This is a genomic window from Veillonella magna DSM 19857 (assembly GCF_000428745.1).
GTDB classification, from domain to species: domain Bacteria; phylum Bacillota; class Negativicutes; order Veillonellales; family Veillonellaceae; genus Veillonella_A; species Veillonella_A magna.
This window is the reverse complement of record NZ_AUAN01000008.1, coordinates 57,672-108,525: the sequence shown is the minus strand read 5'-3', so window position 1 is coordinate 108,525 and position 50,854 is coordinate 57,672. Positions and strand designations below refer to the sequence as shown.

General features: G+C 45.8%; 53 protein-coding genes and 1 pseudogene (1 of these 54 running past the window's edge). 2 read left to right on the top strand and 52 right to left on the bottom strand.

What is annotated here, in order from left to right; genetic code table 11:
• The 39 genes from G344_RS0103975 to G344_RS0103785 form a co-directional block, all read right to left on the bottom strand.
• A partial coding sequence (locus G344_RS0103975; RefSeq protein WP_028255070.1) for an S-layer homology domain-containing protein occupies window positions 1-325 on the bottom strand: 325 nt, incomplete at its 3' end.
• Between the two features lie 167 nt (window positions 326-492).
• Window positions 493-828 carry a hypothetical protein gene (locus G344_RS0103970; RefSeq protein ID WP_028255069.1) on the bottom strand — a complete coding sequence of 112 codons (336 nt, stop codon included), beginning with the start codon at window positions 826-828 and terminating at the stop codon, window positions 493-495.
• A gap of 28 nt (window positions 829-856) precedes the next feature.
• Window positions 857-1,870 (bottom strand): hypothetical protein, encoded by a 1,014-nt coding sequence (locus G344_RS0103965; RefSeq protein ID WP_156886147.1) that lies wholly within the window; start codon window positions 1,868-1,870, stop codon window positions 857-859.
• 51 nt (window positions 1,871-1,921) lie between these two features.
• Window positions 1,922-2,857 (bottom strand): hypothetical protein, encoded by a 936-nt coding sequence (locus tag G344_RS0103960; RefSeq protein WP_028255067.1) that lies wholly within the window; start codon window positions 2,855-2,857, stop codon window positions 1,922-1,924.
• Window positions 2,858-2,902: 45 nt separating this feature from the next.
• Window positions 2,903-3,505: a signal peptidase I gene (lepB, locus tag G344_RS0103955; RefSeq protein WP_028255066.1), complete on the bottom strand. Its 603-nt coding sequence runs from the start codon at window positions 3,503-3,505 to the stop codon at window positions 2,903-2,905.
• Between the two features lie 30 nt (window positions 3,506-3,535).
• Window positions 3,536-4,411 (bottom strand): YitT family protein, encoded by an 876-nt coding sequence (locus G344_RS0103950; RefSeq protein WP_028255065.1) that lies wholly within the window; start codon window positions 4,409-4,411, stop codon window positions 3,536-3,538.
• On the bottom strand, window positions 4,395-4,832 hold the full coding sequence (locus tag G344_RS10630) for a RuvC family protein (RefSeq protein WP_038154892.1): 438 nt from the start codon (window positions 4,830-4,832) through the stop codon (window positions 4,395-4,397). Before G344_RS10630 ends, G344_RS0103950 begins: the two co-directional genes overlap by 17 nt.
• A 152-nt stretch (window positions 4,833-4,984) precedes the next feature.
• The gene (locus tag G344_RS0103940; protein WP_028255064.1) at window positions 4,985-6,157 is read right to left on the bottom strand and encodes a DUF3084 domain-containing protein; all 1,173 of its coding nucleotides are present in this window, start codon (window positions 6,155-6,157) and stop codon (window positions 4,985-4,987) included.
• A 15-nt stretch (window positions 6,158-6,172) separates the two neighbouring features.
• The gene (locus G344_RS0103935; RefSeq protein WP_028255063.1) at window positions 6,173-7,264 is read right to left on the bottom strand and encodes an LptF/LptG family permease; all 1,092 of its coding nucleotides are present in this window, start codon (window positions 7,262-7,264) and stop codon (window positions 6,173-6,175) included.
• Between the two features lie 20 nt (window positions 7,265-7,284).
• Entirely contained in the window at window positions 7,285-8,004 is a 720-nt protein-coding gene (gene lptB, locus G344_RS0103930; RefSeq protein ID WP_028255062.1) for an LPS export ABC transporter ATP-binding protein, read from the bottom strand.
• 11 nt (window positions 8,005-8,015) lie between these two features.
• Window positions 8,016-8,729, bottom strand: a complete 714-nt coding sequence (locus tag G344_RS0103925) for an LptA/OstA family protein (protein WP_038154890.1) — start codon at window positions 8,727-8,729, stop codon at window positions 8,016-8,018.
• A 14-nt stretch (window positions 8,730-8,743) separates the two neighbouring features.
• On the bottom strand, window positions 8,744-9,283 hold the full coding sequence (gene lptC, locus G344_RS0103920) for an LPS export ABC transporter periplasmic protein LptC (protein ID WP_028255060.1): 540 nt from the start codon (window positions 9,281-9,283) through the stop codon (window positions 8,744-8,746).
• The gene (locus tag G344_RS0103915) at window positions 9,270-10,199 is read right to left on the bottom strand and encodes a lysophospholipid acyltransferase family protein (protein ID WP_028255059.1); all 930 of its coding nucleotides are present in this window, start codon (window positions 10,197-10,199) and stop codon (window positions 9,270-9,272) included. The genes lptC and G344_RS0103915 overlap by 14 nt, the downstream gene beginning before the upstream one ends.
• 20 nt (window positions 10,200-10,219) lie before the next feature.
• Window positions 10,220-10,741, bottom strand: a complete 522-nt coding sequence (locus G344_RS0103910; RefSeq protein WP_028255058.1) for a KdsC family phosphatase — start codon at window positions 10,739-10,741, stop codon at window positions 10,220-10,222.
• Entirely contained in the window at window positions 10,741-11,712 is a 972-nt protein-coding gene (locus tag G344_RS0103905; RefSeq protein WP_028255057.1) for a KpsF/GutQ family sugar-phosphate isomerase, read from the bottom strand. Before G344_RS0103905 ends, G344_RS0103910 begins: the two co-directional genes overlap by 1 nt.
• A gap of 15 nt (window positions 11,713-11,727) precedes the next feature.
• Window positions 11,728-12,546, bottom strand: a complete 819-nt coding sequence (gene kdsA, locus G344_RS0103900; protein ID WP_028255056.1) for a 3-deoxy-8-phosphooctulonate synthase — start codon at window positions 12,544-12,546, stop codon at window positions 11,728-11,730.
• 28 nt (window positions 12,547-12,574) lie between these two features.
• Window positions 12,575-13,306, bottom strand: coding sequence for a 3-deoxy-manno-octulosonate cytidylyltransferase (gene kdsB, locus G344_RS0103895; RefSeq protein ID WP_028255055.1), 732 nt, complete (start codon window positions 13,304-13,306; stop codon window positions 12,575-12,577).
• A complete protein-coding gene (gene lpxK, locus G344_RS0103890; protein ID WP_028255054.1) occupies window positions 13,306-14,436 on the bottom strand; it encodes a tetraacyldisaccharide 4'-kinase in 1,131 nt (376 codons plus the stop codon). The genes kdsB and lpxK overlap by 1 nt, the downstream gene beginning before the upstream one ends.
• Before the next feature lie 28 nt (window positions 14,437-14,464).
• The gene (locus G344_RS0103885; protein WP_028255053.1) at window positions 14,465-15,769 is read right to left on the bottom strand and encodes a 3-deoxy-D-manno-octulosonic acid transferase; all 1,305 of its coding nucleotides are present in this window, start codon (window positions 15,767-15,769) and stop codon (window positions 14,465-14,467) included.
• Between the two features lie 5 nt (window positions 15,770-15,774).
• Complete coding sequence (gene msbA, locus G344_RS0103880; protein ID WP_028255052.1) at window positions 15,775-17,502, bottom strand: lipid A export permease/ATP-binding protein MsbA; 1,728 nt, start codon at window positions 17,500-17,502, stop codon at window positions 15,775-15,777.
• Window positions 17,503-18,639 (bottom strand): lipid-A-disaccharide synthase, encoded by a 1,137-nt coding sequence (lpxB, locus tag G344_RS0103875; RefSeq protein WP_028255051.1) that lies wholly within the window; start codon window positions 18,637-18,639, stop codon window positions 17,503-17,505. It lies immediately after the preceding gene.
• A 3-nt stretch (window positions 18,640-18,642) separates the two neighbouring features.
• Complete coding sequence (locus G344_RS0103870) at window positions 18,643-19,464, bottom strand: LpxI family protein (RefSeq protein ID WP_028255050.1); 822 nt, start codon at window positions 19,462-19,464, stop codon at window positions 18,643-18,645.
• Between the two features lie 190 nt (window positions 19,465-19,654).
• Window positions 19,655-20,467 (bottom strand): acyl-ACP--UDP-N-acetylglucosamine O-acyltransferase, encoded by an 813-nt coding sequence (gene lpxA, locus G344_RS0103865; RefSeq protein WP_028255049.1) that lies wholly within the window; start codon window positions 20,465-20,467, stop codon window positions 19,655-19,657.
• 171 nt (window positions 20,468-20,638) lie between these two features.
• Window positions 20,639-21,079: a 3-hydroxyacyl-ACP dehydratase FabZ gene (gene fabZ, locus G344_RS0103860; RefSeq protein ID WP_028255048.1), complete on the bottom strand. Its 441-nt coding sequence runs from the start codon at window positions 21,077-21,079 to the stop codon at window positions 20,639-20,641.
• 4 nt (window positions 21,080-21,083) lie between these two features.
• Complete coding sequence (gene lpxC / locus G344_RS0103855) at window positions 21,084-21,917, bottom strand: UDP-3-O-acyl-N-acetylglucosamine deacetylase (RefSeq protein ID WP_028255047.1); 834 nt, start codon at window positions 21,915-21,917, stop codon at window positions 21,084-21,086.
• Between the two features lie 176 nt (window positions 21,918-22,093).
• Complete coding sequence (locus tag G344_RS0103850; RefSeq protein ID WP_028255046.1) at window positions 22,094-22,996, bottom strand: lysophospholipid acyltransferase family protein; 903 nt, start codon at window positions 22,994-22,996, stop codon at window positions 22,094-22,096.
• Between the two features lie 7 nt (window positions 22,997-23,003).
• Entirely contained in the window at window positions 23,004-24,035 is a 1,032-nt protein-coding gene (gene lpxD, locus G344_RS0103845) for a UDP-3-O-(3-hydroxymyristoyl)glucosamine N-acyltransferase (protein WP_028255045.1), read from the bottom strand.
• 31 nt (window positions 24,036-24,066) lie between these two features.
• The gene (locus G344_RS0103840) at window positions 24,067-24,582 is read right to left on the bottom strand and encodes an OmpH/Skp family outer membrane protein (protein ID WP_028255044.1); all 516 of its coding nucleotides are present in this window, start codon (window positions 24,580-24,582) and stop codon (window positions 24,067-24,069) included.
• Between the two features lie 15 nt (window positions 24,583-24,597).
• Window positions 24,598-25,569: a hypothetical protein gene (locus G344_RS0103835; protein ID WP_028255043.1), complete on the bottom strand. Its 972-nt coding sequence runs from the start codon at window positions 25,567-25,569 to the stop codon at window positions 24,598-24,600.
• Between the two features lie 58 nt (window positions 25,570-25,627).
• Entirely contained in the window at window positions 25,628-26,146 is a 519-nt protein-coding gene (locus G344_RS0103830) for an OmpH/Skp family outer membrane protein (RefSeq protein ID WP_028255042.1), read from the bottom strand.
• A 23-nt stretch (window positions 26,147-26,169) separates the two neighbouring features.
• Window positions 26,170-27,405, bottom strand: a complete 1,236-nt coding sequence (locus G344_RS0103825) for a TonB-dependent receptor (protein ID WP_028255041.1) — start codon at window positions 27,403-27,405, stop codon at window positions 26,170-26,172.
• 38 nt (window positions 27,406-27,443) lie between these two features.
• Window positions 27,444-29,606: a BamA/OMP85 family outer membrane protein gene (locus tag G344_RS0103820; RefSeq protein ID WP_028255040.1), complete on the bottom strand. Its 2,163-nt coding sequence runs from the start codon at window positions 29,604-29,606 to the stop codon at window positions 27,444-27,446.
• A gap of 35 nt (window positions 29,607-29,641) precedes the next feature.
• On the bottom strand, window positions 29,642-30,205 hold the full coding sequence (locus G344_RS0103815; protein WP_028255039.1) for a hypothetical protein: 564 nt from the start codon (window positions 30,203-30,205) through the stop codon (window positions 29,642-29,644).
• Window positions 30,206-30,344: 139 nt separating this feature from the next.
• Window positions 30,345-30,977: a sigma-70 family RNA polymerase sigma factor gene (locus tag G344_RS0103810; RefSeq protein ID WP_028255038.1), complete on the bottom strand. Its 633-nt coding sequence runs from the start codon at window positions 30,975-30,977 to the stop codon at window positions 30,345-30,347.
• 14 nt (window positions 30,978-30,991) lie between these two features.
• Window positions 30,992-35,275 (bottom strand): translocation/assembly module TamB domain-containing protein, encoded by a 4,284-nt coding sequence (locus tag G344_RS0103805; protein WP_028255037.1) that lies wholly within the window; start codon window positions 35,273-35,275, stop codon window positions 30,992-30,994.
• A 96-nt stretch (window positions 35,276-35,371) separates the two neighbouring features.
• Window positions 35,372-36,838: a TolC family protein gene (locus G344_RS0103800; protein WP_028255036.1), complete on the bottom strand. Its 1,467-nt coding sequence runs from the start codon at window positions 36,836-36,838 to the stop codon at window positions 35,372-35,374.
• A gap of 19 nt (window positions 36,839-36,857) precedes the next feature.
• A complete protein-coding gene (locus G344_RS0103795; RefSeq protein ID WP_028255035.1) occupies window positions 36,858-38,192 on the bottom strand; it encodes an MlaD family protein in 1,335 nt (444 codons plus the stop codon).
• Window positions 38,189-38,950, bottom strand: coding sequence for an ABC transporter ATP-binding protein (locus tag G344_RS0103790; RefSeq protein ID WP_028255034.1), 762 nt, complete (start codon window positions 38,948-38,950; stop codon window positions 38,189-38,191). The genes G344_RS0103795 and G344_RS0103790 overlap by 4 nt, the downstream gene beginning before the upstream one ends.
• Before the next feature lie 297 nt (window positions 38,951-39,247).
• Window positions 39,248-40,009, bottom strand: a complete 762-nt coding sequence (locus G344_RS0103785; RefSeq protein WP_028255033.1) for an MlaE family ABC transporter permease — start codon at window positions 40,007-40,009, stop codon at window positions 39,248-39,250.
• A gap of 370 nt (window positions 40,010-40,379) precedes the next feature.
• Between G344_RS0103785 and G344_RS10625 the strand changes: the two genes are divergently transcribed.
• Window positions 40,380-41,096, top strand: a complete 717-nt coding sequence (locus G344_RS10625; protein ID WP_051245734.1) for a TetR/AcrR family transcriptional regulator — start codon at window positions 40,380-40,382, stop codon at window positions 41,094-41,096.
• 46 nt (window positions 41,097-41,142) lie between these two features.
• On the opposite strand, the gene G344_RS0103775 is transcribed toward G344_RS10625, so the two are convergent.
• The 12 genes and pseudogenes from G344_RS0103775 to G344_RS0103720 all read right to left on the bottom strand — a co-directional run bounded on the left by G344_RS0103775 (window position 41,143) and on the right by G344_RS0103720 (window position 49,504).
• The gene (locus G344_RS0103775; RefSeq protein ID WP_028255032.1) at window positions 41,143-41,877 is read right to left on the bottom strand and encodes a YebC/PmpR family DNA-binding transcriptional regulator; all 735 of its coding nucleotides are present in this window, start codon (window positions 41,875-41,877) and stop codon (window positions 41,143-41,145) included.
• A gap of 10 nt (window positions 41,878-41,887) precedes the next feature.
• Window positions 41,888-42,463 carry an RNA methyltransferase gene (locus G344_RS0103770; protein WP_028255031.1) on the bottom strand — a complete coding sequence of 192 codons (576 nt, stop codon included), beginning with the start codon at window positions 42,461-42,463 and terminating at the stop codon, window positions 41,888-41,890.
• A 254-nt stretch (window positions 42,464-42,717) separates the two neighbouring features.
• Window positions 42,718-43,416: pseudogene (gene trmD / locus G344_RS10620) on the bottom strand (tRNA (guanosine(37)-N1)-methyltransferase TrmD); the annotation flags it as partial.
• Window positions 43,417-43,419: 3 nt separating this feature from the next.
• Window positions 43,420-43,917, bottom strand: coding sequence for a ribosome maturation factor RimM (gene rimM, locus G344_RS0103760; RefSeq protein ID WP_028255030.1), 498 nt, complete (start codon window positions 43,915-43,917; stop codon window positions 43,420-43,422).
• A 3-nt stretch (window positions 43,918-43,920) separates the two neighbouring features.
• The gene (locus G344_RS0103755) at window positions 43,921-44,328 is read right to left on the bottom strand and encodes a YlqD family protein (protein WP_028255029.1); all 408 of its coding nucleotides are present in this window, start codon (window positions 44,326-44,328) and stop codon (window positions 43,921-43,923) included.
• A 14-nt stretch (window positions 44,329-44,342) separates the two neighbouring features.
• On the bottom strand, window positions 44,343-44,570 hold the full coding sequence (locus G344_RS0103750; protein WP_028255028.1) for a KH domain-containing protein: 228 nt from the start codon (window positions 44,568-44,570) through the stop codon (window positions 44,343-44,345).
• Between the two features lie 21 nt (window positions 44,571-44,591).
• Window positions 44,592-44,855, bottom strand: coding sequence for a 30S ribosomal protein S16 (rpsP, locus tag G344_RS0103745; protein WP_028255027.1), 264 nt, complete (start codon window positions 44,853-44,855; stop codon window positions 44,592-44,594).
• A 38-nt stretch (window positions 44,856-44,893) separates the two neighbouring features.
• Complete coding sequence (gene ffh, locus G344_RS0103740) at window positions 44,894-46,243, bottom strand: signal recognition particle protein (RefSeq protein WP_028255026.1); 1,350 nt, start codon at window positions 46,241-46,243, stop codon at window positions 44,894-44,896.
• A 1-nt stretch (window position 46,244) separates the two neighbouring features.
• A complete protein-coding gene (ylxM, locus tag G344_RS0103735; RefSeq protein WP_028255025.1) occupies window positions 46,245-46,568 on the bottom strand; it encodes a YlxM family DNA-binding protein in 324 nt (107 codons plus the stop codon).
• A gap of 448 nt (window positions 46,569-47,016) precedes the next feature.
• On the bottom strand, window positions 47,017-47,931 hold the full coding sequence (locus tag G344_RS10615) for a serine hydrolase (protein ID WP_051245732.1): 915 nt from the start codon (window positions 47,929-47,931) through the stop codon (window positions 47,017-47,019).
• Between the two features lie 92 nt (window positions 47,932-48,023).
• On the bottom strand, window positions 48,024-48,782 hold the full coding sequence (locus G344_RS0103725) for a zinc-ribbon domain-containing protein (RefSeq protein WP_028255024.1): 759 nt from the start codon (window positions 48,780-48,782) through the stop codon (window positions 48,024-48,026).
• 14 nt (window positions 48,783-48,796) lie between these two features.
• On the bottom strand, window positions 48,797-49,504 hold the full coding sequence (locus G344_RS0103720; protein WP_028255023.1) for a zinc ribbon domain-containing protein: 708 nt from the start codon (window positions 49,502-49,504) through the stop codon (window positions 48,797-48,799).
• Window positions 49,505-49,855: 351 nt separating this feature from the next.
• Here G344_RS0103720 and G344_RS0103715 point away from each other — a divergent pair, with 351 nt between their 5' ends.
• Window positions 49,856-50,536: a hypothetical protein gene (locus G344_RS0103715; protein ID WP_028255022.1), complete on the top strand. Its 681-nt coding sequence runs from the start codon at window positions 49,856-49,858 to the stop codon at window positions 50,534-50,536.
• Window positions 50,537-50,641: 105 nt separating this feature from the next.
• Here the strand turns inward: G344_RS0103715 and G344_RS10610 are convergent, their stop codons facing one another.
• A protein-coding gene (locus tag G344_RS10610) for an acyltransferase family protein (RefSeq protein ID WP_051245730.1) crosses the window boundary here: on the bottom strand, window positions 50,642-50,854 show its 3' portion. Its footprint extends 1,638 nt past the window's final position; 213 of the gene's 1,851 nt are visible here — the last part of the coding sequence; the start codon falls outside the window, past its right edge; its stop codon occupies window positions 50,642-50,644.

Here is a 50,854-nt window from a genome sequence, read left to right as displayed (position 1 = left end):
TAGCTACGCGAACACCGAGGTTGTTCAATTCGCTGGAGAATTCGTCAGCCAAACGGTTGATCATAGCCTGCTGTTCAGCATTAGCACGAGATTCGTTAGCCATTGCTTTAGCTACCATCTGAGCCATTTCGTAACGAGTGATGTTTTTCTGGCCCTGGAAAGTGCCATCCGGATAACCGTTGATTACACCAGCTGCTGCGAGCTGGGATACACTCTGGTATGCCCAATCGGACGGAGTTACATCGGAGAACGGGTTAGCTGCGAATGCAGTTGTTACGCCCAATACAGCAGTTGCTGCAAATACGGCTGCAAAACGTTTTTTCATTGTAAATACCCCTTTCGGAATGAAATAGAAAAAAACTAAATGTCGATTCCATTTCGCTCCCTACTCGCCGTCCATCGACTCGAGGTATTTCCTTAGATGGAGTGTCCACGTTTCCTCACAAATGTTGTACCTGTTATCAATATCTTGCTTTCGTTCGCTCATTGAATCTATACGTATATTACCATGAAACCAAAAGTTTGTAAAGAGTTTTCGTTTTTTACGTATGCAACGTGCGTTATTTTTGTCCATGGCGTTGGCAAAACGACGAATCCCTCTTCTACATTTTTTAATTTATTTTGTGGTTGTTCAAGGATAGCTTCGCTACCTTTCTTTGTACTTTCTTTAGAGATGTTTAGTTTAGTTTCGTTTAGTTTAAGTATAGGTGCAAAAGTTTCGTAACTTTTTACCCTAACCTTTGCCGGTAGTATTGCCGGTACATCTTTCGTATTGCCTATTTTTACATCATCATTACCGGTAAATTTTGCCGATTCTATTATCAACACATCTTACATTCACACACCGTACTGATGATTACGAAAGCACTATCTTATTGTTTCCCTCTGTATGAAGCGGCGAATCTATGTCCACCTCCATGTACTCTCCCATCAAGCGCGGTATATACACCGTCCAGCAAGAAAGCAAATACAAAGAATAGCTCATGTCACTCAACTCTTCCGTATCCACTTCATCGGCATTAGAAATCATCCCATCTAATTCTTTCATCCACCGCAAAGTATGAACCCCAAGCTTTTTCCCCGCTACTACTGCATAAGATATTTCTTTTGCCAAGTCTATTAACTTCACCGGCTCCGCTCGTTTGGTTGAGGCAAAGGCATTAAAACGTTTTGCTGCTTTTTCATATGCCACTAGTGGCTCCTCATCGATTTCTATGGGTGCTTGTTTATTCTGAATTTTATGCAAAATAGCCAAAACACGGTCTTGCATTTTCATAATTAATCCCATTATCCCTCTTACAACCAGCGCTCCCGGCATTCCTTCATACGTCAATACTTGTATCGACCACTCATCACTAATTGGTTCTTCATAATTGATGGGCAGCAAATGGTGTTTTCTCTCGTCCGGTTCATGTGTAAGTACATCAATTAATACTATTACCTCCATCAATAACAGATTGATATCTGTCCGTAAATCCCCATTATAAATGTGTGCCGTATCTTCAATATCTTCGACTAATCGTTTTACTAGTCTTTTTGTTACTCCTAACAACAGATGGAATTTTTCTTCCTTTTGTTGTCGTTTTCTTTTAGTTAATTTCACGCTTGAAGTATTTAGTTCTGTTCCCAAACAACTGGCGTCTTCAATCAGTCTGAGCCACACGTTCAGATGCAGAATAAAATCAATCCCCGGTCCCAACTTTTCTTCACTACATAACCGGTTATCTGTTCTGTATCTGTCTATGACTTCTTGCATCCTATCTATACAAGAAATAAGGTGATCTCCATATACATCCACTATAAAGTACCACCCTACAGCCCTAATTTTCTTTTCCATGACCCGTTTGTTTTTCTCGGAACCAGTCATCATACGACTTCCTTTCACAGCAACTCTATACCTATACTACAGGATTATTAAACATCAGCTTTCTTGATTCACCGTACTGAAGAGCATAGAAATTCCGGCTAATCCATAGCCGAGAATATTCGTATGGCTGTTAAGCATAGCCGATGCTTGTTCCAAATTATTTTCCTTATCCGCCGCTTCATCGAGTACACGAATAACTTTTAGCACCTGTTCGGCCAATTTATTTTGTAAGCCTACCATAGCATACCACTGCTCAAAAAGTTCGGCTGCCACTACGGCTGTCGGCGCATTAGATAATTTTTCTTCGATTTCTTCACAGGCTGTCTGCATTTTACCGAGAGCCGCTTTAATCGGGATACGCTTACCGGTAATTGCTTTTTTTACTACACTGTGTCGGATAATCATATCCATTTCATCCACAACAAAGCGAACACCGGCTTCGATACAATTCATCACACCGATTTGTTCTTCCTCTGTCATCGACAGGCGATAGCTTACGTTCCCTTGCTTTTTCAAAATTTCCCACATGTCGAGTGGCATATCGGTTTTGACGCGCATCTCTTCCAAGTAAATCACCAGGCGGAATAAGAATCGTATCGTCATGTCTAAGCTTCGCGCCGCTTCATCCAAGAACATGCGCGTGCTTTCATTGCGGATGGTTGCAATGAGCTGCACCAATTCGTCCACATGTCCCACTACCGCATCAATCGCAGCGCGACGACGTTTTTCTCCTTCTTCGATGGCTTTTTTCTTAGACTCTCCAACGAGCATTGCTTCTGCATTAATCACCGTGCGCATAGCTTCGTCAATAACATCTACCTGATGCTCGATGACAGCAAAGTTTTCCTGCATCTGCACCAGTTTTTTCATCGCATCTACCCCATCAAGCACGCGATCGACGGCAGCGGCTACTACGACACCGCTAAATCCTAATAAAAAATGCATTTGGCTATCTATGCCACGTTGTAAAGAATACGCTACCTGCTTCACACAAATCTCCTATCTTAATCTCTTACTACCCAAACCAATTAACTGTTATCTGAACAAATTAAAATCATAGACTACATTACCCAATACATGATCGATGGGAACCGGTCCGATAAAGCGGCTGTCGCTCGAATGATTGCGATTATCCCCCATGACGAACACGCAGTTATCCGGCACTTTTATCGGAGTTGCCCGTGAAAAGTCCATCGTCACATCCTTTGTGTAAGGTTCTTCTAATTCCTCACCGTTACGCCATACATGACCGTTTTTAAATTCCAACACATCGCCGGGATGACCGATAACGCGTTTTACCCACGCATTATGTTGTTCTGCTTTTGATGAAAAAATGGCCACGTAATTACCGGCTACATCGGTAACATCATCCTTCCAAGTGCGTGGTCGGTTAACACGGCTGTCGATAATAACAATCTGTCCGTAATCCGGCACTTTATTTTGCAGGTGACTCCATTTGGAAACAACCAAGAAATCACCGTTGTGCAAGGTGTTTTCCATGGATTCACCGGATACGCGCGTGATTTGTCCGACAAAAATATGGACAACCATGGCTACTGCCAGCGCGATGACAATGGCATAGACCCACTCCCAAATTTCATGCAAAATCTGACTGCCTACGGATTTATCCTTTTCCATATACGTTTGTGCTCCTTTCCGCACATGCTGTTAGTGAATCGTCTTTTTACCAAACTGACCGCCGAATACATCATGTACGTCCGTAATAGTGATAAATGCATTTTCATCCTTTTCATATACGATATCTTTCAGCTTGGTAATTTCCAGACGCGTTACTACTGAGTATAACACTTTTTTTGGTTGTTTTGAATATCCACCTTCACCGTACAATACCGTGACACCGCGCCCCAAGCGATGCATGAGCACTTCACCGATAGCTTCCGGTTCATCGGTAATAATCATAACGCCCTTGGATTCTTCCAAACCGGTAATGGTAATGTCGATCATCTTATAAGCAATGAAGTAGGCAATTAATGAGTACATAGCACTGTTCCAGCTGTAAACAAAACCGGCGGCCCCTAAAATAAAGAGGTTGAAGGCCATTACAATTTCACCGACGGAAAAAGTACTTTTCTTATCCAAGATAATAGCTACTACTTCTGTACCATCCAAAGAGCCACCGTTGCGTATGATGAGACCAACCCCGATACCGAGTATGATACCACCGAAGATACTTCCGAGGAAAGGATCGATCGTTACCGGATTCACCTGATGCATCAACAGCGAGAACAGGGAGATACATAAAATCCCGAACAAGGTGGCAATGGTAAATCGTTTGCCGATAAGCTTATACCCTATATACAAGAACGGTATATTAATCAGGACTACAAAAAAACTGAAGGAGTATCCCGATAAGGTAGCTGCCATCAAGGATATACCGACTACGCCACCGTCGATAATATGATTCGGTACCAAAAATACATCCAGTCCGAATGTGTAAACGGCGGCACCGATGATAATCATAATGTATCGCAGTACATAGTCCTTCCATGTTAAATTTTTCGATCGTTTATACGTAGCTGCCATAGAGCCCCTCCTTTTGTAAAAATCGTTCTCCAATTATCCAAGCAGTGAAATCATCTACCGGTTCCGGCGGATAGAGCATGCCGCGAGGAACAAATCGTTTTAATCCCTTCGGCGGATTATAATCCCAATACCGCTTGCGTGCTTCTTCCGTCGTATGTGCTTCATCAGTAAGTGCCGCCGGTAACTGCGCCTTAGCAGCTACTCGCTGCACTACGGTAAACAGCTTCTTATGATTGGTACCGTTGCCGCACACCAAATGTGTTACCCCGTGATTGTCCGCCTGCACTCGTTGCAACATAGCTGTCAATGCATCTTCCAAGGTATGGCTGGGCACAATCTTTTTTTCGTACAATGTGCCATCATAAAAAAGACAGGCTATACCTGTTTTTTCATTGCCCGGGTCAACCGCTATAATCAGCATATTACCCGCTCCTTTCAAAAATCTGTGCTTTTCTATTGTAACATAAAATCTCGATACAAAAAAACCGTCATAGCTGTAGGCGTAATCGTTATTGATCATCTGCTTATAGCTATGACGGTTCCCATCGTATTTTGTTATCAACTTACCATATCTTACCGATGAATTTTCAATTCGATTTGTACCGGCCCGTCAGTGTATGTGTCCTCACGAGCAATCGCTTCTAATTTGACCGGACCGTTTATGTCTTCCAACTGACGAATGGTTTCAAACAGTTCATCCCCCGGTAATGATCCTACATCGCCGCTCAACGGATCCGGTAATACACCTTTCGATTTTGCTTCCGCATTAACTGCCTTCAAGAAAGACAGTACCGCATACTGCGCATCATTTCCGCCTTGCACGACACTGCTGTATATAACATCGCCGCGGTGGAAAATCTGTGCATACGGATACGCACGAATCTCTGCTAAGGCTGCTTCGCCATATATAATATTGGCTGCCGCACTGATGCGAATTGTCATCGGTTCCTTCGATGCCGCAATCTGTTTCGCCACTTCTTGCACATTGGCACGACTTACATAGATAACCGTCTTATCATCGTCAATGCCCAATCGTTTTAGGATTAAGCCATTCGTATCGTTAAGAATATGCGCAATCGCCGCTTCGCTTTCTGCTTCCGTCAAATTCGGACGCACCAACGCACCGGACAGTACTTCACCGACGCGGAATAACACCGTGCCTTCACGCATTTGCGTAATCCCTTGTTCCAAGCTCTTCATCGTCACCTGCAGGTCGGATATATGGGATTCCAAATTTTTACGTTCTTCTTCAAGCCCTTTAATTTCCGATTGAGAATTGGCCAGCTTTGCTTCGGCTTGGGCGTACGCATCCTGTACGGACACTAATTGCCCGCTCATGGCATCACGGGCTGCCCGCGCTTCGTCAAGTTCTGCTTGCGTGGCTTGAATATCTGCCTTCATGGTAGTCAGCTCTTTCGTTTTTGCTTCGATATCCTTTTTACTTTGTTCCAATTCCTTATTCTTGGATTCAACGCTGGCATTAAGGGCACGCATTTCTTCCTTCAGCTGTTCCATCCCGAATAAAGCGGTGCGCACATTCTGGGACGCAATACTTAAAATTCCCAAGGTAGCCGCTGCGATAAGAATACCTGTAACAATCGTAACGATAATGGAGGTATGCTTAGGCCGCAGCCCGAATAGTGACATCCGTCGCTTGCCGATTTTAGTTCCTAATTTATCGCCAATAAAGGCAATAATACCACCCATAATCGCGACTATAATAATGATGCGTAAGCCTACAAGCATAGTAACCTCCTTTCGTTATTTAGAAACGCGCCAGTTAAGCCATAAACCGGCGATAACGCCCAAGGTGTCAGGAATGGCCGCCGCTACTAACGGCGGTAATACATTGCCTTTACCGAGAGCTGCCGTAAAGGTCATAACGCCGTAATACACAAATATAATCAACACACTGAGTCCAAATCCGATAGACGAACTGGATCGCTGTTTTTGTAATCCCAACGGCGCCCCGACCAAAGCAAATACAAAACTGGCAATAGGAATGCTAAACCGCTGATACATTTCCATTTCCAATTTAGTCGTGGATACATAATTGGATTTATACGCATCAATTTGATGACGTAATTCTTTAATCGTCATTTCTTCCGGATCCCGCTGCTCTTCGGAAATCTGTTTCGGATCTTTGGCAATAGGCAACACCTGTTCCTTAAAGCTCATAGTTCGTTCGATGCCGGATCCGTTTTGCGCCAAATCATATATAACGCCGTCATGCATAATCCAATAACGACCGTTCCAATTTGCCGTATTGGCGCGTTCCATCTGTGCTACTTCGCCATTATTAAAAATTTGTGCCGCTATGCCCGTCAACTGCTTTGTCTTTGGATCGTACTTCTGCGCATACACCAGCGTATTGATTTTATCGCCGTCCATTGTTTTCAGTACAATATGCGTCTGCGCTTGCGGCGTCACCTGCTTTTTGATTTCTTCACGGATAATCGTCTGATACGCGTGCGTACATGCCGGCACTACATATTCATTGAACGCAACCGCACCGATGGAAATAAGAAACGCCGTAATATAGATAGGCATGGCCAATCGCAAAAAGCTAAGACCGCCGGCACGCATTACCACAATCTCACTGGTGCTGCTCAATCGCCCGAAAGTAAGCAGCGATGCCAACAACACTGCCATAGGGAAGGTAAGTACCACGATTGACGGCAACGACAGTACAAAGGCTCTTGTAACTGCCCAAATAGAGGCCCCGTATTCCGTAATATATTGTGCAATACGGAACAAGGTTCCGGTACCTACAAATATGCTGGTGAAGGCAAAGATACCGAATAAAAACGGTCCGATGAATGCCTTTAGCATATATTTATCAAGTATACGCAAAACTGTAATGCCTCCATTCCTTACATTCTAAAGTCCTTACCCAAATAGAATTCGCGAGCAATCGGGCTATCCGCTACTTCATCCGATGTGCCTTCCAATAAAATTTTACCTTCATTCAAAATGTACGCCTTGTCAACAATCCCCAAGGTTTCTCGCACATTGTGATCCGTAATCAGCACGCCGATACCGCGCTGCTTAAGATGACGGATAATCGACTGAATATCGGCTACCGCAATAGGATCGACACCGGCAAAGGGTTCATCCAACAGAATAAACCGCGGTGCCAACGCTATACAACGGGCAATTTCTACACGGCGGCGTTCACCGCCGGATAGCTGCATACCCATGCGCGACCTTACATGAGCTATATGAAACTCCTGCAAGAGAGAATTCACTTGTTCTTCAATTTCTTTCTTCGATAGCTCCGTAGTCTGTAGCATAGCTCTTAAATTATCTTCTACCGACAATGATCGAAAGATAGATGCTTCCTGCGGCAAATAGCCGATACCTTGCCCGGCTCTTTTGTACATGGGCATCATAGTAATTTCTTTGCTACCGATGAAAATATCTCCGGCACTGGGCTTTTCAATACCCACAATCATATAAAAGGTAGTTGTCTTGCCGGCACCGTTCGGCCCCAACAAGCCGACCACTTCACCTTCCTGTACGCGAATACTAACGCCGTCAACTACATTACGACCCTTGTACGTTTTTACTAAATTCTTCGTTTCTATATACATGGCCATTCCTCTTATTGTGGTGTAATGACAAGCGTACTGCGACCACCCATGGTCTGTACGGAATTATCTTTCATTTCCAGCTTCAACTGCGGTGCATCAAGGACATTCCCGTTCTGTACGGCGTGTGCGTTACCCGTTAAATAAGCTACGCCGTCTTCCTGTCCCGGCGTCTGCGTATATACAGCGCTGTCCGCCGTAGCATTCAAGTTATGCTTAGCACTAAACAAGGTAACATTTCCTTTAGCGTTGGCTTTAATTTGATTCATCCAACCTTCAATATAATCACCGGTCAGTACCGAATCCTCCATTACCAATTTGCCATTGCCGTTAATCACACCGTAATCGGTAGAAGTATTATAGGTAACTTCATCACCGTAGACTTGCTTATTATCCTTCTGCAAATGTACGTTACCGGTTGCTTTGAATTCGTCATTATGATAGCTATGTACTTCTGATGCTGCCATAGACATATTCTGACCAATCATACTAACACCGCCGGTAAGAATACCTTCTTCGGTTTTGGTATTATACCACCCGGAAGCACCTGTCATAGTCTTATCTTCACGGGTAATAACAACGCTTCCTACCGCATCGGCACGGCCTGTCTTACCATCGTACGATAATGTATCGGCGGTAATTGTCAAATTCGTAGTCGCTGCCCATACCGGTAGCACCAAGCAGGAAGCCACTGCTACCACAGCAGCTATTTTATTTCGTTTCTTCACTGTTTTTCCTCCTGTTACTGCTTAACCAATTTTGCATGACCCAGCGCCGTTATTTTTTCCAACACCGTATCAGCTTTTACTTTATCACCGGTAATCGTAACATCTTTATTAACCAGTGTAAATGCACCAGCAGATGTCAACTCATGCTTTTTATTGTCAAAGACAAGGGAATCTGTCGTAAAATTCGCGCCCTCTGTATTGACAGCCTTTACCCCGCCGGCCAACTCAAAGGTACTGCGATCGCCGGCGATATGACCGCGCGGTGCCGTTACTGTCATCACAGTATCTCCCTTATAATATTTGGCTTCCAAATCCGTTGCGTATAATTCGCGCGTTTGCGGGTTTAATTTCATACTTTTAGCTCGCAATGTCCAAACTAATTGATTGTTCTCTACCTCTTTTAACTCCGAACCGTCAAAGGTAACCAAGTTCCCCTTCGGTTGCGTCGGATCCTCATCCTGCGGTGTCGTGCCGCTCATAAGGTACCATATAAAGCCGCAGAGCCCAAGCAGTATTATTACTGCCAATGCTAGAATCTTTTTATTTTTTAGCATGCACGGCCTCCCTAACCTTCAGCTTGTGCTCAATATCTACAATTTCCGGAATTTTCGTATTCCACCGATGCTGGAACCATAGCCATTCATCGGGATGTTCACGGATAAAGGCTTCCGTTACCCGTACGGTCTCTTCCGTCAATCGATACATATCTTCCTCTTCATTTCCCGTATCTTCATAATACAAAGGCGGTAAAATATGAACGATATGTCCGTTTTCTTTGCGAGAAGTAAACACCGGCACTACCGGCGCTTTGAATTTTTGCGCAAAGGTAGCCGGTCCTAACACAGCCGACGAATCCTGTCCGAGGAACATAACCGGTACACCTTGGAATCCGCCGTCTTGATCGGCTAAGAAGCCTAATAATTTTTTCTGCTTCATTGCCTTTACGGCGCGAATCATTTCCGATCCGCCGCGCGCAAATACTTCAAGCCCTACCATTTCACGGTATTCATTCATAAGACGGGTAAATTGTGCATTCGGCTGCTTCTTTACAATAGTTGTCGACGGATAACCATGCGCAGCCAAGGCGGCCCCCATCCACTCCCAGTTGCCCACATGAGCAGTGAGAATAACGACGCCACGCTTTTCCGCCAACGCTTTATCCAGGTGTTCCGTACCACGCATTTCAATATGCTCGTAAATAAATTCTTTCGTTAAATTCGGCATATATAAAATTTCCATAGCAGCACGGCCCATGTTTTTGAACAATCGCTCAATTAATGCCGTTGCCTCCTGTTTATTCATGGAGAGCCCCAGCATAATATTTTTAATACCACGCTCTTTTTGCTTTTTTCCAAACAAAGAGTACATCGGTCCGATAGTAGCTCCGATGCGAAGTATCGTGCTGTAAGAAAGCTTACATGTCATACGACTTAGCCATTTCAGCGTATTATATTGCCATTCGTTCGACATGCGGCACGCACCTCCTTCCACTATTGCCCATGTGCATATATTTCTCGTTCATAATCCTCTACCAGGCGATTCCATACGCCTTCTCTTTTTAAGATATATTCTACCGCTTCACGCACGGCCCCGCAACCACCGGAGGCCTGCGTAATGTAGTCGGCTCTGTTTTTTACATCGTTCACGGCATTTGCCGGAGCAATGGCAAGACCTACCATGGCAAACGCTCCCAAATCATTAAGATCGTCCCCCATATAGGCAATGGCACTTGCATCAATACCGGTTTCTTTCATCAATTCACGGATAGCTTCACTTTTATTGCTGCTGCCCATTCTGAGAAAATCAAATTTGAGTTCTCTTGCCCGGCGTTCCACCATTGGTGAAGTGCGCCCCGTAATAATCCCCAAGCGCAAACCGGAGCGTCTGGCCAATGCCAGTCCCAAGCCATCCTGTGCGTTAAAGGCTTTCATCTCTTCTCCAGAGGATGTGTAAATTAATTTTCCATCCGTCAATACACCATCTACGTCTAATAATAAACACTGTATCTTCATTATACAATTCCTCGGCGCAACAAATCGGTAATATGTACAAGACCTAAGCACATACCATCATCATCCACTACGGGAAGCACCGTAATCGGGCGCGGTTGATTTTTTTCCATACGATGCAACGCTTCTGCTGCTAGCTTATCCTTGGTAATCGTACGCGGCATAGACGTCATCATATCTTCTACGGGCCATTCCAAGAAATTGCTTCCCGAATCGAGACCGCGCCGGATATCACCGTCAGTAACCAAGCCTATGAGGCGGCCTTCTTCATCCACAATATTAGCTGCTCCCAGGCCTTTATCCGTCATTACAAACAGAGCATCCTGCACCGTAGATCCTTTGTGAACAACCGGATTATTATCACCGCTATGCATAATATTTTCTACGGTCAACAGTAATTTACGCCCCAAGGATCCACCTGGATGGAAAACAGCGAAGTTCTCCGGCGTAAAGTGATGTCTGTCTAACAAGCATACAGCCAAGGCATCGCCCAATGCCAAGGCCACCGTTGTACTGGTTGTGGGAGCCAAACCTAACGGACAGGCTTCCTTTTCAACTTCTACTAACAAAACAATATCCGAATTTTTAGCCAAGGTAGAATTGCGATTTCCTACCACACTAATCAATTTGGCTCCGATGCGACGAAGCGACGGCAATAAGCTAACAACCTCTGCCGTTTCACCGCTGTTAGAAAAAGCAAGCACGATATCCTCACTCGTTACCATGCCTAAATCGCCGTGCACACCTTCACCGGGATGTAAGAATAATGCCGGCGTACCCGTACTTGCCAGTGTAGCCGATACTTTTCTGGCGATGTGTCCGGATTTTCCCATACCGGTACACACTACACGACCTTTAGAGCCCAATATCATCGTCACTGCTTCTACAAAGCTGTTGTCCAACGTGTCAATGAGTTTTTCTATTGCTTGTGCTTCTTCATGGAGCACCTGTGCTGCTTGTTCTAATACATTCATGGAGCCAATCTCCTTTTAGCCTTTAACTATAGTATCAATTGCCTTTAAATCACGTAATATTGCTTCCAAATCATCGAGACGAACCATATTCGGTCCGTCGGACAGCGCTTCTTCCGGATTATCATGAACCTCCATAAAGAGTCCGTCCACACCGGCACCTACCGCTGCACGGGAAAGGAAGGGAACAAATTCGCGTTGCCCCGAAGATTTTGTACCTGCTCCGCCCGGAAGCTGCACGCTGTGGGTGGCATCAAAAATAACCGGATAACCGAAGTCGCGCATAATCGGGAAGGAGCGCATATCTACCACTAAGTTGTTATAACCAAAACTTGCACCGCGTTCGGTAAGCATAAGGTTTTCATTCCCGGCTTCTTCCATCTTCTTTAATACGTTAATCATATCCTTCGGTGCCATAAACTGCCCTTTTTTCACATTAACGCATTTTCCTGTTTTGGCGGCGCCGTACACTAAATCAGTTTGACGGCATAAGAACGCCGGAATTTGTAACACATCCAACACGTCTGCGGCCGGTTCAATTTGTTCCACCGAATGGATGTCACTCACTACCGGGACCTGAAGTTCTTTTTTAATATGCGCCAAAATTTTTAAGCCTTCTTCGAGTCCGGGACCACGGAAGGAGCTGTAGCTGGAGCGGTTAGCCTTATCAAAGGAAGCCTTAAAGATATACGGGATACCCAGGCGATCGCAAATTTCCTTTATACGGCGACCAATCATCAATGTGCGTTCTGGATCCTCGATAACGCAGGGTCCTGCCAACAAAAACAGCCCTTTGCCACCGCCTACCGTTAAGTTACCTATTTTCACTTCTTTCATTCGTATCTACCTCATTTTCCGTTATTTATTATACCTGTTGTTCTTTAAAAATACGATTAACTAATGCTAAATCTTCCGGCGTATCGACGCCAACAAAGCGAGACTGTGTAGGAATTACACGAATAGTATAGCCATTTTCCAAGGCTCGCAACTGTTCCAATGACTCCGTCTGTTCTGCCGGTGTAGGTTCCATCGTTGCGTATTGTAGCAAAAAAGGTTTGCTGTATGCGTAAATGCCGATATGTTTAAGAGGGCTATTGACAAAATTATGCCGCGGATACGGTATAAGGGAGCGAGAAAAATACATGGCATCCCCTTTTTTATTACAAACCACCTTTACTGCCGATGGCTCATTATATTCTTCCTCCATCAAAGGAGCACCTACCGTCGCCATGTGCGGCGCATCGTCCGCAGCAAACAAATCGGCTAATTCGTCGATTAATGTAGGCTCGATTAAGGGTTCATCACCTTGTACATTGATGATGACATCCACATCCGCTAATCCTTCTGCTACTTCCGCCAGTCGATCGGTACCCGTCGGATGATCGTTTCGCGTCATAACCACTTGTCCCCCGAAGGACACTACCGCATCATATACGCGCCGGTCATCGGTAGCTACAATGACCGCATCCGGTCGCTTCGCCTTACTTACTCGTTCGTAAACCCGTTGAATCATAGGTTTACCGGCAATATCTGCCAATGGTTTCCCCGGCAATCGTGTGGAACCATATCTAGCCGGAATTACGCATACAACCTTCATTAATCGTCAGCTCCTTTTATATTGTCCAGTACTTCTTGCACTGCTTTTTCATTGCTTGTAAATTGTATACCGATTGCTAATACGATAATCGGTAATTCGGTCTTACATCCGGAAAGTACAGCTGCTAATTTTACGGCATCTTTTTCCGTCACAGCTATCGCCTCTGCACCGGCTGCCTTCGCCTCCGCCACGGCTTGAAACACATCATCGCGACTGTAATCATGATGATCGCCAAAGGCCTTCATGCCGATTACATCATAGCCGGCTTCCTTCAAGGTACTCACAAAAGATTCCGGCTGACCGATGCCGCTGACGGCCCATACTTTTTTATCTGTATATGATTGCAAAGGAACCAAGGCTTCTCCCTTGGCCCATGCTTCTAGCTCGGAAACACCCACAGGACTGTGCACGGTTTCCGCCAAAGGAATCGTAGGTGCCAATTCTTGTAAGCGTTTTCTCAACACTTCTAATGTCGACGGAGAAACCTGGTTTGTCTTCGTCAAGATAAGCAGGCTGGCCCGCGTTAATCCGGTAAGCGGTTCCCGCAAGAGTCCTCTGGGCAATACATGGTCATAGCCGAACGGATTGGCTGCATCAATCAAGACAATATCAACGTCTCTATACAAGGCTCGATGCTGAAATCCATCATCCATAACGATAACGTCACTATGTAATTCCCGTATGGCCAGTTCTGCGGAAGTCACCCGCGAACGGCCTATAAGGACGCTGCCCTGTTGCAGTCCCCGAGCCAAGAGCCAAGCTTCATCACCGGATATAGACGGCGTTACTCGGTATTCACCATTGTGCGCTACTATCGTACTCTGCTTGTTATCCGCTGCTTTATAGCCTCGACTGACAACAGCCGGATGAAGTCCGCGTCGTTCCAACTCGCGGCATAAATAGGCTACCATCGGCGTTTTTCCTGTTCCGCCGGCGGTGATATTCCCTACACTGATGACCGGTGCATTTACACGGCTTACCTTTTGCCCCTTATCGTATGCGGCATTTCTTTTATTGACACCATAGGCATACAGCTTGCTAAGCAACAGTAAGCTTCCTCGAGCCAAAGCTCCCAAGGGGCCGCTTTTTTTACCACTAATAATTTGTTTAAATAGTGCTTCCCCTTCCATAGGTTGCCTCCTCCGATTCACATTCTTGTTATGGAATAATTTGATGCTCCTCAAAAAGCTTACGCAGCTCTTCCGTGTTTCTCTGTGTAGCTCCTCGATTTTCCCGTACCAGTTCTAAACAGTTACGACTCATTTCTTCACGCAATTCTTTGTTGTGACACAGTTCCAACATGGCATCCAACAGTTCTCGTTTATCTTTTACCATACGGCATGCATTGCGAGAGCTTAACAGCGCATAAATTTCTTTAAAATTGAACATGTGCGGTCCTACCAAAATCGGTTTCCCATGAGCAGCCGGTTCCAAAATATTATGACCGCCGGTGCGAACCAATGAACCGCCGACAAAAATAATATCACCTAAGCTGTACAGTCGACCTAACTCACCGATAGTATCCAATACAACTACCGGTGTGCCTTCATGGACCGGCTCCGTCATCTGACTGCGACAGATAGCTTTAAGCCCCTGCGCTTCGGCCAGCTCTTTTACATCATGTCCGCGCATAATTTCACGCGGTGCTATGAGAAGCCGGGCTCCCGGAAATTCCTTTAAAATAACTTTAAAAGCAGACAACACACTTTCTTCTTCCCCTTTATGGGTACTGCCGGCCACGATAATAGGATGATTACAGCCGAAACCGAATTCATGCTGCAATGCTTCCTTGTCTTCCTTCGTTACTTGCGCATAGGTTTGATCATATTTGGTATTGCCCGTTACCGTGATATGGTTCTTATCGGCTCCCAGAATATTAATATATTCCGAGTCAATCTTAGACTGCATACAAAATTTCTCTATGGAGCCCAACATCTCCCGCGTAAACGATTTGATAAACATGTATCGATGCATACTGCGATCGCTGATTCGTCCGTTTACCATCATTACCGGAATCTTTTCTTTCTCTGCAATGCGCAAAAAGTTTGGCCAAATCTCAGTTTCCACCAGTAAAATCGTTATCGGCTTTATCAAATCAAGAATGCGTCGGGTCAAAAACGGTAGATCCAGCGGGAAAAATATGATTCCCTCTGCTTCCGGAATAATCCGATGTGCCATCGCATGTCCTGTAGCCGTAACCACCGAAACAACAACAACGGCTTCCGGGAATTTTTTCTTAATGTCCTTGACGATAGGGCTCGTTGCCACTATTTCTCCCACAGAAGCAGCATGCAACCATATAGCGCGTCGTCCTTCAATTTTCTTCATTAACGAATCCGGCATAAAACCGGCACTTTGTTTAATACGCTCATAAAAGCCTTCTTCGAATGTCAGTCGATACAAGATGACAGGAATCAGACCGATCCAATAAATAATGAGCAGTATATTATATATCCAATACATTCCCGTTACCCTTTACTCGCAAATTGAACAGAATAGAGATGTTGGTATAACCCGCCTGCCGCTAATAATTCGTCATGGGTACCGGACTCTACCAACTTACCTTCACGGAGTACAACGATTTGATCGGCATTTTTAATGGTGCTGAGTCTATGAGCAATAACGAATGCCGTACGTCCCTGCATCAATCGCTCCAATGCCTCCTGCACCAACTTTTCACTTTCCGTATCCAGTGCCGAAGTGGCTTCATCCAAAATCAAAATCTTCGGATTCTTTAAAATAGCTCTGGCAATCGCAATGCGCTGTCTTTGTCCGCCGGATAAGGAACTACCTCTTTCACCGACCAAAGTGTCCATGCCCTCCGGCAATCGTTCGATGAACTCCAACGCATTGGCGGCCTTTGCCGCTGCATATACCTCTTCATCCGTTCCGTCCAAGCGACCGTATAAAATATTATCTTTAATGGTTGCATTAAAAAGCATCGTTTCTTGCGGTACTACGCCAATCTGCTCGCGCAGCGATTGGAATGTCACATCCCGTACATCAATGCCATCAACGGTAATCGCACCTTCCGTAGCATCGTAGAAACGGGGCAATAAATTAGCAATCGTTGTTTTTCCCGCACCGGACGGCCCTACAATGGCCACCACTCTACCGGCCGGAACATCCAACGAAAAATTATCCAACGCTTTTTTCTCACCGTCGTAACTGAATGATACATGGTCAAACCGCACGCGACCATCTACTTCGGGTAATACAATGGCATTGGTTTTCTCCACGACTTCCGGTTTTGTATCAAGAATCGCAAATACGCGATCGCCGGCAGCCATAGCCTTTTGAATATTACCATACACCTGACTTAATCGCTTTACCGGATTGGAAAGGTTAATAGCATAAATCAGAAAAGCAATCAATGACCCCGCCGTTATAGCACCGGTGACAACCGAATAGCCGCCGTACCAAAGTATTACGGTAACGGCTATCGCCGCTGAAAATTCAACTAACGGACTGAGAAGACTTGTAAGCTTCGTAGCTCGCATTACCGCACGGAAATTGCGTTGGTTTTCCCGTTCAAAACGCTGCACCTCATACCCTTCGCGGGCAAACGAACGCACCACCCGCGCACCGGATATGGTTTCCTGTAGTAAGGAGGTAATATCCGCTATACGCCCTTGCACGTCATGACCTGCTATGCGCAGCCGTTTACCGAAAATATTAATAATTCCCAGCACTACCGGCACGATGACCAAGGTTACCAAGGTGAGCTTCCAGTCTAAGTACAGCATAGACACCAATGAACCGATAAGCGTAACCCCTTCGGTAATAAAGGACACCAAGTTATCGACAATCGCCGATTGCAACGCCGCCACATCATTGGTCAAGTTACTCATGATGACGCCTGTCTTGCGTCTATCATAATAGGCTTGATCCAGTCGCTGCAGATGCTTAAACATAGCTTCGCGAATATCGATAATAACACGCTGTCCGATATACGACATCGTGTAGGTTTGTCCATACGTGGCAAATCCGCGAACCAAAAATACAACCAAAATAGAAATAACCACTAGGTTTAGCATGTACATATTTTTTTCGGCCAATACCTTGTCCACTACATTTTTTATGAGCCAAGGTACAACCAAATAGGCGGCTGCCGCTATAATCATGCAAACCAGTCCAAAAATCATTCGGCCGATATATGGCCGTACATAAGTTAATAATCGTTTGTAGCTACCCATCTATCGTCCTCCGCCAGCAACTTCCGTAATTACCTGCGCCACGCGCAGCACTGCTCCCGGTGCACCTAGGGCTTCTTTTACCTGCCGCAGCTCTTCTTTCATCGTCGAATAGACTTCGGGATTATCTACAATTCGACACAACTCGGTATGCACATTAGCGGCTGTCACGTCGCCTTGAATCAATTCCGGAATGACGCGATGACCGGCCACGATATTAGGCAATCCTACATCGGGAATCGATACCAACAGTTTCGCCAATGCATAGGTTACGGCAGATAAGCGATACAATAACACGGTAGGCAAGTTCATCAATGCCGTTTCCAAAGTCGCCGTCCCCGAAGCCGCCAAGCATACATCACAAATTCCCATTAAGTCATAAGTATGACCTTCCGTAATTGTAACCGGCAAATCAAACCGACGGATGCGCTCTTCCAACAGTTCTCTATCAATAGTATGCGCCCGCGGTACAAAGAAGCGAGCATTCTTATGCGTCACATAGAAACGAGAAGCACCGTCCAACATAATGTCCAACAGCCCTATTACTTCCTGCTTACGGCTACCCGGCATAAGCAATACATTGCATGCATCCTCTGCAGTGCCAAAGTATTCATAAGCTGCCGCTTCGCTCATAGACGGCTGCACAATATCCACTAAGGGATGTCCCACAAACTCTACGGGCACATGAAATTCTTCATAGGCTTTGGCTTCAAACGGAAAAATCGAAGCCACCTTGCTTACATACTTAGCAATATCCTTGCCGCGGCTTTTATGCCAAGCCCATATTGTCGGCGCTATATAGTACACCACGGGAATTCCCAGCTCATGTGCTACCTTAGCTAACTTCATATTAAATCCCGGATAGTCAACGCAAACCACAACATCCGGTTTTTCACGTATCATAGCCTCTTTCAAAAAGCGACGAAGTTTAAAAAATTCCGGTAGTGCTTTCACGATTTCTACAATGCCGATATAGCCGAGATTTTTTATGTCATATATAATATCAACGCCTTGTGCTGCCATGAGATCGCCACCCATGCCGAACATGGTCACGTCGGGATAGATCTGGCGAAGTGCTTTTGCTACACTTGCCGCATGCGTATCACCGGAAGCTTCGCCGGCTGAAAACATTACCTTCATTCGTTACTCCTCATCCGGCCCTTCAACGGCACAAATAACAATACCTTTACGATTGGCTAATTTCAACACATCTTCCTGTTCTACAAAGATGGTGCGATGTGCCTCAATAGCCAGCACCTTACATTCTCCGGCAATCATGGATTCAATTGTTCGAAGGCCCACGGCCGGTACATCAAACCGTACGTCTTGCTCAGGCTTCGCCGTCTTAACCACTACGGCATCGCCACGTCCTAACTCACCGCCGCGGCGAATGCAGGCATCCGTACCTTCAATAGCCTCGATGGCCATAACCGCCAAATGCTTTACGACTACCGTTTGACCGATATCAAGGCCACCCATTTGCTTCGCCACTTCAAAACCAAAACGAATATCTGCCAACTGTTCCTCGGTAGGCTGTTTTTTTGTTAACACCCCCGGTGCCGGCATTAAAGACTTCATATATTTTGTTTGGTCAGCTACCTGAATGCCTTCCTTTGCCAACTCATCGACGATGGCTAGCATGATGGTGTCATCCTTTCGGTTACGCAAAGAGCTTAAAATTTTTATGGCTCGCATGTCAGGCATACGAAGTCCTTTAAAAAGTAATTCCTTCGTTACTTTCCCCAACATGGTAATTTCCGTAACACCTTCTGCATGAAGTGTTTTGAATATGGTATTTACTTTAGCAACATTGATTTCATAGTACGCCTGTGCTTCCTCCGCTAACGCAGGATCCGTATCGGGTATCAGGGCAATGACAACCACTTCGTAACCCGCTGTTTGTGCAGCGCGCATAAACTCTACCGGCAGCTTGCCAATCCCTGCCAACAAACCAACTTTTGCCATTTCAGCCTCCCAGTCATGTATCATCTAATTATATGAAAGCGCATTGCTTTCCATACGCAACAAAGCGTTACACTCTATTATATCAAATAATTATCTAATTTTTAATAATATTTCCCCTTGGCTTACCGTTCAACAAAAAAGGGACCACCAATGATTCACGTATTAAATCACTGGCTAAGCCCCTTAATGTTTAATCGCGACGCGTACGCATAATACCGCGATCGGCATTGCGCAAGAAGCGCAATAAATTTTCAATTTCAACCGATGAATTCAGTTGCAGTTCCATTTCTTCAATAGCCCGCGACAAACTGAACCCGGACCGGTAAATAATACGAAATGCTTTTTTCAATTCATGACGAACTTCTTCGGAAATACCGGCACGCGATAGCCCCACCGAATTAAGCCCGATAACACGAGCCGGCTGACCATCGGCAATCAAATACGGCGGAATATCCTGCACAACCTTTGCCATACCGCCGACCATCGCATTGCGACCAATCTTTACAAATTGATGAATACCTGCAATCCCGCCGATGACAACACGATCCTCAACAACAACATGACCGGCCAGACCCGCACAGTTACTCATAATCACATTATTACCAACAATACAATTATGAGCTACGTGAGTACATGCCTGAAACAGGCAGTTGTTACCGATGCGCGTTTCCTCACCTTCGCCGGTAGCTCGACTGATGGTAACAAATTCGCGGATCACCGTTTCGTCTCCGATATTACAAAAGCTCTTTTCACCTTTAAATTTTAAATCCTGTGGCTCCAACCCAACGGAAGCACTCGGATAGATTTCACAGTTCTTACCGATGGTTGTCCACCCGCCGATAACAGCGTTAGCACCAATCTTTGTGCCATCACCGATTACCACATTCTCGCCGATAACCGCACCGGGGCCAACGATAACGCCTTTTCCCAACTTGGCATCAGGATGAATTACGGCACTGCTATGTATATTTGAAGTAGCATTTTCCATGCCAACTACGATCATCTATGTCACTCCTTACTCTGCCGAGACGGCGACTTTTTACTCTTGCTTATAGAGTCGTGTAAAAGCTATAAAAAGTGAACTTCCAATTTAAGCTATTTCCCCGCAAAATAATCAAATTCTCAGTCTATTCATATACTTTTACTGATATTGTACTTTATTTCTACGTATTTCTTATTTATCTTCGTGTTTGACTAAAGCAAACATGTATTCGCCACTGGCTACCAGTTTGTCGCCTACATAAGCGCGGCCTTCTACCTTGCCCATGCGGCCTTTAATCTTAACGATATCCACTTCCATACGTACCGTATCACCCGGTTTAACAGGATGACGAAAACGTACCTTATCAATACCGGTAAACATCGGAGTCATTCCTCTGTTTTCTTCAGGATACAGAAGAGCAATGCCGCCTACCTGTGCAATCGCTTCCGTAAGCAATACACCGGGCATAACCGGATTGCCCGGAAAATGACCTTGGAAAAACAGTTCGTTAAAGGTTGCGTTCTTAATACCTACAGCGCGTTTCATCGGTTCCAATTCAATGATGCGATCCACCAATAACATAGGGTAACGATGCGGCAAAATCTCCATAATATCTTCAACAGTCAGAATCATTGTATTAGTCCTCCTTCATTTCATCCAGTATTTTATGTGCTAACGCCGAATTCAGCGCATGACTAGACTTTACAGCAATAATATGACCAGTGATAGGTCCCAGTAAAAATAAGTCCCCCAAGATATCAAGAATTTTATGGCGCACTAATTCATCATCAAATCGTGGCACGGACAAGCAAGTTTCATCATCATATACCAATACATTATCCGTATTGCCGCCCTTTGCCAATCCCATCGCCTGCAGTTGTTCGATTTCTTTAACAAAACCGATGGTTCGCGCCGATGCAATCTCCGTATCAAATACATCCGGCGTCACCGTAAAATCTGCCTGTTGCGTTCCCAATAAAGGATGCGGATTAATAGACGTAAACGTAACGCGCAATCCATCGTAAGGCATAATGGCAATAAATTTATCACCGTCATATACGGCATGTGACTGTTTCACATGATATAAGGTTCGCTCTGCATCCAATGTTTTGATGCCGGCGTCCTTCATCAGACCTACAAAAACTTCTGCACTGCCATCACCGACCGGTGGTTCCGGTGAATCGAGTTCAACATAACAATTATCTATTTCCAGCCCATAAAAGGCAGCTAACAAATGCTCCACAGTTACTACTTTGGCATCGCCGTTTTCCAGCGTTGTTGCTCGCATAGTATTTGTTACGTTCTCTGCTACTGCTTTTACGCAGGGAGCACCCGGTAAATCCGTTCGCACAAACACTATCCCCGTATTGGCTTCAGCCGGCTTTAATGTCATCGTTACCGGTTGGCCACTGTGAAGGCCGGTCCCCTTATACTGAATCTCCTTGCACAAGGTTTTTTGTTGCAGTATCATCAGGGTCCTCCTTTCTCCGAATTCATATCCATGTGATAATTCGTTCTCTATTATATCTCATATACATAGTCTTGTACAAGAAAAAAATATCGCAGCCCTCAGGGCCTATCTTTTATACCCTAAGAACTGCGATATATTTTTACATGTTAAACGGAAACGCTATCATCCGTTCTCTATCATTTCATTGAATCCGGAGGAACCTCAATGGAGTCCGCATAATACCGGCGCGTCCACTTCCATCGATTGTGAAGCCAGAACCAATCTTCCGGATAGCGACGTATGTAATCTTCAATCCATTCATTTAATTTTGTCAGCGTCACTGCGGTATCTCTTTTTTTATCGTCTGTATGCTCCGCATAAAACGGTGCCGAAACGGTAATAATATGTTTCTTCTTGTATTCGTCGTAATGAATCATCACCGGAATGATCGGCACATCTTTCATACGCCCCATCACAGCCGGACCGACCGGTGTCAATGTTTCATAGCCAAAGAACGGTACTAAGATGCCTTTATCTCCCGGGTCCTGGTCCATGATCAAGCCAATCATACTTCCCTTTTGAAGTTCCCGAACCATTTCACGCACACCCGTTTTATAGGTAACATGCTGATGCATAAGCTCTCTGTATTCATTAATGAAACGATCCGCATCGCCATTTTGCTTCATCGCTACAGAGATCAACGGATACCCTTCGGATGCTAAAATACCACCTAAAAGTTCCCAGTTACCACTGTGAATCGCCATCAACACAGCACCGCGACCGTCTGCCTTTGCATCGTCCAAATATTCGCGGCCCACCATTTCAAACATATCTTTGTATGCGCCGTCTTTGATTTCCGGGTAGCGCAAAACATCGATCATCATGCGACCAAAACGAGTTGTACTCTTCTTGGCAATGCGTTTGGCCTCTGCCGGATCCTCCGTGATTTTACAGAATAATATCTGACCGATAGCCAACCGACGACGCTTCGGCGGCAGCAGCAGCCAAGCAAGCTCGCCAATTATACTGCCGATAGCGTACTGCAAGCTATGCGGCAACATACATATGAATGCACTGAAAAGCTTCATAAACCTATACATATGTCAGTTACTTACCCTCCAATTGCTCCTTTAAGCGTGCCACTTCTTTTTCCAGTTTTTTAACCGTTTTTGCCATATCCGGCAATCTCGATTGATATGCTTCAATCTTAAGCCATTCCTTATGCGGTCTCATCGGGTACCCTGCATACAATCCGTCAGACGGTACATTGCCGATAATACCGGTCTTGCCGGCAAAGGTTACATTATCACCAATCGTGATATGCCCGGTACAGCCGGTTTGCCCCGCAAAAATAACATGATTACCGCACTTCGTGCTGCCTGCAATACCAACTTGGGCAATCAAGAAGCAATCTTCACCGATTTCAACATTGTGGCCTAAGTGCACCAAGTTATCTATCTTCGTACCGCGACGCACCAAGGTAGATCCCATCGTTGCATTATCGATACATGAGCAAGATCCTACTTCCACATCGTCTTCCAAAATTACATTGCCTACCTGCGGAATATGTGTATGGACACCATTCTCCGTAGCAAAGCCGAAGCCTTCACCACCGATAACCGCTTTTGCACGCAGTACTACACGTTTACCGATGACGCAGTTTTCGTGTACGATAGCCCCTGCATAAATGACCGTATCATCTCCGATGCGCGTGTTGTGACCGATATACACATACGGATGCAATACCACATTATCGCCAATAATCGCATTATCATAGACTACACAATAAGGCCCGATGCTTACATTTTCGCCAATGGTAACATTTTTGCCGATAATAGCCGTTTCGTGAATCCCCTTTGGAAAAACTACCGGCGGGTGAAACATCTCCAAAATCTGTGCAAAAGCTACCTTGGCATTTTCCACCACGATAAGCGGCATCGGAGCACCTTCAACAGGCGCCTCTACTATAACAGCCCCGGACTTTGCCTGTGGTACAAATTCACAATACTCTCCAATGGCGAAAGAAATCGCCTGCGGCGCGCCTTGATCCAGGCTGCGCGTCTCTTCAATCACCTTAGATCCATCACCGATGACGGATCCGTGAACCGCCTTTGCCAGTTCTTCTACCGTGTATTTCACCCTGAAAGTCTCCCTTCGATTCTACTGCTTATTATTTCTGCGCATTATCTGCATTACCACTTTGCCCATTGCTATCTGCTTGTTTCTGAGCATCGCCGTCTGCCTTCTGTCCATCGTCAGTCTTTACTTTACCCATTTTTTCCAACAATTCATTGGTCAAGTCAGTGCCACCGCTCATAATTACACCCTTTTCCATGACTGCGGTCATGCCTTTTTCTTTTGCTAAGGCATTTAAATTACTATCCACAAACGTACGGAACTCCTTACCCATAGCCTGCTGGTAAATATCAAATTCCTGTTTAGCCTTCATCTGTGTCTGGGCAAATTCTTCTGCCGACTGAGACTGCTGTGCCTGTGCCAAGCGCTGTGAAATTTCTTCATACTTCGCTTTGATTTTAGCTTCCGTATCATGACCTTTCTGACTTTGTGTCATCAATGTCTGCATATCTACATAGCCGATTTGTTCCTGTGCTCCGCATCCGGCTACCAATCCTAAAGAAAGTACCATCATAGCTGTAGCTAACATTCGTTTCGTTCGTTGTGTCATTCTGTCTTACTCCTTTTATTCATAGGATGCAATAATCGCATCCGTAATATCTACGCCTTTAATATTGCTAACCTCATTTGTGACTACCAGTGTTAATCCACGTGACTCGGCTACTACCGCCGCCCGAGTTCTGATATCTTCCAGAATCGCCTCATGCATCGCATCTACAGCTTCCTTTTGTCTATCCAAACGAGTTTGCCATTCTGTATTCCAAGCCACCGGATCGGGCAATGCATTCTGCTGCATATAGGCATCGGCTTTTTCTTGAATCATAGATTGACGACGCTTTGCCAACTCTTCATGCAGTGACTTTGCGTACGCTTCCAATTCTTGTTGCCCTTCATCATGAAGTGGCTTGAGGGCCGCATTCACTCGCGCCTCCAACTCGTTAATCGCTGCGTTAGGTGCTATCTTTCGCTCCGCCAACAATCGATCGAGCTCCGCCTGTTTGGCGGCAATCGCCGCATCTTGCGCCGCTGCTTGCTCCTCATTCACCGTCGGCGCTTTTGTTAATGTTGTCAATTCCAGCTGCAAATTAACAATCCGCAAATCAACTTCATTGGGCGCTACCTTCATTTCCTTTTGGTACGCTTCCAAAAGCTCACGTCGTTTGTGTGCCAGCTTCATATTAAGCGCTTCCTGTTTGGCCGCAATTTTTGCTGCCAATTCAGTATTCAAAGAGTCGGTCAGCGCTTGATCGCTTCCAATATTTCGCAATACCAACGCTTGCTCCTGTGCTTTATCGGTCAGCCCCTGCTGTTGCGCTTTGTATTCCGCTTCGATTTTACTGTATTCATTTTTTAACGCTTCATACTGCGCATAAGAAGGATGCAGCGGGACCACCTTATCCAGCTTAACTACACCGACAACCACCGGCTTTGCATCATTTACTTGCTTTTTTCCTAAAAAGCCGTAAATAGCCATGGCCGCCACTAAAGCCAATACCACTACCAGTCCCAACAGCAACCATCGTTGTTTTAAGTTCATACTATCTCCTACCCGGCCGTAGGCCTGTTACTCACGATTGCTGTATGTGGTCAGTCTATTATTTCGCATCACTCTTGTCGGTAGTATCGGATGCATTACCGGAGCTGCTTTCTAGTTTTTTCTGCACCTGTTCCGTAATATCTACACCACCATACAATACGCTGTTCTTATCCATAACCACGGTAAGGCCCTTAGCATCGCCTACCGATTTAGCCGCATCGGACACCTTAGCCTGAATACCTTTTTGCAATTCCATCATTTTATTCTGCATTTTGCCCTGATATTCAGATGCTAATTTTGCTTTTTGCTGATCATCCATATTGGCCGATTCTTTTTGGAATTGCGTATTTAGTTCTTGCTTATATGCATCCATCTGTTTGGTAGCTTCTGCGACTACCGGAGAATTGCCGTTCAACAGACGCGACGTATCCACAACACCAATATTGCTGGTATCAGCTGCCATTGAAGGTGTAGCCATTTGCGTATATGCCAGGGCACCAACGCCAAGCACGAAAATCAAGGCTACCAAAAAGGAAACAATTTTTACATTTTTCTTGTTGTTAATTAAACGCATCATAGGAAAACTACCTTCTTTCTTTGTTATATACGGCCGATAACACGAAGCCAATTATCATGCTCTGCCCATACGTATTCAAGCGTTAAATAGCTGTGCACATCATAGGACACGCCCAGCTCATTGCGATTCGGCTTAAAATCGTGTTGCAGACGCGCGTTCCAACGTCCGCCCAGCGCTTGATCCAAACGCAAACGGCCCGCACTATCACTTATATTATACTGATACGTAAGAGCTGTGTCCTCAGTTATAGCATATTTATATGAAGGGAAGATGTCCCAACTATAATCCTCCGGATAAAAGTCGGCCTCCACATACCAACTGCCTTTGCCTTGTCGCACACCGGCATATAGGCGAAGCCCTACATTTTTCTCACTTCTGCCCGCATCGAGATAGGCTTCACCGCGAGCAATATACCGCGATGAGTCGGCAGTGATTACTACCGTTACATCCTCGCCAGCCTGCACCTTTGGCGCCATGGAAATACCGAACTTTGTCACTGCCCGACTACGATTTAATTTCATCTGCAGCTCTTCGTTTATATCCGGTACATGACGGGCAACAAATGCTACCGGCATACCTACCATCGCTTCCGCATATTGATCAAATTCACGCTTAGTAGACCAAAACACCGCCGCCGGCAATGTATTTGACACAACTTCAGCATGACCTTTCCGCACGGCCGCCCCTTGCGGAATCACATATATCGTTACCTGCGTCTCTACACCGGGATGTACTACCGTTTGCACGGCAAATTCCGGTAATCGACCGGCTAATTCATCACGTATTGTCTGCTGCGCCACTGTCGATGCCCAGTCCAGCGAATCCAACGGCAAGCCGAGTAATAATTGCTCAGCCCGCGCATCAATACCATCCATATCACGCTTCACCAGCTGCCTCGCTTCCGATGAAAGCGTACCATATTCGACGGTCGTTGTAACCGACGTAACCGTATTTCCATACGGAGCAAGACTCAAATGTAACTCTGTTGTCGACCCGGGTGCCACGGTCAGCTGCCGCACATTATATCCGTACAATATGCGATCCACAATGTCTGTTGTAATTTGCCGGTATGACTCTGACTGAGACGTAATCACATGGCTATCTTTCCCCACATAAATATGTTCGGCCGCCGCTTGAATTCCTGCTTGCATACGCTTCATGACCCCGGAGGGTATACTGCCTCCCGCCGGTTCTATAGTAACATGAACGCGATGTATAGTTTCGGCCATCGTGTACGTGGGTATGGCGGCTATACACATAGCCGCCACTCCTATACATAATGCCTTTATTTTCATACTTAGAATTGTCCACCAAAGCTAAAATGGAATTTTTTATCATCCTTACCGATACCATAGTCGAGACGAATCGGTCCGATAGGTGTAGTTACGCGAATACCGGCACCCACCGAAGCATTAAACGATTTATCATCATCATACCAGGTTACATGCGGTGCATCCCAAGCATCACCCACATCGGTGAATACTACGCCGGATACTTTATTCCAAATCGGGAAGCGGTATTCCAAGCTAGCGCTGTACATCTTCTTGCCGCGGAACTGATCATCTTCATATCCACGAAGGCTATCAGCACCACCTAATGTGTACAGCATGCTATACGGCACATCCCCTTGCGCCCAACCTACGCGAGCGCGGAATGCCAATACCTGTTTGCTGCCCACTTTTTTGTAGCTACGATATTCACCGGTAAATTTGTAGAAGTCAAAGTCACCGCCAAGACCGTGACCTGCCCACTGAATAGTGGAGGAGATTCGTCTACCACGCGTCGGATCGTATACATTATCGCGGGAGTCGTAGGTCTTCTGCCATGCGATACTGTTGGTACGACCGAAGTTGTTATCAATGTAATTATCCTTTACAAAATCTCTTGGGTTATCGCCGCTATCTCCACCTACCTGCCAATGACCTTCACCCTTCGAATAGTTAAATCCGCTCATCTCACCATCTTCAGAAATCCATTCATCTTTGCGGGTTTCCATAGTTACATAATCACGGGTATACTCACCGGTTTGGCGACCTAAGGAAACATTAAACCCTTTCTGTCCCTTTACATATTCCGACACATCATTACCATGGGCATCATAATCTGTGTAAGAGTCTTCGCGGTCAAAAATACTTACGCCCAACGAAGTGGCTTTATCATCAATCCACGGACGCAAATACGATACGGAATAGTTTTTATACTTCGCCGTACCACCGATTTCCCAGTGTACCTTAATCTTATCACCGGTACCGCGCAGATTATCTTCACCGAGTTCGACGATACCAATCAGACCATCGGAATCGGAATAACCGGCACCCAAAGTAATCGTCCCCGTCTTATGTTCTAGCACATCGACTTCAATAACAACACTATCCGGCGTTTTACCTTCCAAAAGGCGTACGTTAACATCATCGAAGAAGCCTAAGTTGTATACTTTTTCTACCGAACGACGTACGAGGAATTTATTAAACGGCTGACCTTTCTTCTGATTCATTTCACGAAGAATTACATAATCCTTCGTCTTTTTATTACCGTGAACCGTAATGTCGTCAACAATACCTTCCGTAATATACACCGTCAACGTACCATCTTCAGCAACAGCAATATCCTTTACCCGTGCCAACATATAGCCATCGCGCTGGTAAGCCGCGTTAATCCCTTGAATGCGTTCACCGACGGCTACCGTATTCAATACGGTTCCGGGCTGTACATGAAGATAGTCCACCAAAGATTCCGTGGAGTACACCGTGTTACCTTCAAAATTAATCTTCTTAATTACCGGGTTCACCGTTACCTTATAAGCAACCTTCACGCCTTCCGGCACCTTCGTAAACACCGGATTTACTTCGGAAAATACGCCGGTACCACCGATAGCCGCAATATCCGCTTTAACGCCGTCTGCCGTCAAAGTGTCACCGATTTTTGTCACCAATACCTGGCTATATTGTTCCTGCGCTTCTGCCGGAATGCCTTCGATAGCAATACCCGATACGGTCTGTCCTACGAATGGGGCAATGTCACTGTCCTGTACTGCCGAATAGTATCTGGCTTCCGGTGTAGCAATTTCCGTTTGTACACCGGCTGCCTGCTGTTCTTCCAATTTGGCGCCTTCGCCCTTAGCTACCGTCAATACGGCCTTATCTTTAGTTGCCAAGGAGGAGTTATCCAATCGTTTTTGGGTAGCTGCTTTCTCATCGGCCTTAGCCGCTTCTTCTATACCGCCGCGTGCACGCGCAATCGCTTCTGCCGCTTGTGCATCACGTTCGGCCGCCGCTTTTTCCTTCGGCGTCATTTCTTTTGTCTGCTGGGCCTGCGCTTCGCTAACCGCTGTATTTTGCGTGGTCAAATCCGGCACTGCATTCGTTTGCGTTTGTGCATCGGCAGCCCATACGCTCGTACTGCCCATGGCCGTCAATACAGCGACCGCTAAAAATTTCTTGTAGGCTCTGCTTCGTTTCATTCTCCATCCTCCCAAACTAAATGTCGTTTTATTGGTTATTTACCGCGCAAGCTTCGTTCACCTTCGCGGATAGCTTGCTTAATTTGTGCCGTACTCACGGTCTGAGCACGTTCCGTCCTCTGCGGCAATGAATCATTCACTACAACCGGTTGCACCGGTTCGGCTACCACATCATTGCGCGCTGTTTTTTCCTGAACCGCTTGTTCTACGGAAGAGTGTACTGCTTTCTCATCGGTTGCAGTACCCTTGTCTTCAACCTCCTTTTGTATCGGTTTCTCCACAACAACCGGCGACCTTTGTTCAGTCACTGTCGATGCTGTCGGCGGTTTAGATTCCGCCGCTGTCTCCGATTCAACGAATCGTATCGTCCAGGTGCCTCCTATGATGAGTAAGCACACACCGACTGCTATGCTCCATTTCGATAAACGCATGTACGGTGATCGTTTCTTCTCACTTAAATGCTGCAACTCTGCTTTAGCCAACATCAGCTGCAATTCACCCTTCATGGAAGAATCATCCGCATATGACCGTTCAGCCTTATCAAGCCACGACTTAGCCGTGTGAATTCGTTTTTCAATAGGTCTTTCAGTACTCTTCATAGGTGCCTCCCTTCATGCTTATACAATCGTAGGAAGCTCTCCTTTTTTGAACAACGAATTTAGTATTAAATCTTTATCATTATAGCATATGATACACATTACATTAAGTATTTCTTTTAATTTCACCTATTTTCGCCGATTATTCACGCCATGCTTTTCGTGTGCGAGATAATATACCGCGCAATCGTTTTATTCCTTGCCGATGAAGGCGGTAAATATAACTATGACTGGTCTCCATATCTCCGGCAACCTCTCCTACGGCTCTGTCCGCTATGTAAATTTCTTCCATGACACGACGTTCTTGCGCGGGAAGCTTGGCCAGCGCTTCCGTAACAAGGCCTTGGTAGGCGCGCTCCTCAACGGTTGCTTCCGTAGAAGGTCCCTCATCGGGAAGGCGTTCCCACCAATATTCCTCTTCATCCGGCGACCCGCCGAGTACAACACCGGAACGACCTTCTTTGCGAAGAAAATCCACAATGCGCCCTCGTATGCGGTGCACCGCATAGAGCGAAAACGCAACACCCTTCGTCACATCATACCGCTCTATGGCCTCCATCAAACCTACCGTACCTTCCTGTACACAGTCCATTACATCCGCCACCATATGACGATACTCCATGGCCTCGCGAAATACCAATGGTTGGTAATGTTCGATGATACTCATCCGCGCCTCTTCATCGCCCTCTTCATGATACCGCCGCCAAAGCTCATGCTCCTCTTCCGGAGTCAGTAATTTTATTTTTTCCAGTTCTCTCATATAGTCACTGAGCACATTACCATCCTCCGTTAGAATTCATATCGCCATGCTCCGCCAAAATAGGAGTGCGAATTACTATTATGCCAGCCGTTCAAGCTAAAGCTACGATTAATATCGTATCGTATACCATACGATGTCAAATCGTTATTAATGCCGCGACTAACCGTTACCATTACATTAGGCAATAAATACTTGCCGATTTCTATATTGTAATATCCGTTTGTTTCCTTATTCGTCGGCTCGTTAGGATCTAATGAACCGGTAGTGATATTAACTAAATCCAATCCCAAGGTATTGCGCACGGCGCCTTCCACATAGCCCAGCGCCACCGATCGAAGACCGGCTGCAAGCAATGCATTGGCATCATCGGAATTAATACTACTGTTGTTGCCGCCGCTGTAACCAAATGTTAAGAGAGAAATAATTTGTCGTTCTTCCAGGCGCGGTTCCGATGCTAATTTCAACTTCATTTCCGTAGCCGGACCTTCTACCTGTAACAGAATACGGTAGTTCTGTACATTGGCGAATGCCTTCACCTGTAAATTCGGCAAGAAGCTACCCGGAATAAATGTTGCTTTGCCTTCCATGATATTAAATCGATTATTCAAATATTTCACGGTGCCGTTGATAACTTCAAAGCTGCCATCAATATCCGGTGACGCCGTCGTTCCACCGATATGAGCACCACCGCCGATGCGCAAATCGTAGAGCCCCGACGAATAGAGCTGTACCTGTTTACCCACATTGATGGTGACATCCAAACCAAATGGATTGCCGCCTTCACTGGAAGTTAAATCCAACGGAATGGCCATGGTCGTATTTTCTAAATCTACATGCCCCATAACGGTAGGCATACCATTAGCTTCGGTAATGCCGATTTCACCATTCAAAGGTCCTTTGAAATAACCGTACTCTACGTCCAGACCATTAAACTGTGCCAAGCCATAGTAGTGATTAATCGAAGTCCCTTGCCAAGCCAATTCACCGGATAACCCCATAAATCCTTTACCCATGGTGGCCGATCCCGTAAGCTCCGCTGCATGACCGTTAAATCGCAGAACGGCATTAATCGCTTCCAACGGTTTCTTCACACCTTTGATGCGCACCAAGCCATCCTTCACACCGATCGAACCTTTTACTTCCGGCTGTTCATAGCTACCGGTTATAGCCAGCTTTCCTTTGATAGGGCCTACCCCTTCACTGATGGCGGAGCTCATCATCGGTAAAACCGCTAAATCCGCTTCGCTCATATCCAAGGTAAGATTCATGGCATTACTGTCACCCGGCGGTAAATAGCCGGATGTATAAAAGGCAGCCAGCGGTACATCCCCGCTTAACCGAACCTTATATTCGCCGCGCTGTCCTACCAACTGCTGAATATGAATTGTCTTATTTTCCATCGTCGCCAATGCATACGTCCGATCTACGGTTACCCCGTTAATGACAGCATTGGTTACATCCGTCGACAATTCCACTTTAGGATTTCGCGTTTCACCGGTTACGTTAGCAATGAAATTTAAATTACCTTGCAAAGGAATAGCTTGGCCCGTCACCGGTGTTACCGCTTCGATTGGCACATTGCTTGCGGCAATTTGTATATCTGCCTCGCCGTCAAGATTGGCTTTGCCCTGTGCTGCCAACACGCCGTTGAGCACCGGAATGCGAAGCGTATTAATGGCTACCTGACGATCTTGCAATGATAGATCCAAATCCGCTGTTCCCAGCACCGTATCCGCTACGGTAATATCCTTGACCGATCCTTTGACGGTAATATCCGGATTCTTAATCGTACCGCCAAAATCTACGCGGCCATGCAAGAATCCCGTCGTCTTATGTAGGGGCGCCTTCATCAGCTTGGCTAAATCGGCAATGTTACTGTTTTCTACCGTTGCATAGCCAAAGAGACGATGCTCGCCGGTAAGTGACATGCCGCCTTTAACCATAAAGTGACCGCCATCACCGGCATCCAACGATACCTCGTTAAAATTCACTACCGTCGGATCCGCATAAATAGCGCCATGCACATTCGTCACCGGCGTGCCGTTAATAGCCACCTGTTCGGCACCTATATTTCCTTGAAATACCGGATGCTGCAGCGTACCGCCGATATGACCTTCTGCCGTCATGTATCCACGTACATCAGCATACTCTTTTAACCACGGTTCCAGCCAAATGGTTTCGCCGAGGAAATTAAAATCCAAGGCATTGCCCTTTACCGTGCCTTCACCGGTAATGGTAGCACCGTAAGCAGATGCATTAAAGCGATGAATGCGCACGCCTTGCGGGCCGTAACCGTAAGCAAATTTTATATCCGTAAAGAGCTTTCCGTATATCGATCCGTCCCAAGCATGAACATAGCCGCGCACCACAGGCGAAGCCATTGTCCCCGTTATGTGGGTTTTCGCCGTCACCCATCCCGTAACAGGTACATCCGTTACTGCCTTGGCTACTTTTTCGATGCGTGTCTTTTTCGTTTCCACGATCATGTCCATTGCTTTGTCACCGGTTAAATCAACGTAGCCATTACCTACGTAAGCACCGCCGTCCGAAGTTTGTAGCGCTATAGGCGATACTGTTACTCGCTGATTTTCCAAATCGAATACTGCATAGGCACTGCTAAAGTCCATGCCGGCCGCGGAAATATCATGCACGGCCATATGCCCGTGCGCCGTAGGATTATCCATCGTGCCGGTAATGTCCGCATATACGCCAACGCGCCCTTTCAGAGGCTTACCCACATAGCCGGACAAGGCGGCTAATGGCAATTCTGATCCATTAGCGTGAATAGTAAGCTCCCTACCGTTAATTGTACCGTAAGCAGTCAGTGCCCCTTCACCTAAGGTAGCATTGGCATAGGTAATGATGTAATTCCCTTGCCCGCCTGATAGCTGCACATCGGCCGTATCAAATTGCAATTCTCCCGTTCCGACGTGTTCGCCGTGCAAGGTAGCCTTCATAGCGGTAATATCCGTATGTTGCCCTTTCGCATACACGCCGCCTGACACAGTGCCATACACCGGTTGTCCGATTATATCACCGAGTATACCTATCGGCAATGCCACTGCATTGGCGCGCACTTCAAAACTTGTATCCGTCGTATCATATAACGCCTGTCCGGTAATATGCCCATCATTGATATCCGCATCAAATTCTTCGGCCTTAACTAAGCCATCCTTATACGAAACATCTGCACCGGCTTCGGTAATCGTATATCCATCGTAACCGATATTTCGTCCTGTTATGCGCCCGTATATGTCAGGTGCTTCCGTTGTTCCTCGCACATATACCTCGCCGCCGACACGACCGGTGACACCTATATCGGCCAAGGCTGCCACATCAAGCTCATGTCCTTGTACACGCAAATTAAAATGAGGCGTATTACCCTCCAGCGTAATGACCCCGTTGGCAAACAACTGCTGATCATTAACGGCCATCCTACCGTTGGCAATCGTGACGGTATTGCCATCAAGCATAATCCGCGCATTACCATTGCGTAGTCGATAGCTATCGTAATCAATAGCCACATCCTTAATGGTAAGCCCACCGCTGTAGCGATACACACCGTCTTCACGACGTACGGTAGCTGCTATATCGGTGGCCTTCCCGTCTGTAAGCTTGCCTTGTAAGGAAGCGGGCAACACATCATTTACATAAGAAAGCGCAATGCTCGGTGCATCGATGTACAACGAGAAGTCAGCCGCTTCATTTGCTGTGTAGGAGCCTCGTAAATTTACTTTTTGTCCATCCGCAACAGCACTGATCCCGGCCTTCATTGTCGGATACTCACCAAAATCGACGGCACCATTAATCTCTTTAATAGGAAGCTCGCGACCATTGGCCAGCCGTAAATCCACTTCACTGTTTTTAACCGTCACCGTTCCTCTGTAATCCATAGAAGAGCTTTCCTTGTCCGAGCGAATTAACGACAAGATGTTCCATTCCGTTTCACTTTCTTGAACGATGCGCAGCTTAGCATCAGCTACCGTAACATCACTGATAAGCGATGCGGCCGGTGCTCCGGTCCAAAGCATAGAAACGGCCTTCCAAGGTGATACGGACACAGTGATTGACGGTACCTGCACAATCGACTGTTGCTTCCTGTCCTTTACTTCAACACCGGTAAGCTTCACCGTACCATTCCATTGGATAGCCAACGAATCATATGTCGCCGTACCATTAATAGCTGTATTTAATTGTTCTTCTATCATCGGCTTTAAATACGTTTCACCTACCGGCCTCAGTAGCTGACCGCCTCCGATAGTCAGTGCGGCGGCTGCCAACAGGGCCAAGCTGATTCGTTTTTTCTTGCTCATCCGCTAACCTCACTTACTATAAAAAAAGGTCTCCTCCTCTGGAGTCTATGCTCTTGACGGGAGGAGACCGCTAGTGAATTCGCTTATTATCTCATACTACTTAGTCTCATTTGTTACCATGTTAGCCAACTCTTGTGGCGCATTACTGTTTGCTACGATAGCAGCACCACCACCGATAGGCGTATCTACCGGTACACCCATCGCCTGTTCCAAGGTTGCTACTGCAATATTATAATTGTACAATGCATCGACGTAATTATTGCGCGCCGTGCTAAGCTTCGTTTCTGCATCGAGTACATCAAGGTTGATGCCCACGCCGGCACGATAACGAAGGGTAGCAATACGGAAGTTTTCCTGACCTTGTTCAACAGCTACGCGCGTACTGTTAATGGTCTGTTCCGCTGCCTTCATATCAAGGTAGGCCTGATGAACCTGTAAAGCGACAGCATCAATCTGTTCTAAATTAGCCTCCTTGGCCGCTTCCAGATTTGCTTTCTGTACTTTGATACTTTCGTTCGTAGCACCGCCGTCCCAGATACTCCATGTCACACCGGCACCGATTGTCCAGCTGTTGCTATCACCGGTACCACTCCAGCTATCGCCGCCCCAAGATTTCGATAAGGACCCATCTACCGACGGCAAATGACCGGCCCTAGCCTTGTTTACATTTTCTTCTGCCTGTTTAACAGCCATAGCGGCTTCTACCAATTCTGCACGATGCAGCATCGCATAGGCACGAGCCTGTTCCAATGTCACATTGTACGGCGCATACCCCAGTTCTCTGTCGGCCGTTTCCACCTTGGTAGCTACCGGCAAGCCAATGTATTTATTCAATGTCGATTCCGCAATATCAGCGGCATTTTTTGCACTTACCAAGTTCGTCTGCGCTTCTGCCAAGGACGTCTTCGATGCCAATACGTCAGACTTAGCTACAATGCCTACCGCATACTGCTGATTAACATTCGTTAAATGTGCATCATAATCACGCACCGACTGCTGTGCAATATCTACCTTATTACGATTCATAATTAATCCGTAATAGTCCTTAGCTGCCTGCAATTTAGATGTTTGATATTGTGCTTCCAAGGCAGCACCTTTACCTTCACGGGTATAGCGAGCCGCTTCCACTGCCGCATCACGTGCTGCGCTGTAGATAGGAACCGTTACAGCAAATTGATTGCCAAAGGATTTACTAGCACCATTTTGTAACGCATTTTGCCCATTTACACTCGATCTTTTAGCATTATACTCATACCCAACACTCGGGTTCTTAGCCGCGGCCGCCTGACTCACACCGGCCTTAGCCGCTTCATAGGTCCACTGTGCCGATTTTACACTGTGGTTATTCTGCAATGCCAAATCAATGGTGCGCGGCAAGTTAAGCGATACCTGTGTGGGAATCGCTGCATCATCGGCTATTTTAGCAGCCACTGTCTGCTGCGCCGTTGCTAATGCCTTGGCCTGATAGGATGCCAATGTACTGTCCTTTGCCTGATCGGCCGCAAATACGCCGGTAGTTGCCAGAGAAAGCACCACTGCCATGGAAAGTGCTTTTGTATTCATAGATTATTACCTCCATTATCTAAAACACACGCTTTATGCCAAAATAGTTTCCTCCGTTTTCGGCGCTATACGGTCGAACAAACTGAGCAACTGCATAGGTATCATCAAAAAGTTCAAATTCGCCACGAATCCGATACCTTTGATCGTTCGGATCCATAGCTGCTAAAGAAATCATAAACGGTGAGCCGTAGCCATAATCAACGCCAATGCCTACATCGCCATCGAAAAGGCAACCGCGCAACAACCACTTATCCATCAAAAACTTACCATAGGTAAGTTCTAAATTACCACCGTCACCAATATGCGTGCCGCCTAAGCTAACTGCCGATTGACCGGCACGGAGACGAAATTCAAAGTTGGGGCTGTATCGATCGGTTTGATTATTGTAGAGCATTTCCAGACCCGTCTGCGCCTGGAGTCCGAACTTTTTTCCCGAAGACGAGCCTCCGGATTTAGACTCCCCCGTGGCGGTATCCACCACATCGCCGCCGGTGAGCCGATTCAACTTCGTCGATAGCTGAGCCGTATTATGTAAGGTGGCTTTAATATCTGCCGCGCTTTGCGGATCCGTTACAACACCTTCCATCGAACCGGCCATATGCTGAATGCTTTCCGTCGTTTGTTTTAAATTCGTCAAGATGGCCCGCATATCATTACCGGCCTGTCCGTCACTGTTAAACTGCTTCATGGACGAATCGAATTGGTTCGTAATGGATGCCATATCATTGGTAATTTTAACCATATTCGCCGCCATTTCATTGACATTGCCGCGATTATCCGACAGCATCGCATTCATTTGTCCCGTGAGGGCTGCCGTATTATTGGCAATCACCTCGGTGGTGCGAAGCATATTGCGCAATGATGTTTGCGTCTGTTTATCACCGATTACGGCATTGATGGAGGCCAACGTTTTATTGGCTTCCTTCATCAACTCCGATGCTTGCTGCATGGTCTTGTCAATGGCGCTGTCACCTTCACCGGTCACCGTCGCGCCGTCCTTAAGATAGGTTTGCGATTTCCCCGGTGTTACCTGTATGTACTTATCGCCTAAAATTCCGTCATTGGCTAAGGAAAACTGTGAGTCCTCCGGAATCTTGGTATCTTCTTTTATCTCCATCGCTACCGTAACACCTGTATCCGTTACGGTCATGTCCTTGATGCGCCCGATGGACACACCGGAATACTTAACTTGATTGCCCGGCTTGAGTCCGTTTACCGACTTAAACTCACCGGTAATATGCATTTGCGGCGGCTGGAACAATTCGATACGTCCCAAAAAAATGATGCACATAGCAAACAAGACGATACCGATAACTGTAAACAGCCCCACCTTAGCTTCTGTTGTCCACTTCATTTCACAAATCCCCCTACATCTTCTTCCGTTACCATATCAAGACCATGGATGAATTGCTGTACCAACGGATTCTTCGACTGTTTAAATTCTTCCGTCGGTGCCACCTCCACGAAATGGCCCTGATGAAGAAGAGCTACTCGATCGGCTACATAAAACGCCGACTCCATATCATGGGTAACTACAATAGAGGTGCAATGCAAGTGAGCCTGCATACTGCGTATTAAACGACTAATCGTGCCGGATGTAATCGGATCCAGCCCCGATGTGGGTTCATCGTACAAAACGATGGTAGGATTTTGTGCAATAGCCCTTGCCAAGCTAATTCGCTTTTTCATCCCGCCGGACAGCTCATTAGGCATGTATGCCTCTGTGCCCGGTAAACCGACTAAAGCTAATTTTTCTTTTACAGCTGCCTGTATATCCGCTTCGGAGGCATCTGTATGTTGTCGTAAACCAAATGCTACATTTTCGCCGACTGACATCGAGTCGAACAAAGCGGAGTACTGGAATACCATCCCCATCTTTTGTCGTACCCGATTAAACTCGTCCTCCGTCAAGGTAGTAATATCCACATCATCCACCCAAATATGTCCCGCATTAGGTCGCTGCAATCCGATAATTAGCTTCAAGATGGTACTTTTCCCGGCACCGCTTCCGCCAAGCACTGCCAATGTTTCGCCGTCATTAATGGTTAGATTAACCTTGTCCAGTATGACGCGCTCATCATAGGCAACCACCACATCTTCCAATCGTATCATTCGTTGCTCCACCCTCGCATATGTTACACGCTTACATCATTACGGCTAACACCGTTGATGTTCATTACCAAATTCACTCTTCTATCTCATTATTAACCCGTCATTCCAAGTCCATAGCAGTCATTACCCGAGGTAGGAACCTCGTTAGGCACTACCAAACTACATACATAAAAGCCTATATAAGCAGCTCATGTAAAAGCGTACATAAAATGCTTACATGAAAGCTTAGTACATAAAATTCTTACATGAAAGTTTAGCTAGAATACGTATATAAAAGCGTATGTAAACGCTTATATATTAATACAATAATAAGGATAAGAAATAATTTAATACAAACACTAATATAATGCTGGTCACTACCGAGCTTGTTGTCGCATTGCCGACAGCGGCAGCTCCCATCTTGGTATACATCCCTTTATAAGAACCTACCAAAGCAATTACCGCACCGAACACGCTGGCTTTAATAAGGCCATAGGTGAGGTCACTCATAACCGCAAAGATTTGAATAGAGTCGGTATACGTCATACCGGCCAGTCCCTTCACCATGGTAGCTACGAAATAGCCGCCGCCGATGCCAATGATAACACCGTAAAACGCCAAGATAGGAACCATGATCATACATGCAATAACGCGGGGAACTACCAGATAACCGATAGGATTCACCGCCATAACTTTTAACGCATCAATCTGTTCCGTGACGCGCATCGTTCCCAGCTCCGCCGTAATGGCTGCACCGACGCGTCCGGCCAAGACAACGCCGACCAAGACAGGTCCCAGTTCACGTCCCATAGCAATGGCCATGATACCACCGACGGTACCTTGCGCACCATACCGAATCAATATGTCCGTAATTTGCAACGTCATTACCGCACCGGCAAATAACAACGTCAACCCAATGATAGGCAGGGAGTCTACACCAAGATGAGCCATTTGTCTGATGACGTGCCACCAATTCACGTGACGCAACTGACGAAATGTTTGCCCAATCAAAATGACCGCTTCGCCACATTGTTCCAAACTATGAATAACAAAGCGACCGATACTCTCTAACAAATTCACGCCCCCTTCCTATAATTGCTACGTTTGATTTTACCACAAAACTACACCCCTTGTCACCAGTACCACAAGTAATTCACTGGCCTTACCGGCCCTTCTTACGCTACCCCTATACCGGTTAATTTTATTATTCGCTTCTATTGTACACCATCTTAACTGAATACTTAATGAAATTTTTTATAAATACTAAAAATTTACTACGCCCAATACAAAAAGACAAACTCTCTCTTCTATCAGACTACTATAGTATTAGCATTTTTTCATATACAAAATATCATATTGTCTTACATTTTTAGAATTTTGTCCGTACTTTTTAAGTCTACACTATGACATAATGGATAAAGTAGTAGTAGTTTTAAAGGGGAGTCTGTTCATGGATACAGAAAAAGAAGATCGTCGTTTATTACAGTCGGCACTGACCCGCGAAACAATAAAGGATACATTTTTGAAATTACTGTCCACCATGTCTTTTTCTAAGATACGGGTAACCAACATCTGCTCGGAAGCGCACATCACGCGAACCACATTTTATTATCACTATTGTGATATTTTTAAATTGGTCGATGACATTTTACAGGACATCATTAATATACTCAGCAGTAACACCATTCCATTAACGGAGAGTCTTCAAAACTTAGAATCGATTATCGAGAAAAATGACGTCAATCTATTAAGGGATCACATCGAAGTGTTACCACCGTGTCATCGACTCATTCACATCGATAAGTATCACTCGTTGCTCAAGGAGCCATTGCTCTCGCCGTACATCATTGAAGCAATTTATAAATCGCAACGCGATGCCATTACCGAGGTCATCGTCAACAGCAGTGATTTAGACGAAGAGAAGGCGCACATTCTTTTTTGGTACATCGTCAACGGCAGCTTCGCTGTAAATCAAAAATTATGTTGGGCCGATGGTGACGACTATTATAAAATCCAAATGGTATTATTGCGTTTTATCTTAGGTGGCTACAAAGCCTTGTTCTCTCACAATTCTAGTAGCAACAATGTCAGTATCGGAAAATTACTGCACACGTCATCACTCACTGCGTTTGATGCAGCGAAGGATGACTCTTCCCCCAAAAAATAATAATAAAAAAGCGGTGATGCCCATCAGCATCACCGCTTTTTGTATGTTATTCCTCTTCTTCCGGAAGCTCTGCATTGTGATATACATCCTGCACATCATCAAGCTCATCCAAAGCATCCAACAAGCGCTGCATCTTTTCGGCCGCTTCGCCTTCAAGCGACACATTGCTGTCAGGTACCATAGTAATCTTGCTTACTTCCGTTTCAATATTTGCTTCGGCCAATGCACTTTCAACGGCATCGTAATCTTCCGGAGCTGTATAAATGACAAAGGAGTCTTCTTCTGTTTTCAAATCTTCCGCGCCGGCTTCCAATGCCAAGAGAGTCAACTCTTCTTCGTCATGACCTTCCGCATCGATAACGAATACACCTTTGCGCTGGAACATCCAAGCAACACAACCGGTTTCACCCATGTTACCGCCGTTTTTGGAAAATGCGTGACGCACATCCGCTGCCGTACGATTGCGATTATCCGTCAAACATTCAACCGTAAGCGCCGCACCGCCGGGGCCATATCCTTCATAGGTAATTTCTTCATAGCTATCCATATCCGTTGCGCCTACACCTTTGGCGATAGCACGCTGGATATTGTCCTTAGGAATATTATTTTCACGCGCCTTCTGCAATGCTAATTTAAGACGCATATTACCTACCGGGTCACCACCGCCCATACGAGCTGCTACCGTAATTTCACGGCTGATTTTCGTCGTAATCTTTGCTTTCAGCGCATCGGTTTTGCCCTTTTTGTGCTTAATGTTTGCCCATTTTGAATGTCCGGACATACGTTACCTCCTACTTCTTAGCCCACCAAGCCTCGCCGCGCAACCGATCCAAAATAATGGATACCGCACTGCGTACCGACAAATGATTGTATTCGCCGGGACCGTAAATAGGCTCTAAAATATAATCAAACTCCTGCATGGTTTCTTTCGTCATACCATAACCGGTACCAAATAATACTAACACAGGGCGGTCGCCTTTTTCAAGCGTTTCCCGCATCCATGCATAACTTACCGTATTCTCATAGGTCCGTGCGTCGGTAGTCACGATAAGTGGCTTTACCCCTTCTGCTGTTTCCACCTGTTCCACGGCACTGCGAATGGACGATACTAATTCCACCCCGGCAAAGGCATCCTTTCGATCCGGATTATAGGTGCTGCCAAATCCCGTCTGCCAATGAGACATAATCGTCTTAGCCAATTCGCGCTGCGCCGGAATATTGTGAACTACAAAATATTTTTTTACTTCATAGGTTGTCGCCGCACGGGCAATGTCATGTATATCATAATTTGTAATGGCCGTAGTGATAACCTCATAGTGCTTGTTATAAATAGGATAATGCACTAACCCAATATATAAATTTGCCATATCCTTACCCCTGTTTCTGTCAAAAACAAGTTGAGGCTACATGGATAACCATGCTCCACACAGCCTCAACCTTTTTTTATGCCTTCCTCATCACTGCCATCCGCAGGCGACAACATCAGGCGTACTGCCTCTTCGCCGAGCTGCAGCCTCTCTGCCGTTTTCGCATTCTCGCGCAATAGCCGAACCAAGCGTTCCGCTTTTTCCTTATCGCCAAGAACCGCTTGTAACGCTGCCAGCTCCTCCATCGACATAGCACGGGCCAACAAATCCGGTCGACAGGCAATGGTTCGCTTCACTGCTTCTTGCAAACGCCAATCGGCAATATGTTTATGATGACCGCTGCGAAGTACCTCCGGTACCTCCCAGTCTCGATACACCTGTGGTTTCGTATACTGCGGCCCTTCTAAAATCGGACGATAGAACGAATCTTCCACCGCTCCGGAAGCCGCGCCCAACACACCGGGTATCATACGCGCCACCGCATCGGCTACTACCATAGCCGGCAATTCGCCGCCGGTCAACACATAATCACCGATGGAAATCGTTTCATCCACCAAGTGCTCTTCTACGCGATAATCCACGCCTTCGTAGTGACCGCATACCAGGATAAGTTGATCATAGGTGGCCAACTCGCGCGCCTTTTCCTGAGTAAACGGTACCCCCGCCGGCCCCAAGAAAATCACGCGACGCCGTACATTTTCTTCCTGCGTCCGTACCTCTTCTTCCTGCGTCACCGACTCGACAGCTTCAAAAATAGGCGGTGCCATCATAAGCATACCGGCACCACCGCCATACATCGTGTCATCTACCTGATTATGCTTATTGTGAGCAAAATCACGAGGATTTGTAACGGACATAGTCAGGCGATTGGCCGCAATAGCCCGCTTGATAATGGAGTGATCAAAAAAAGCGGAGAAAAACTCCGGAAATAATGAGATAATATCTATCTTCATGGCTTATATCCATTCGGGCGGATCGACTATCATCAGCTGCTTTTCCAAATCAATAGAAAGAACAACGTCCTTCAGCGCCGGTAATAATACATCCGGAACCCCTTCCTTGGCCACCACATATACATCGTTGGCACCCGGCTGAAGTACTTCTTTCACTTCGCCGAGGTAGTTCCCGTCCGTATCTTCTACGCGCAGTCCTTCAATCTCGAAAATATAATACCGCCCTTCCGGTAACGGCATTAATTCTTCGCGCGGCACCTTGATTTCCTTGCGTGCCAACAGCTCGGCTGCATTGCGGTCGGGTACTTCCTTAAACGTTGCCAACACAAATTGTTTATGAAAACGAGCAGATGCGATATGGTATTCCTTACCATCTATGTAGCAGGCATCCATCGTTAAAAACCGATCGGGAAAATCGGTTTGGGGCACTATACGAAGATCACCCCGCACACCGTGCGGGGCTACAATAGTGCCTATGGTAATGAATTCTTTCGTCTCCATCACTTACTGACGGAACGCAATAATTTTGCCGTCTTCCAACAAAATTTCAGAGCCCATCAACGCATCAAGATTGTCGCCAACCTTAATGGTCACTGTCTGCTCCATCGTTCCCTGTGCAATTTCGGATCCGATTTCAAGCGCCTGCGCATCCTTCAATTTAGCTGCTACTTCTGCCTTGAAGTTCATGCGCTTTTGCTTTTCTTCTTCAATCTGCTGACGCAACTGGATTAATCCCTGTGCATCAATTTTGGCTTGCTCACTTAACAAGCGTTTTGCTTGGAACTCGATTTGCTGTAAATCTTGTTCAACCATGTCAAGACGCTGCTGAAGATCGGCGATCAGCTTTGCCTTCAGACTTTCCGTTACCTTAGACTTAATCGTCACCGGTACGCGTACTGTCATTTCTTCCATGTTTTCCACACCCTTCAGACAATATCCACGGATATTTTCTTATTTTCTTTAATAGCCGCCGCTTTGGCAACAGAGCGAATTGCCTTAGCAATTCGGCCCTGTTTTCCTATCACTTTGCCCATATCCTCAGGAGCTACATGGATTTCATAGACCTCCACGTTACCCTTGACGGTCATGGTAACAGAAACGGCTTCAGGCTGCTTAACCAATGACTTCGCAATTAATGTAATTAATTCTTTCATCATAGTATGCCTCTCTCCGAATTACTTCTTAGCTTCAGCGAATTTCTGCATTACACCGTGCTGTTTGAAAAGGGAGCGAACCGTGTCAGTCGGCTGTGCACCTTTACCCAACCAAGTCAACGCTTTTTCTTCGTCGATGTTTACGATAGCCGGATTTTTAGTGGCGTCGTACTGACCGATGGTATCAACCGGACGACCTTCACGCGGAGCGCGGGAGTCAGCCACAACGATACGATAGAAAGGAGCTTTTTTAGCACCTAAACGAGTCAAACGAATTTTTAACATTACTATTTCACCTCCTTATCAGGATTTCCATCTATAGACTAGCCCATAAACGGCAGCTTCGGTAACATACCGCGCTTACCTTTGCGCATAGACTGCATTTTCTTCATCATCTTTCGAGCTTCCTCGAATTGTTTCAACAAACGATTTACATCCTGCACCCGCATACCGGAACCTTCGGCAATGCGTTTGCGACGTGAACCGTTGAGGATATTCGGATTCGTCCGTTCCGCCTTCGTCATGGATTTGATGATGGCTTCGATACGGCGAATTTCCTTGCTATCCATATCTATATCCTTAAGCTGATCCTTAATCTTGCCCATCCCCGGCAACAAGCCAAGAATGTTTTGCAACGGACCAAGCTTACGAACCTGCTGCATTTGGCTGAGGAAATCATCTAAGGTAAAGTTATTCTTGGCCATCTTCTTGGCCATTTCCTTTGCCTCTTCCTCATCAATGGCACCCTGTACACTTTCGAGCAATGACTTGAAGTCACCTAAATCAAGAATGCGCGATGCCATTCGGTCCGGATAAAATACTTCGAGACCGTCCATCTTTTCACTAGTACCGGTGAACTTAATCGGTGTCCCCGTCACAGCCTTGATGGAAAGTGCGGCACCACCGCGCGCATCCCCGTCAAGCTTAGTAAGGATGACACCATCCAGGCCCAGCTTTTCATTAAAGGTTTCCGCTGTCGTCACCGCATCCTGACCAATCATGGAGTCCACAACCAACAAGATTTCATGCGGATGTACAGCGCCTTTAATATTAACGAGCTCGTTCATCAACTCTTCGTCAATGGCCAAGCGACCGGCCGTATCGATGATGACAATATCCTTGAGCATATGCGTGCTAGCTTCAATCGCTTCCTTCGCAATATCCACCGGATTCGCACCGGCCTCTTCCTTGGCAAACACCGGCACATCGATTTGTGCCCCCACTACCTGTAATTGCTTAATAGCTGCCGGACGATATACGTCGGCGGCTACCAACATAGGATGCTTACCTTGTTTGCGAAGATATACGGCGAGCTTGCCGGCCGTTGTCGTCTTACCGGCCCCTTGCAAACCGACAAGCATAATAATTGTCGGAGGCTTGGAGGCAATCATAATACGACTTTGCGTACCACCCAATAACTCAGTCAACTCATCATTAACGATTTTTACAACCGTTTGAACCGGGTTTAACGAACCGAATACTTCTTCACCCAGTGCTTTCTCCTTGATGCGAGCGATAAAGTCCTTAGCGACCTTAAAGTTAACGTCCGCTTCCAGCAAGGCTGTACGCACCTGGCGAAGAGCCCGGTTAACATCATCTTCGGAAATTTTTCCTTTACTCTTCAAGGATTTAAAGGCTTCCTGCAGTTTATCCGTTAAGCTTTCAAAAGCCATGTTATCCCTCCATCTGTGCTACTAATGCGCTTAGGCGATCCTTCGAAAGAATCGGCTTTGCCAATTCACTGCGAAACTCAGCGATGACTGCTTCCCGCCTTGTATACTGTGCTACCATGTGAAGCGTATCTTCATACCCTTCCAACAGTTGCATCGCCCGCTGCATATTATCGTGAACAGCCTGCCGTGAAATCCCCAGCTCCTCGGCGATTTCACCGAGTGACATATCATCTTCATGATGTAACACCAAGCACTCACGTTGCCGTTTCGTCAAGAGTGCCCCATAGAAATCGAGTAACAGGCTTACTGTAATTCTGTCTTCCATAAGGTCACCTCACTTCTCTTTACTGTCAAGCTAAAAAACTTTACACTTTATTCTAGCAAAGACAAGAAAGACTGTCAAGCAATTTTACTTAACAATCATTTCTTTTCGTTGATCAACGCTATCCGTCTTACCTTTCTTTACAGAATTTCTTTAGAGATAGTCTTGTATTGTTTTGTTTAGGAATGCGCTCGGTGTGTGGCTCGGTTGAAGGAAAATTATTTACGCTACTCTTTACCGTCACCCGGTCTGTAGTTCGGATACGTATTCGTTTTTTCTCTCATTCTTTCCATCATGCTTTCCATCGTTCTTTCCATCGCACTTTCCACCGTTCTTTCCATCATAGTTTCGCTATGCGTTCGCTCTGAGTCTGTAGCTCATAGGGGAAATCGGTTGAGCGATGGCGTTATGAACGGCTATTTTCCATATAACGAAAGTGTTGGTACTACATTTATTTTTTTGATGAACCATTTGCACCAATGACTCTAGCTATTTTTTGCATATCACGTATAGCCCCCCCTCGACTATCAATATCATCATTCATAATGCATATCACCAAAGGAGTTCCTTCCCGAACAACAATTCCGCCATCATCATAGAGCCCTACTAACTCCCCCGTTTTATGAGCAATCTTTCCTTGAGGAAATGCCTGTGGCAAACATTCCGTATCCGTCTGTTCATATAGCCAAGTCAGCATTTGTTCCCTTGTTCCCGCTGTCATTCCTTCGCCTTTCCACATACGCGTAAAGAAATGTCCAAGGTCCGCAGGTGATGTTATATTTTCGCGTCCTGCTTCTGCCGCCGCTGTATCCATCATTTTGCGTTGCAGTTTAGTTTCACCATAGCCTTCTTGACGGATATACTCATTAATGGCCTCCATACCTAAACGATCAATCATTAGATTGGTTGCTGTATTGTCACTTTCCGTAATCATCAACCTAAGTAACTCCCTTACCGGTATATCTGTTCCGTCAGCCCAACCGGCAATTATGCCGGCTCCCCCTACCTTATCGTTCGCTTTCAAAGTAATCATTTCATCAAGAGACAACCGTCCTCGTTCCACCTCTTGCATGGCCTTTCCCATAATAAAAACCTTAATCATACTAGCCGACCGCATGGGACGCGACTGTATAATCAAAGGAACTGTGTCCGCAGTAGGATAAAAAGCGTATATACCATATTTACTTACTTCATCCCCAAGGATTTGACCTATTGCCTTCTTCGCATCCTCATGCCATGCCGGAATACTTGAGGCATTACCAGAGGCAGTTCGAGCCGTTATCGTTTCTACTGTTTTGACATTCTTTGCCGGTTGTTCCTCATTCTCTGCCGGTACCATCGCACAGCCGGATAAAAAAATACTCATTACCAGCGCGCTTCCCACTACATGACGCACATATCTATATGTTTTCCGATGCATTAGTCCATAGTGCAAATTTTGTCGTCCGAAGAATCTACTCATTGTACATTATGCGCCTTCTTAAACGCATCTAATTTAGCATAGTACTGATCATAGTAATTGCCACCTACTGCATACTGCGATGTATCACCTTGTATGCCTTTTGCCATGAAGTTGGCTCGCTGTGTTTGAATCGAATACAACGCTTCCACATCATTAACAATTGAAGAATCTGCCGGTGCTGTCATCTTCTTTAAATCGGCTCGACGACCTTCAATGCGCGATACCACATTGGCTTCTTCATTTAGTAATGTAGATGTCATGTAAACGCCCGAATTGATCATATCTGCCAAGCTCTTCAAATCACGTTCACCCGCATCAAGCTGACTTAACGCCTTTTGGATATACGCCGACGTAATTTGAGCTTGTTGCTTATCGTTTTGTTCCTTGGCGGCCTTTTCCTCAGCTTCCTTCTTAGCCTTCGCTTCCTCGGCAGCCGCCTGCTCTGCTTGCATCTGTTCAATCTTCACCTGTTGCTGATGATAATAGTAATAACCACCACCGGCTGCCGCGACAAGGATGGCTATAAGTATTCCGATAATAACAAACTGTTTATTCTTAGAATGCTCCGCTCCCATTTGCTTATGAGTATTCGCCATCGAATATGATGCGACTTCCTGCCTACTAGACTCAGTGCTACCTACCTGCTGTACGCCGTTACCGCTTGAACTATTAGCGGCTACTGCTGTACCACAGGACTTACAAAACTTTATTCCCTCATCTAAAGGAGCTCCACAGTTTTTACAAAATTTAGCCATGTTTTACGTACCTCCTAGTCATTTTCATTAATTTTCTGTGCCGGAATTTGTATTGATACATCTGTCGGATCTTCTTGTTCTACAATCCCTTGACATACGCCTTCTGCTGACACATAATCACCGATGTGCAACTTATTAAGCTTACCGGCCATCTTCGAAGGAATTCTTAATAATACATAATATGATTTACCGGCAGCCATGCGACGTCCGACAGTTACATAGTAATCTTGGCTATTCCTATACTGTCCTTTAGAGGATACCTTGCCTGTTAACTCTATCTTTTTATCCTTGTATTCTTTTTCTGCCTTTGCCTGGTCCCTAATGTAATCATCAATCATAGTTTCTGCTTTTACGGATATTGCCTGTGCCTCTTCAGCTTTCTTAACCGCACCTTTATTCTCACCGACACCATTAAAGATAGCGATTGCTAAAAAAAGAACCACGAGGACACCTACAGCAATACTTATCATCTGACTGGTGGTCCACTTTTTCTCTTCTTTCAATTCCATAACAGGTGTTGCTTTGATTACCGGTCTCTCAGTTTGCTGTTTGTTAGGATCTTCATACTTCGCACCGCACTCGCCACAAAACAGTGCATCCTTTTCAAGCAATGCACCGCACTGTTTGCACAGTCTTACCTCCGGCTGTTGAGCACCACACTCTGTACAAAATCCTGCATCGTTAGGTAAGTCTGTTCCGCATGATACACATTTCTTTGCCATAATAAACCTCCTAGCACATAGCAAAAGGTGCAATGAGAGGCACATTTGCCTTCATTGCACCTTTTCATCAAACCCTTACAACTATAAAATTCAGTACATCACGTATCCTACCCGATACGACCTACTATACTTTTATTCTTACATAACTTCTATCAAACGGTAACGACTAAACTTGTACAAAATCCACCTAATCATGTCGCCTCATACCATGGCTAGCCTTTCCCATCTTCCCTTTCTCCTCGACAACCTAACCGTACATAGCTTTTTCCATTACGCTGCATTACCATCTATGATAAAATACAAGTAATCATCCTATTCTAACTGTTAATGAATCCACAAAGGAGAGAGAGTATGAGCGCTGCTAATATTTTTCAAGACTCATTACACTATTGTAAAACTGCTTGGCAACTCGTCACGCATCCCTTTATAACTATTCGCGCGCTTGCCTCAACGGAACCGGACCGTGATGATATGTTCTTGTATGTCCTTAACTACGTTATACAACTCATTCCCAATCTGCTTGCCACATTGACCACATTGTTCACGGGTCGCTCTCTTGACATGGGCGGTTTCTCATTGCTTATGCTCTTTTTAAATACCATAGGTCTCCCTATCATGATCTTCCTTAGCTATTGGCTATGGCGACTATGCGCCTTTATTCTTTGGAAGCTTCTCTCCATCATGGGCAGCAATGGCACGTCGATCAATGTGCGTACCGGATTCCTTCATTTTTTATTGCTATCCAATCTGTTAAACCTCATCATTCCTATTCTATTATGCGTGAGCGCCTTTGTTATCTTTATCATTACCTTAGTCTCTTCATCTGCCTTCACAGCCTCTATGCTTTCCGGCATCATCCAAGGGCTTAGCATTCTTGCTATAGCCTTCTTCCCCATTTCCATTTGGTTCTCCTACCTGGCCATTCGCTTCCTTAAAGAAAGCAGTCATTTAAGCTATGGTCGTACCATCCTCGCTTTGGCGTTGCCTGCATTTATTTTGTTTCTTATCGCATTTGGTGCGAGCCATATGTAGTCAATCAAAAACAATAAAAAGGCTGTACGAAATGAACTCACATTTCGTACAGCCTTTTCTATGGTTACCTATTACTTTCTGCTCACTCTTTTTTTAGCCTCACACCTATTGCAAATCAGCGTTTAACTTTTTCTCGGCCAATGTTTTTTCCATCGTATCGTGTAACAGCTTAGCATATTCTTTTATCCCTTCATCATTGGGATGAATACCATCCTCGCTGAGCCATTCCGGATGCTTGGCCGCTAGGTCATGCCAATTTACAATCACAATATTGTCGCGTTCCTTCGCCAGCTGTTCCAAATATTCGTTATTCGGCTT

Bases quoted from the DNA above. Each gene is read 5' to 3' on its own strand.
- G344_RS0103965 (WP_156886147.1), bottom strand. From the start codon at position 1,870: ATGATGACTGGTTCCGAGAAAAACAAACGGGTCATGGAAAAGAAAATT.
- lepB (WP_028255066.1), bottom strand. From the start codon at position 3,505: ATGGAAAAGGATAAATCCGTAGGCAGTCAGATTTTGCATGAAATTTGG.
- G344_RS0103950 (WP_028255065.1), bottom strand. From the start codon at position 4,411: ATGGCAGCTACGTATAAACGATCGAAAAATTTAACATGGAAGGACTAT.
- G344_RS10630 (WP_038154892.1), bottom strand. From the start codon at position 4,832: ATGCTGATTATAGCGGTTGACCCGGGCAATGAAAAAACAGGTATAGCC.
- G344_RS0103940 (WP_028255064.1), bottom strand. From the start codon at position 6,157: ATGCTTGTAGGCTTACGCATCATTATTATAGTCGCGATTATGGGTGGT.
- lptB (WP_028255062.1), bottom strand. From the start codon at position 8,004: ATGTATATAGAAACGAAGAATTTAGTAAAAACGTACAAGGGTCGTAAT.
- lptC (WP_028255060.1), bottom strand. From the start codon at position 9,283: ATGCTAAAAAATAAAAAGATTCTAGCATTGGCAGTAATAATACTGCTT.
- G344_RS0103915 (WP_028255059.1), bottom strand. From the start codon at position 10,199: ATGTCGAACGAATGGCAATATAATACGCTGAAATGGCTAAGTCGTATG.
- G344_RS0103910 (WP_028255058.1), bottom strand. From the start codon at position 10,741: ATGAAGATACAGTGTTTATTATTAGACGTAGATGGTGTATTGACGGAT.
- G344_RS0103905 (WP_028255057.1), bottom strand. From the start codon at position 11,712: ATGAATGTATTAGAACAAGCAGCACAGGTGCTCCATGAAGAAGCACAA.
- kdsA (WP_028255056.1), bottom strand. From the start codon at position 12,546: ATGAAAGAAGTGAAAATAGGTAACTTAACGGTAGGCGGTGGCAAAGGG.
- kdsB (WP_028255055.1), bottom strand. From the start codon at position 13,306: ATGAAGGTTGTATGCGTAATTCCGGCTAGATATGGTTCCACACGATTG.
- lpxK (WP_028255054.1), bottom strand. From the start codon at position 14,436: ATGGAAGGGGAAGCACTATTTAAACAAATTATTAGTGGTAAAAAAAGC.
- G344_RS0103885 (WP_028255053.1), bottom strand. From the start codon at position 15,769: ATGTATTGGATATATAATATACTGCTCATTATTTATTGGATCGGTCTG.
- msbA (WP_028255052.1), bottom strand. From the start codon at position 17,502: ATGGGTAGCTACAAACGATTATTAACTTATGTACGGCCATATATCGGC.
- lpxB (WP_028255051.1), bottom strand. From the start codon at position 18,639: ATGAAGGTAATGTTTTCAGCCGGCGAAGCTTCCGGTGATACGCATGCG.
- G344_RS0103870 (WP_028255050.1), bottom strand. From the start codon at position 19,464: ATGGCAAAAGTTGGTTTGTTGGCAGGGATTGGCAAGCTGCCGGTAGAG.
- lpxA (WP_028255049.1), bottom strand. From the start codon at position 20,467: ATGATCGTAGTTGGCATGGAAAATGCTACTTCAAATATACATAGCAGT.
- fabZ (WP_028255048.1), bottom strand. From the start codon at position 21,079: ATGATTCTGACTGTTGAAGATATTATGGAGATTTTGCCGCATCGTTAC.
- lpxC (WP_028255047.1), bottom strand. From the start codon at position 21,917: ATGATACTGCAACAAAAAACCTTGTGCAAGGAGATTCAGTATAAGGGG.
- G344_RS0103850 (WP_028255046.1), bottom strand. From the start codon at position 22,996: ATGTATAGGTTTATGAAGCTTTTCAGTGCATTCATATGTATGTTGCCG.
- G344_RS0103840 (WP_028255044.1), bottom strand. From the start codon at position 24,582: ATGACACAACGAACGAAACGAATGTTAGCTACAGCTATGATGGTACTT.
- G344_RS0103835 (WP_028255043.1), bottom strand. From the start codon at position 25,569: ATGAACTTAAAACAACGATGGTTGCTGTTGGGACTGGTAGTGGTATTG.
- G344_RS0103830 (WP_028255042.1), bottom strand. From the start codon at position 26,146: ATGATGCGTTTAATTAACAACAAGAAAAATGTAAAAATTGTTTCCTTT.
- G344_RS0103825 (WP_028255041.1), bottom strand. From the start codon at position 27,405: ATGTGTATAGCCGCCATACCCACGTACACGATGGCCGAAACTATACAT.
- G344_RS0103820 (WP_028255040.1), bottom strand. From the start codon at position 29,606: ATGAAACGAAGCAGAGCCTACAAGAAATTTTTAGCGGTCGCTGTATTG.
- G344_RS0103815 (WP_028255039.1), bottom strand. From the start codon at position 30,205: ATGAAGAGTACTGAAAGACCTATTGAAAAACGAATTCACACGGCTAAG.
- G344_RS0103805 (WP_028255037.1), bottom strand. From the start codon at position 35,275: ATGAGCAAGAAAAAACGAATCAGCTTGGCCCTGTTGGCAGCCGCCGCA.
- G344_RS0103800 (WP_028255036.1), bottom strand. From the start codon at position 36,838: ATGAATACAAAAGCACTTTCCATGGCAGTGGTGCTTTCTCTGGCAACT.
- G344_RS0103795 (WP_028255035.1), bottom strand. From the start codon at position 38,192: ATGAAGTGGACAACAGAAGCTAAGGTGGGGCTGTTTACAGTTATCGGT.
- G344_RS0103790 (WP_028255034.1), bottom strand. From the start codon at position 38,950: ATGATACGATTGGAAGATGTGGTGGTTGCCTATGATGAGCGCGTCATA.
- G344_RS10625 (WP_051245734.1), top strand. From the start codon at position 40,380: ATGGATACAGAAAAAGAAGATCGTCGTTTATTACAGTCGGCACTGACC.
- G344_RS0103775 (WP_028255032.1), bottom strand. From the start codon at position 41,877: ATGTCCGGACATTCAAAATGGGCAAACATTAAGCACAAAAAGGGCAAA.
- G344_RS0103770 (WP_028255031.1), bottom strand. From the start codon at position 42,463: ATGGCAAATTTATATATTGGGTTAGTGCATTATCCTATTTATAACAAG.
- rimM (WP_028255030.1), bottom strand. From the start codon at position 43,917: ATGGAGACGAAAGAATTCATTACCATAGGCACTATTGTAGCCCCGCAC.
- G344_RS0103755 (WP_028255029.1), bottom strand. From the start codon at position 44,328: ATGGAAGAAATGACAGTACGCGTACCGGTGACGATTAAGTCTAAGGTA.
- G344_RS0103750 (WP_028255028.1), bottom strand. From the start codon at position 44,570: ATGAAAGAATTAATTACATTAATTGCGAAGTCATTGGTTAAGCAGCCT.
- rpsP (WP_028255027.1), bottom strand. From the start codon at position 44,855: ATGTTAAAAATTCGTTTGACTCGTTTAGGTGCTAAAAAAGCTCCTTTC.
- ffh (WP_028255026.1), bottom strand. From the start codon at position 46,243: ATGGCTTTTGAAAGCTTAACGGATAAACTGCAGGAAGCCTTTAAATCC.
- ylxM (WP_028255025.1), bottom strand. From the start codon at position 46,568: ATGGAAGACAGAATTACAGTAAGCCTGTTACTCGATTTCTATGGGGCA.
- G344_RS10615 (WP_051245732.1), bottom strand. From the start codon at position 47,931: ATGAGTATTTTTTTATCCGGCTGTGCGATGGTACCGGCAGAGAATGAG.
- G344_RS0103725 (WP_028255024.1), bottom strand. From the start codon at position 48,782: ATGGCTAAATTTTGTAAAAACTGTGGAGCTCCTTTAGATGAGGGAATA.
- G344_RS0103720 (WP_028255023.1), bottom strand. From the start codon at position 49,504: ATGGCAAAGAAATGTGTATCATGCGGAACAGACTTACCTAACGATGCA.
- G344_RS0103715 (WP_028255022.1), top strand. From the start codon at position 49,856: ATGAGCGCTGCTAATATTTTTCAAGACTCATTACACTATTGTAAAACT.